Below are 56,120 nucleotides of genomic sequence, written 5' to 3' on the forward strand. Positions count from 1 at the left end.
TCACTGATTTAAAATCATTACTCGGGGCAGCCGCCCCAAAAATACTTATCTCACCATATTTTAGGAAAGAGAGAACTATGACAAATTGCAAAGCAACATTCGATGCCATCAACACACCAGCTGATTTCCTGGTCAAGGTCGCCTCGGTCGCCGAGATGTCAGAGCGGGAAAAATCACAGCTGTTTTCGGTGTTCAACGAGTACGGCGCCGCCATTCTGGAACATGCCCCCTCAGATACTCCCGAACGCAATCTGATCGATCTTGGTCCGTATCTTGGCAATCTGGTTGGCCATGACCGCGCTGATCCCAACGGCATCACCACCATCGCCAACCTGCCGGGGCACGACGGTTATCTTGGGGCCAGCCACGTTGATCACCCGCTTCATACCGGTGGCGTGTACTCGGACGAGCCGCCGATCATCATTCTGCTGCAATGTATCCGCCAATCCAGTGTCGGCGGCGAAACCACGCTGGTCAGCTCCAAGAAAGTCTATGATCACCTGAAAGCCGTTGACCCAGCCGGACTTGCCCGCCTATCCGCGCCTGGCAGCCTGTCCATCAAACGAGGCGACGCCGTGGCCTCGCGCCCCGTGTTTGACAAAAACTACCTTGGCAACGGCAAATACATGTTCACCTTCCGATGTGATGACGTGATCGAGTTTGGCCTAAATCCCGCCAGTCTGGTCACCACCCTCGCCGAGATCAAAAACTTCATCGACGCCCCGGAAAATCAGGTGCGGTTCCGGCTAAAGGAAAACCAGATCCTGGTTGCTGACAACGCCTCGGTCATGCATGCGCGCACCTCATTCCCCGCACACGAAAATCGCAAGCTGCTCAGGCTCACGCTTGATGGCAAGGCTGAAAACACCGGCTTCCCGCTGAACTTGGGGTTTGACTGACGTTAGGCGTCAGCCCTAGAGCGCCAGCACCCTCTCAACCGTTTCCCGAGCAGACTGGCAGGCACCGTGAACCGTACCCTGCGCCTCCGCCCCCAGCGCCTCTCCAGCAAAGAAGACACGCTGCTGTAACGGTGCCAAGATCTCTTCCATGCTGTCAAACTCGGCATCATCAAAATCATAGCTATAGGAGCCCTGAACATAGGGCGCCTTGGTCCAGTTCTGCACCACATGTTTGACGTAGTAGCGCGAGGCCTGACCATCATAGATCTGGTCCAACTCGCCCAGCACTTTGGCGCCGACCTCTTTGTCGCTCAACCACACATAGGGCGCGGCCTGGGCGTTGATGACAAACAAGCCCAGAATATGCCGATCGCTGTCTTTGCCATAGGCGGCGTCATAGACGGTTTTGTAATCGCCCCCCGCCATCAGCTTGGCGATCCGGTCAAAGATCAGAATGTCCGGATAGAACCGCTTGGAAAACTCGAAAAAGACCTTGATGCCATGGCCCATGACAATGCCGCGAATGGCTCGGCTTTGCTCTGCAGGTACCGGCGGATCAAACCGGATCTTATCCCGCTGCAACATGGTGACAGGCACCGTGACGATCACCCGATCCGCCCGGAACACTATGCCAGTTTTTGTGCGCACCCGCGCCTGTTGCCCGGTGTAGTCGATACTGGCAACCGGCGCGTTCAAATGGATCCGGTCACGGATGCTGGGCACAATGAACCGCTTCAGAAACCCATACCAGGTTGTCGATTTGAACTTATGCTCGGAATAAACCCGCCGCATCCAGTTGCGCTGTTTTAGGCGGCCCTTGACCCAGGATTGAAACGTCTGCGGCGCATACTCAATCGTCTCGACATCCATAGAAACAGATGGGTCATCCACAATCTCTTCCAGCACCTCGGGATCCTCATGGATCCATTCCGCTCCCAGATCGATAGGAAAATCCGCAAAGCCACGCAGCCGCTTGACCCGCCCGCCGATACGGTTTGAAGCCTCGACAATCTGCACATCCGCCCCAGCCCGGCGCAACAAGTAGCCCGCGGTCAATCCAGCCGCCCCCGCACCAATAACCACAACCTTGGGCCGCACAGTCGAGGCCTGTCCTTGGGGCGTGCTCAGTGCCGTCGCTAATGAGCTGCTAAGTCCTAGCGCCAAGCACTGTTTCAGAAACTGTTTTCTGGTCAGCTCATCCATCCAAGCGCCCTTTGATCTCATCCCAACTCAAAGGTTGTTACCCCAAACACTTTCTGAACCTCCAGCTCAGGCGCTTGCCCGCGATACATCCGCGCGGTTTCAAACACCGGCGCCAACCCCAGATCCTGCGCCAACGTCACCGCATCTGCGTTCACCTCAGGCACATCCAAAAACACCTCGGCATCCGGTGGAACAGCCGCCAACAACCGCGCCAACACCGCCTCGGCCACATCGCGCGCCTCGGCCACCAAGGGGCCAATCTTATAGCCCTCCTGACAGGGACGAATGGTGCCAAATCCAACGGTTTTCCCATCCCGCCGCGCCTGAACCGTCACGTGGCCAGGCGCCTGCAACCAGCCTTGCCAAAACGCATCCCGCGCAGCCGGAAATACACAGCGATCCAGAGCCAAAAGCGCCGCATCAGCATCACTGGTCCGATGCAGTTCAAGCCCCACAACCGGTCCGGCCTCGATTACCTTTGAAACCCCGCCATAGCGAATATTGCGATAGGCCAGCGCAAACCCCGAGGCGCGATAGTTGTCCTGCTGATCCACAACGCCATCCAGTCCCACAACGCGGCTGTCGGCGTGTTCCAGCGCCTGCTGCCACAACTGCAGACCATAGCCCTGCCCGCGCCACTGCGGCGCAACGATGTAAAAGCCTAAAAAGGAAAAAGATGACCCGTAGTTGACCACTGAAATAGATGCGATCATCTCGTCGCCAATCCAGCCGCCCCAAAACCCCTGGGGGTCAACTCTCGCAAAACACCCGGCATCCTGCGCACCCGGATTCCAGCCCTCTGCCGCAGCCCAGTCTACGGCCCGCTGGCAGTCATCCGGTGTCATCACCTGTATTCGGTACTCTTGTTCCATTGCACCCTCACAGCAATCCGCTCAAGACTGCAGGCTGGCACAGTCAGCGGGCAAACACAAAACAACGATTGCGTTTCACCGTCAGCCACATCACCCGCCCGGCCTCGGGTATGAACACATTCGGCACCGTTGCTTTCAACACCGATCCATCATGATCCATCTTGAATTCGATCAGGCTTTCATGGCCCAGGAACCGCGCCCTCAGCACCGTCGCCCGCGCAGCGACGCCGTCGCTGGGTGTGGGCAGCGGGCCAGATCCCGCGCGATCAAAGTCAATTTTCAGATGCTGCGGGCGAAACACGATGTCCACATCGGTGCCATCCGGCAGCCCAGGCGCCAGGAACTCTCCAAATGCTGTCTCCGCCAGCGCTCCTTGAACACGCGCCTGCAACACATTGGTATCGCTGAAAAACGCCACTGCCGCGTGATCCACTGGCCGGTTATAAACGTTATAGGGAGCGCCTTGTTGCACGATCTTACCCCCGCGCATCAGTGCGATCTCATCCGCCATCCGCATCGCCTCTTCCGGCTCATGGGTGACCAGCAAAACAGCGGTATCTTCTTCTTTCAGTAGGCTCAGGGTCTCGTCGCGAATGCCATCGCGCAAGCGGTTGTCCAGCCCCGAAAATGGCTCATCCATCAACATGATCCGAGGGCGCGGGGCCAGCGCGCGTGCCAAGGCCACCCGCTGCTGCTCGCCCCCTGACAGCTGGTGCGGAAAGCCGTCGATAAACCGCAGCAAATCCACCCGCGCCAGCAGCTCCTCGACCCGCTGTCGCTTCTCGTCCTTGCTGCCCTTCAGGCCAAAGCCGACATTGTCGGCCACGCTCAGATGCGGAAACAGGGCAAAGTCCTGAAACATCAGGCCAATCTCACGCCGCTCGGGCGGCACCCGGAAAATGGTGTCGCAGATCAACTTGCCATCAACATAGATCTCGCCGCTATCCTGCATCTCAACCCCGGCGATCATCCGCAGGGTGGTTGACTTGCCACAGCCAGATGGCCCCAGTAGGCAGGTCACCTGCCCGGCCTGAATGCTCAGCGAGACATCATCCACCACAGCCCGCCCATCAAAATGGCGCACCATGTTACGGATCTCTAGGCGGGGTGATGGCATCAACAGGGCATCAGGAACAGTATTCATGGTCTGGGTGCAGCCTCATTGACAATTACCGAGGAAAACCATCGGTTTTCCCCGCGCAGATATCAACCCCGCTTGTCAGGTGCAAGATGCCGCCCTCTATGCCAGCAGCTCAAATACGGTCTCGTCCCGCACCTGTCCGTTGACCATCAACTCGATGCGATGTTCACCCGGCACCAGCGTAAAGGTGCTGGCATTGCCCTTCAACGGATGCCGCTTTTTCAGGGTCAGGCCTCCATTGGCTAGTTTCGCCTGTTTCAACTTGAATACCTTGGCTGACACCTTGCCATTAGGACGTTGAAAATGCAGCCGATAGTCCACCAGCACCGGTAAGTCGTTGGCCGCGCTCAGAGAACAAGAAAATTCCAGCGCCTCACCAATGCGCACACTCTGCGCCTTTAGCTCCACCTTGGCCCCCAGTTCCGCCTGAGGATCATAGCCCAGCATCTTCATCGCACGTGGGTGCCCCGCCTTGACCAGTCCGCGCAAGGAATGGCTTGTCATCCAATCCAGCTCCTTGCGTACCTGATGTCCCTGCTCTTGCCACATCTCCAGCCGATCCATCACCAGATCGGGATCCTTTTTGGTGATGTCATTCAGATGATTTGCCACCGACCGGGTCACATAGCGGGTCTTGTCGCGGTGCAGCACATCCAACAAAGTCAGCGGATCGTGCAACTCCAGACCAACCGCCTCGCCCCAGGGCAGCCGCGGCCGCGTGCCTTCTGTCACCAGTCGCCGCACATGATAATTTTCATGCACCGCCCAGCCCTGCATCCGCTCCAGCGTCTCAGCTTGCCAACGGTTCAGAAACGGGCGGATCGCCCATTCCATCGAAAACCGCTTGGTAATCTCCTCAATCAAATCCAGCGCCAGCTCTCGGTGATCTTCCAATCCTTTGGTGATCACAAACTCACCCAGCGGCGCAAAGATGAAATCGCCAAAGTCATCATCCGTCTTGCTGGGATCCAGCGGCTCGGGCAGCGCCGCGCGCAGAGTATCCGCCACCTGTGGCAACTCCCTTGGCAGCATCATGCCCAGAACCTCAGCAATCCAGGAAATCCGCTGCTTCAACTCCAACTCCAGCAACCGCTCCATCACCCCCGCTTCAAACGCTTGGGCATCAAACCCCGCATCCGCACCGGCAAACAGACCCGCCAAATAACGGGTCTTGTCTTGGTTAAACAGCTGATCCTTCAGCGAAAAGCCACTGGCCATCTTACATCACCGTGTTTGTGGCGCCGCCATCCAGCAGGATGTTCTGGCCTACGATAAACCCGGCATGTTGCGAGCACAGGAACGCACAGGTCGCACCAAACTCTCCACGGGTGCCATACCGCCCGGCCGGAATGGTGGCACTGCGCTGTGCTTTGGCGTCCTCCATTGAAATCCCCTGCTGCGATGAAACCCCAGTATCCAGAGCCACCGCGCGATCTGTGGCATGAATACCCGGCTGCAGGTTGTTGATGGTCACCCCCTGCCCGGCCACCTGCCGTGCAGTCCCGGCCACATAACCGGTCAAACCAGCCCGCGCTGAATTTGACAGGCCCAGCACCGCAATCGGCGCCTTCACGGATACACTAGTGATATTGACCACCCGGCCCCAGCCTTTATCCATCATCCCCGGAAGCAGCGCCTTCATCAGCGCAATCGGGGCCAGCATATTGGCATCCAGTGCCGCGATGAAATCGTCGCGATCCCAGTCACTCCACATGCCCGGAGGCGGCCCACCCGCATTGTTGACAAGAATATCAACACCTTCTGCAGCAGCCAATACCTTGGCCTGCCCCTCTTCTGTTGCAATATCAGCTGCAACCGTGACCACATCCACGCCATACTGCTCGCGAATACCCTGCGCCGAGGCCTCTAGCGCCTCAGATCCACGGGCGTTCATCACCAGATTCACACCTGCCTCAGCCAGCGCCTCGGCACAGCCCAGGCCCAACCCCTTGCTGCTGGCACAAACCAGCGCGCGCTTGCCGCTAATTCCCAGATCCATGATCTCTCTCCCCCTTAACGGTTTTCAATTTTGGCAATCCTTGCACCGGGCCCGGACGATTCACCAGTCCACCCGCCCGCAAATCTGCGTTATCTGGTCCAGCCGCTGCCACATTTCCGGCTTACACCCATAGACGAAGGGCACAATTGCCCCCATATTTCTTTAGTTCAACCAACCCAAGGTCTCCCAGTGCTTATGGAACACGGTCATATCCAATCGGTCCTCGCCTACCCCGCCTCGCAATTCTGTGTCGAGGTTGGGGCCAATATGGGCGACAGCCTTGGGGTTCATGACGAGTTGATGCTGGATGACACCTATCAGCTGTCTCCCTCTACCGCGCCTCAGCGTCTGTCGCTGTCGGCCCAACATGACAACACCCTGCTGGTGTCCGAAAATACCGAACTGGGCACGCCAGGCGCAGTCCTGCATCTGGATTGCTCGCTCAGCCTGATGTCGCCAGACGGGCAAATCAGCGAGGCACTGGTGCTGGTCGAGGTAGATGAAGAGGGCATGATCGCCGCCATCTTCCTGCTGCCTCTGGCTCCAATCCTGCCGCAGACCGACTATGTTCTGGTGCGCACAGAAATCGACGGTGCCCGCAAGAAACTGGCCCAGGTGGCCAGTGTTTCTTTTAGCCGCGGCACCCATATCACCATGGCCTCGGGCGCACAGGTGCCAATTGAACAGTTGCAGCCCGGCGACCGAGTGCTGACCCGCGACGATGGCCCGCAGATGGTGCGCTGGATCGGCCAGACCACCCACCGGGCCACCGGCGGCATGGCGCCCGTGCTGATCCAGGCCGAGGCTCTGAACAACGAGCATGACCTGCTGGTCAGCCCCGACCACCGCTTGTTTGTATATCAGCGCAGCGACGAGATTGGCGCCGGCACATCCGAGCTGCTGGTCAAGGCCCGCCACTTGGTCAACGGCGACACCGTGGTGGTGCGCGAAGGTGGCTTTGTCGACTATTTCCAGATCCTGTTTGATCGTCATCACATCATCTATGCCGAGGGCATCGCTGCCGAATCCCTGTTGATTGATCCGGTCACCAAACCGGCGCTGCCCGAAACATTGCTGGCCGAGCTTTCATCCAAGATGCCGCGCCACGGGCGACGCGACGACCATGGGCTGGACGTTCAGAAAACCCTGTTGGACCGCCCTGACGCCATCGACGCGCTAAAACGCGCCTCGCTGCGCTAAACGTCACCCCGCCTTGGCCAGTTCCAGCCCATAGGGACGGCGATAATCCTCTATCATCATCTCCGGATGTTTCAGCACCCCCTGGGTGATCAGCAGCCGCATATGCCGCCCATCGTAATATCGCTCTTCGGCAATCTTGCCGTCGCGCCACTGCTGCCAGACCAGCCCATCAATCTGATGTGGGATGCCTTCGGATGTGCAGAAACTGGTCTTGTTGCGAAACACACAGATCTGCTGGTCCGCCACGATCTTCACATCCGTGATAATGCCGTCAACGGTCGCTGCCGAGGAAATAAACGGCACCTGCTTGCGCCGTCCCTCATCCGCGCATTTGGCAAACAGCGCATCATTGGCAAACATCACGCCGTCAGCGGCAAAGAACTGATCAAAAGCCTCTAGTAGCTTACCAGCCCGCAACAAGCCCACCTGCGCGGTGACACAATCGGCAAAAACACTCTCATCCATATCCACACCTATTCCCTCGATTCTCTCCCTTGGCCCACGCCGAAGAAAGGAGAACATAACTAGAACAACCATCATCCTTAGGTCAACAGACTACACCAGCCCTCCTGACAGTTTCTGACATTAGGAAAATGTCGCAGATTTCTCTAGCGCCCCTCCTCCAGCTCCCGCACCTTGGCATGGGCGTTCAGGAACAGGCGTGGCGTGACATCGTCGCCGACATAGGCCTCGATATGGCCTCCTAACAGCGCCATCCAGTAGATGCGCAGCACCGCGTTGATCCGGCGACCATAGCCAGGCCCAAGTTTGCGAAACCAGCGCACCATGTCGGCATCCAGCCGAATGGTCACACGGGTCTTTTCCCGGTCTAGCCGCTCCCAATTGTCCATGCAGCTCCAGTTCTCGGGCAGGCTTTTATCCAGCCACTCGCGGCGCATGGCATCCTGGTGGTGTTCCAGCTCCAACTGCATTTCAGTGCTGGCGGTTTTCTGAGTAAGGCGCATGGTATCACAGCTTTCTGCCTGTTGCGGGGGTCAGCAGTTTGCGCCCAAATGGTTAACCCAGCGCAAGCACAGCGAACGGTGCATGCCCGGTGCATATGCGGTGCACGCTTTGTGCCCTGCGTTTTCCTTGCTTCTGGGGCGTTTCTTACCTATACGCGCGCTCATGTCTGATACCGCCACAAACCGCCCCGAATTGCCGAGCGAAATCGCCCGCCGCCGCACCTTTGCGATCATCTCGCACCCGGATGCGGGTAAGACGACTCTGACCGAAAAATTTCTGCTTTATGGTGGCGCGATTCAGATGGCTGGACAGGTCCGCGCCAAGGGCGAGGCCCGGCGTACGCGATCCGACTTTATGCAAATGGAAAAAGACCGCGGCATCTCGGTTTCGGCCTCTGCAATGTCGTTTGATTACGCGGACTTCCGGTTCAACCTTGTGGACACGCCTGGTCACTCTGATTTCTCCGAAGATACCTATCGCACGCTGACGGCGGTGGATGCTGCGGTGATGGTGATTGACGGCGCCAAGGGTGTGGAAAGCCAGACTCAAAAGCTGTTCGAGGTTTGCCGCCTGCGTGACCTGCCGATCCTGACGTTCTGTAACAAGATGGACCGCGAAAGCCGGGACATCTTTGATATCATTGATGAAATTCAGGAAAACCTGGCCATCGACGTAACCCCGGCCAGCTGGCCCATCGGGGTTGGACGTGACTTTGTCGGCTGTTATGACATCCTGCGCGACCGTCTGGAACTGATGGACCGCGCCGACCGGAACAAGGTTGCGGAAAGCATTGAAATCAACGGCTTGGACGACCCCAAGCTTGCGGAACACGTGCCCGAGCATCTGCTGGAGAAGTTCCTGGAAGAGCTTGAAATGGCGCGTGAACTGATGCCAGCACTGGACCAACAGGCCCTGCTAGACGGCACCATGACCCCAATCTGGTTTGGATCCGCGATTAATTCCTTTGGTGTCAAAGAGTTGATGGACGGTATTGCCAACTACGGACCCGAACCACAGGTCCAAACGGCACAGCCCCGCAACATCGCACCGGAAGAGAAAAAAGTTGCCGGTTTTGTGTTTAAGGTTCAGGCCAACATGGACCCCAAACACCGCGACCGCGTTGCCTTTGTTCGTATGGCCAGCGGCCACTTCAAACGTGGCATGAAGCTGACCCACGTGCGCACCAAAAAGCCGATGGCGATCTCGAACCCAGTGCTGTTCCTGGCCTCAGATCGGGAACTGGCAGAAGAGGCCTGGGCCGGTGATATCATTGGCATTCCCAACCACGGTCAGCTGCGCATTGGTGACACCCTGACCGAGGGAGAAGCCCTGCGTGTCAGCGGTATTCCATCCTTCGCGCCAGAACTGTTGCAAAGCGTTCGCCCAGGGGATCCTCTGAAATCCAAACACTTGGAAAAGGCGTTGATGCAGTTCGCCGAAGAGGGCGCCGCTAAGGTGTTCAAGCCCTCTATCGGATCGGGCTTTATCGTCGGTGTTGTCGGCCAGCTTCAGTTTGAGGTTTTGGCCAGCCGGATCGAAATGGAATACGGCCTGCCTGTGCGGTTTGAGCAAAGCCAATTCACCTCGGCCCGCTGGGTTGCTGGAGAAAAGCAGGCGCTGGATAAATTCACCACTGCCAACAGCCAGCATATCGCCCATGACCACGATGGCGACATCGTTTATCTCACGCGTCTTCAATGGGATATCGACAGGGTGGAACGGGATTATCCGGACTTGAAACTGACCGCGACAAAAGAAATGATGGTTTAAAGCAAGTTCACACCGACAAGGATGGAATATGGCGGTAACCGCATCAAGCTGGGGCGTTGTGGCAACGATCAAGGCCCCAGCGATCTCTATCCTGAATTTTGCGGCTTATCATCTGGATCTTGGCGCGCAACGTTTGCACATCTATCTGGATGAACCCAACCCTGAGGTGTTCCCCCATCTCAAGGCCCACCCCAAGATCCGCGTTCACACCTGTGACGAGAGCTATTGGAAGCGCCGCAAATGCGATCGCCCTGACGGCCATCAATACCGCCAGACCTTGAACGCAACCCATGCCTATAACCGGATCCAGACTGACTGGATCACGCATATCGACGTTGATGAGTTTTTGTGGACTGACAACGACTTATCTCAAATTCTGTCACAACTGCCCGCTGACGTGAACTGTGGTCGTGTCTATCCAATCGAATATCTGCCTGGACGCGAGCACCTCTATAAAACAGCAGTTCCTGGCAGTAGAAACCGCGAAGCGCAGGTCCGTGAAATCTACCCTACCTACGCCGCCTTTCTAAAAGGCGGATTTATGAGCCACGTTGCCGGTAAGCTGTTTGTACGCACTGGCCTGGAAAATGTGCGTTTCCGGATCCACAATGTCCTGCAAGGCGGCGAAAAAAATCCTGGTATGGTCGACCTGACACAGGCTCGGCTTTGCCACCACCACTACGAGGATTGGGAGGATTGGCAAACTTCGTACCGTTACCGATTGGAACGCGGTTCGTACCGGCCAAGTCTAGGTGCAGATTCTCACCACCTGTTGGGGGGCCTTAGCAAGCACGAGCTTTTGAGTATGATCGAGGAAGAACAAGGGGTAGACGGCCTAAAGCGATTCTTTGATGAAGTCAGCGCACAAGACCCTGAGGTGTTCCAGCGGCTCAGTGATCGGGGCATGATCCTGAAGAAGGACCTTGTGCTAGAGCGGAAACGTCAGAAACAATTCCCTGATTTTACCTGAATTGTCTCTTAAAAGCCCCAAGAAGCGGACTATTTCCCATATAGAGCGACTTTGTTTGACCGACGCTGTGGTTTTTGTTATTCCCCGCCGCGAGCCGACAGTGCAGTCGCACCAGACCAACCGGGTCCGGCCATTTTAACGTACGTGCGGGCCAAGCCATTGTCCGCGAAACGCGGAAACACATGACGAAATTTTCTGACCTGAATCTAAATCCCAAAGTTCTCAAAGCTATCGACGAAGCGGGATACGAATCCCCAACGCCGATCCAGGCCGATGCGATACCGCCTGCCCTTGAAGGGCGCGACGTTTTGGGGATCGCTCAGACAGGTACAGGCAAAACCGCCTCTTTTACCTTGCCAATGATCACGTTGCTGGCCCGTGGCCGCGCTCGCGCCCGGATGCCACGCAGCTTGGTTCTATGCCCAACACGCGAACTCGCAGCCCAGGTTGCTGAAAACTTTGACACCTACTCAAAGCATCTAAAGCTGACCAAGGCGCTGCTGATTGGTGGCGTGTCGTTCAAAGAACAAGACGCAGCCATTGACCGTGGTGTCGACGTTCTGATTGCCACACCTGGCCGTCTGCTGGACCATTTCGAGCGCGGCAAACTGATTCTTTCTGACGTCAAAGTCATGGTGGTTGATGAAGCCGACCGGATGCTTGACATGGGGTTCATCCCCGACATCGAACGCATCTTTGGCCTGACCAACCCACTGACCCGTCAAACCCTGTTCTTCTCGGCCACCATGGCGCCCGAGATCGAGCGGATCACCAATACTTTCCTGTCCGCCCCTGCCCGCATTGAAGTGGCGCGTCAGGCGACAGCGTCCGAGAACATTGAACAGGGCGTTGTCATGTTCAAAGCCTCGCGCCGGGATCGCGAAGGCAGTGAAAAGCGCAAGCTGCTGCGGACACTAATCGACGTCGAAGGTGAGAAGTGCACCAACGCGATCATCTTCTGCAACCGCAAGGTCGACGTGGATATCGTAGCCAAATCTCTTAAGAAGTACGGCCATGACGCCGCTGCTATTCATGGAGATCTGGACCAAAGCCAGCGTACCAAAACACTGGACGCGTTCCGCGAAGGTGGATTGCGCATTCTGGTGGCGTCAGACGTTGCCGCCCGTGGGTTGGATGTGCCCAGCGTGAGCCACGTGTTCAACTACGATGTTCCAGGCCATGCCGAGGACTATGTTCATCGCATTGGCCGGACCGGTCGCGCTGGACGTGATGGTAAGGCGATGATGATCTGCGTCCCCAAGGACGAAAAGAACTTCGCCGATATCGAACGTTTGGTGCAAAAGGAAATTCCACGTCTGGAAAATCCGCTGAAGGCAGCCAAGGCTGAAAAAGCCAAGGACAGTTCTGAAAGCAAGGACGCCGCTAAGGACGCAACTGAGGGTAAGAAATACACCTCTCGCAGTCGGCGGTCTTCGTCCAAGTCTGACGACAACAAGTCAAAAGACAATGAAAACCAAGCGGCAACCACGCAGCAGGGTTCAGAAGAGCGTCAGACCAAGTCTGAAAACCGCCGGAGCAGATCTGGTGACAGCCAATCCAAGGGTAAGGACAACAAGTCTTCGTCTCGTTCGTCAAACAACCGCTCACGCGGTGGTCGTGACAATGGCAAAGTTGTTGTTGGTTTGGGCGATCATCTGCCCAGCTTTATCGCGCTTAGCTTTGAAGAGCGGCGCGCGGGCTAAACCCACAGTCAAACGAATTTCAAAGGCCGCCCCACTGTTGAGGCGGTCTTTTTTTCTGCGTGGCTAAGTCGCCGATATCGCAGCGCGAATGTTTGCCACATCAGGACCATGCGCAGCCAGGGCGCGGCTGGAGCTGACAATGATCCGACTGCGGTCTTCTGTTATCGCGGCAACCTCGTCCAGGGTTGCGCCCTGTTGGCCAATTCCTGGGGCTAGAAAATAGGCATCGGGCAAACGTTCAAGTGCGTATTGCAGATCAGCGGGTTGCGTTGCCCCGACAACCGCCCCAACAGTCCTGTTCCCCCGTGTCGCCTCCCAGTCAGCGATGTCCTCAAGCAGGCGATGCCAAAGCTTGGGCGATCCATGCTCCTGCAATGTTCTCCCTTCGGGGTTCGAGGACCGGGCCACAACAAAAACATAAGCCCCTGCATCATGTGCGCGGTCTAACAATGGGCTTAAGGCCGCGAACCCCAGATACGGGATAACCGTGATTGCATCGACCGGCATCGGAGCCCCCTGCCCCAGCCACGCACTGCCATAGGCATCGATTGTGGGACCGATGTCACCCCGCTTGGCATCGGCAAGCACCAACAGGCCAAGATTTCTGACTTCATGGATGACTTCGGTTAGAACCGAATAGCCCTCAGCTCCAAAGCGTTCAAAATAGGCGACCTGAGGTTTTACCAGGGGAGCAGTTCCCGCTGCAGCCTTTAACATGGCGAGTGAAAACGCGCGCGCGCCAGCTGCGGTATCGTCCAGCCCCCAAGCCCTGAGGGTATCAGGTGTGGGATCAATGCCTACGCATCTTGTAAGGTCGGATCTGGATCTAGTGGACAGTTCACTGACAAGCGACATCGCTTAATTTTCCTTTGCAAAATACAGATCGAACATAGCAACGGCTATGCTCGGCTTCCATTAGATTACAAAGGCGGCTTTCACGCCCTTTGAAGCGGCCTTTGTCATTGGGGCCGACGTGCTGACTTAACTCGCTGCGCTGGTATTCACCTCAGACATGCTCCATTCCTCACAACGTGAAAAACGATAGGGCACGGCGTTCTTTGCAGGTTTCTTTGCCCCGAACAGGTTCTGGCACAGCGCGCTGATAACGCCATAGTGGCTGACAAAAAGCACACGTTGGCCCCGATATTCGTTCTGCCAGTTGTTCACACTCGCGGAAACGCGATTGCAAACATTGGCCCAAGCCTCGCTATCCGCCGAGATATTTTCCATCGTCACAAATTCTAGTACTGAGGCATCGGCGGGAACGATCTCACTAAGCAGCTGCCCTTCGAACACACCGAAGTTGCGCTCTATCAGGTCATCGTCAATCAAGACCGGCACGCCGAGACGATTGCCAATGATCGTTGCGGTTTGATGTGCTCTCAGAAGTGGGCTGCTGACAATGACGTCAATTGATTGATCTACAAGAAAGTTGGCTGAGGTTTCAGCCTGGGCTATGCCAGTCTGGTTGAGCGGCTGGTCGGACCTCCCTTGCAGGCGACCTTGTAAGTTCCAGTCCGTTTGCCCATGGCGGACAAACATAAATTCTTGCGTGGTTTTTGTGCAGTGTTCCATTTGGGTTGTATTGCACCGCACATTGCTCAGTGCAAACGCTCTTCCCTCATAGGGCGGCTATAGGCCAAGGACAGGCAGACCCATGTGACCACACCTTAGGACTCTGTTAACGAACGTTTGCACTTGCTGCATGGCGGCATTGCCAAGTTGGCCGATGTCATCGTGCCTGAACTCGCTTATCTGGTGTCTCAAGCAATGACACTCGATTTCAAATCCGCGAGAAAACACATGTCCCAGTTTGACACACCGAACCTGACCCACGCTGACATCCGCGCCATCGAAGCGCGTGCGCACCAGCTGCGTAGCGAAGCCCTGCACGACCTGATGCGCGCCTTGGGTCAGAAGATTGCGGCGATCCCGCACAAGTTTGTGAGCCTGTTTCACCGCTCGCACCCAGCCTAATTTAGGCGTTGTCGATTAAACTTGGATCACTCAACGCTGCCTGAAATCAAAGATTTCAACGCGTTAAGTAATTCCCGTTGTTTCAGATTAAAATCGAAACGCTATAGACGACCGAAGACCACTCACGAAAAACGCCCCGGTTTTGATTAACCGGGGCGTTTTAGTATTCAGGGCTTGGTGTGTTGTCAGCGCATACGGCTGACAACAACTGTGACTTCGGGCTTTTTTCCGATTTCATTCTGCGAGGTCTGGCGGGTCACGCGGCGCAGGCTTTCTTCAAGCTTGTCATCATCCCGCAGCGTCTTGCTGTTGGCGCGCTTCAGGAACTGATCCAGGTCTGCTTCCAGAACCTCGACCAAGCCAGCTTTGGAGCGGCCCATCTCAGGCAGACCTTTGATGTCACACCATGGTTCACCCAGGGGTTCGTCGTCCTCGTCCATGATCACAGTCACTACAACATGGCCATTCAGGGCCATGCGAATACGATCGCGGACGATACCATCCATGGCGCCGATCTTGACCGAACCATCCAGATATGTACGGCCAGTGTCGACATATTCAGCCACCACAGGGGTATCACCAGTCAGGTCCATCATCATACCGTTGACGACAACTGAGCTGGACATGCCTTTGCTGATGCCCAGCCGCGAGTGTTCGCGCAGGTGGCGGTGCTCACCATGCATTGGGATCAACATTTTCGGCTTCACCAGATCATGCAGCGTTTCGAGATCTGGACGGTTGGCGTGACCCGACACATGATACAGACCCGAGCTGTCGTCTACGATATCCACACCCTTTTCCGAGAGCTGGTTCATGATGCTGATCACGCCCTTCTCGTTGCCGGGAATGGTTTTCGACGAGAACAGGAACAGATCGCCCTCTTTTAGCTGCAGGCCACGGTACTTGCCCCGCGCCAGCTGTGCTGAGGCAGCGCGGCGTTCGCCCTGGCTGCCGGTCACCAGCAACATCACGTTCTCACGCGGCATTTGAGTGGCATCTTCGGGGCTGACCACTTTTGGGAAATCGGTAAGAACACCGGTTTCAACCGCAGCCTCGACCATGCGCTGCATGGCACGGCCCAGCAGGACAACAGACCGCCCTGCGCGCTCACCGGCCTCGGCCAGTGTTTTCACCCGCGCCACATTGGAGGCAAAGGTGGTGGCGACAACCATACCCTTGGCGTCCTGTACCAGCTTGGTGATTTCGGGGCCTAGCTCCAGCTCGGATCGGCCAGGGTTGGGAGAGAACACGTTGGTACTGTCGCACATCAGCGCCTGTACCCCACCCTTGCTGAGGTCACGCCACAGATCGGGATCAAAGGGCTCACCCACAATCGGAGTTGGATCGGTTTTGAAATCGCCCGAATGCAACACGCGACCCGCAGGCGTATCAATTACCATACCGCCGCTTTCGGGCACCGAGTGCGAGATCGGCACGACACCAATGGTGAAGGGACCCAGCTTGGTCACTTCCGGCCAAGCCGAAACTGTGCGAACAGCGTCCTCAGGGTGGCCGTGCTCTTTCATCTTGCGACGGGCAATATTGGCGGTGAAGGCACGCGCAAAGATCGGCGCCTTCAGCTTGCTGTACATATGCGCCACGCCACCGATGTGGTCTTCGTGGGCGTGGGTGATAAAGATGCCTTCGAGCTGGTCAGCCCGTTCCTGTAGCCAGGTCATGTCAGGCATGATCAGGTCAACACCGGGAGTGCTGTCCATATCCGGGAAAGCCACACCCAGATCCACCAGGATCAGGCGCTCTTTGCCGGGTTTGCCATAGCCATAGACATAGGCGTTCATACCAATTTCGCCTGCCCCACCCAGGGGCAGATAGATCAATCGTTCAGTGCTCATTTTAGAGACCGTTTTCCTTGTTGTATTTGTGAATGATCTGCAGACCATGCATGGTCAGATCATCCTCAAAAGCGTCGAAAAGTTGTGCTGATTGCTGGAACAAAGGCGCCAGCCCGCCTGTCGAGATAATTTTCATCGGAACGCCGTGTTCCGCTTTGATCCGGGCGCAGATCTCGCGCACCAGTCCCACGTAGCCCCAGAACACGCCGGATTGCATGCAGGCTACGGTGTTGGTGCCGATAACGGCTTGCGGCTTTGAGATGTCCACATGGGGCAGCGCCGCTGCCGCTTGGTGTAGAGCTTCGAGGCTCAGGTTGACACCTGGTGCGATAACACCGCCGATATAGGCTCCGTCGTCCGCAACCACATCAAATGTCGTGGCGGTGCCGAAATCCACCATGATCAGGTTGCCGCCATAGTGGTCAAACCCGGCGACGGTGTTGACCAGCCGATCTGGCCCTACCGCTGTGCCCTCGTCCACGCGGACATCAACGGGGAGCAAGCAATCGGTCTTGCCCACGACAAGAGGACGTGTGTTGAAATAGCGATCAGACAGAACCCGCAGATTGAACACGACACGTGGCACCGTCGAAGAGATGATCACATCGGTGATATCCGCCTCTATGCCCTGCAGGCGCATCAACGTATTTAGCCAGACAAAATACTGGTCGGCTGTTCGTTGCCAATCGGTGGCAGTGCGCCATGTGCCGATAAAGCGTTCGCCATCCCAGATGGAAAACACGGTGTTGGTATTGCCGCAGTCGACTGCCAAAAGCATCGTGCTTTGCCCTTCCTAGAAGTAGATGTCCGCTGCGGGGATACTAACGCGGCCCTTGGCGGTGTTTAGAACAAGGTTGCCCTCGCCGTCCACCGTTTCAAACGTTCCAGTGGTTTCGGCTGTTCCAGTGCGGGCGGTGATCACTTCGCCCAATTTGGCGGCTTTGTCCAGCCAAGCGGTTCTGATCACGTCAAACCCATAGGTCACAAACTGTTGTTCGTACTGGGCATAAGCGGCCGCCAGCTCTCCCAGAAACTCTTCGGGGGTAACCGCAGCCCCAGTTTCAGACAACAAAGAAACAGGCGGAACGGCCCCCTCTTCCAATTGTTCCACCGGCGGCACTTCGCTCAGGTTCACGCCGATCCCAATGAACAGATGGGTGACACCTCCACCGGTGCCAGCACTTTCGAGCAGAATACCGGCCAATTTGCCACCATTGAGCAAAACATCGTTGGGCCACTTGAGAGAAAAGCCAGCAGCACGCCCGGTTACGGCAACACAGGCATCAAACAGGGCCAGAGATGTCACAAAACTACGCAACGCCGCTTGTGCTGGAGATCCTTCAGGACGCAGCACCAAGGTGCAGGCCAAGTTCCCCTTGGGATTGACCCAAGCGCGTCCTCTGCGGCCGCGTGCAGCTGTCTGGTGGTGGGCAAGGATCCATTCGGGGCCAGCGAGTGAGGGTGCAATCCGCGCGGCCTCGTTCAAGGTGCTGTCCACCTCGGTCAGGATCCGCCGCCCATATCCATCTGGCCACTGACGCATGTTACCCTCGTTCTCGTTTTACATACCTTCTCCGAAGGCACTTACAAAATAAGAGACGCGCCCCAAACGGGGCGCGTCGCAATTACAGAACCGTCGCTATGATGCTCAGTTGACCAGTGTGGCCGCCGCAGCAGCAGCTGCGCCTTCGACACCAAACATGTTGATGATCCCCAGAAGCATCACTGCAGCCGATGCCATCAGGAAGCCCCAGAGCACTGGCGAGGAGTTGCGATCCAGCTCTTCGCCTTCTTCGCCGAAATACATGAAGTAGACGATGCGCAGGTAGTAGAAGGCACCGATGACCGATGCAATCACACCGGCAATCGCCAACCAGGCCAGACCTGCATCATAGGCAGCGCGCAGTACGTAGAACTTGCCAAAGAAACCCAGCATTGGCGGCACGCCCGACAGCGAGAACAGCAGCACCAGCATTGCCATTGCTTTGCCGGGCTCGCTACGCGCAAACAGGTTCAGAGACTTGATGTCGGTCACAGGTTTGCCGTCTTTTTCCATCATCAGGATAAAGGCAAAGGTGCCGACGTTCATGGTGACGTAGATCGCCATGTAGATCAGCATTGCCTGTACGCCGAATACAGTGCCTGCAGCCAAGCCCATCAGCGCAAAACCCATGTGGGCAATGGATGAGTAAGCCATCAGGCGTTTGATGTTGGTTTGGCCAATCGCAGCAACTGCGCCCAGGAACATCGACGCAACTGACAACAGGGCAACCACCTGGCTCCAGTCGCTGACAGCATTGCCAAAGGCATCATGCATGACGCGGGCAAACAGACCCATCGCAGCCATTTTTGGTGCAGTGGCAAAGAACGCAGTAACCGGAGTAGGCGCGCCTTCGTAAACGTCAGGTGTCCACATGTGGAATGGAACCGCCGAAACCTTGAACGCCATGCCCGAGATCAGGAACATGATACCAAACAGCAGACCAACAGAAACTTCACCATGTTGAGCAACCTGAACGATGCCTTCGAACTTGGTGGTGCCGGCAAAACCATAGACCAGTGATGCACCATAGAGCAGCAGGCCGGACGACAACGCGCCAAGTACGAAGTATTTCAGGCCAGCTTCGGTCGACTTCACACTGTCGCGGCGCATCGAGGCAACCACGTAAAGCGCCAGCGACTGCAATTCCAGCCCCATGTACAGCGACATCAGATCACCGGCCGAAACCATCATCATCATGCCAACAACACTCAGCGCTACCAGCAATGGGTACTCGAACCGCAGCATACCGCGGCTCGACATGTAGTCCTGCCCCATCACCAATACGGCGGCGGCAGACAGCAAGATGGTAACCTTGGCAAAGCGGGAAAACCCATCGTCGATGAACATGCCGCCAAAGGCCACACTTGTTCCGCCGCCCTTGGTGGCAATCCACAGCGCCAACACAGCAAACAGCCCACTGGTCACCCAGACCAACAACGGGCCCATTTTGTCTTTGGTGGAGTAGACCGCAAGAAGCAGTGCAATCATGGCGTAAACGGCCAGGATCATTTCTGGCAGGATTACATTGAGATCAGCTTGGATCATCTACCTGGCCCCCTTAGTGCGAAGCAGCTTGGGTTGCCGGGGAAAGATCCGCAGCAGCCACAGCGCTATTGTAATTGGCGACCAGCGCCGTGGTTGACGGGTGAATGATGTCAGTCACTACTTTCGGGTAAACACCCAGCAACAGGGTCATCACCACCAGCGGCGCAAAGATAACACGCTCACGAATGGACATATCCGAGATAGTCTTCAGACCAGCTTTGATCAGGTCGCCGAACACAACGCGGCGATACAGCCACAGTGCATAACAGGCCGAGAAGATCACGCCTGAGGTCGCAACAGCCGCAACCCAGGTGTTCTTCTGGAAAGTCCCCATCAGGGTCAGGAATTCGCCAACAAAGCCCGAGGTTCCAGGTAGGCCAACGTTACCCATGGTGAAGAACATAAAGACCAGAGCGTAGGCTGGCATCCGAACAACCAGACCACCATAGGCGCTGATGTCACGCGTGTGCATGCGATCGTAGATCACGCCGACGATCAGGAACAAGGCGGCCGAGATGAAGCCGTGGCTCAGCATCTGGAAGATTGCACCATCGATACCCTGCTGGTTAGCAGCAAAGATACCCATGGTGACAAAGCCCATGTGCGCGACAGATGAATAGGCGATCAGCTTCTTCATGTCGTCCTGCACCAGCGCCACCAGCGAGGTATAGACGATGGCAATGGCTGACATCCAAAGGACCAGATCAGTCATTACAGCTGATCCAACCGGGAACATTGGCAGGCTGAACCGCAGGAAGCCGTAGCCACCCATTTTCAGCAGGATTGCCGCCAGAACAACCGAACCAGCGGTTGGCGCCTGAACGTGCGCGTCGGGCAACCAAGTGTGAACTGGCCACATCGGCATCTTCACCGCAAACGAGGCAAAGAACGCCAAGAACATCAGGGTCTGCATACCGCCGACAACGTGAATGCCCAGAACCTCAAAACTGTTAGACGCAAAAGTGTGGGTCATCAGGGTTTCGATGTCGGTGGTGCCCGCGTCTGCGAACATCGCAACCATTGCCACCAGCATCAGCACCGAGCCGAGGAAGGTGTAGAGGAAGAACTTGAAGGATGCGTAGATCCGTTCTTTGCCGCCCCAAATACCAATGATCAGGAACATCGGGATCAGGCCAGCTTCGAAGAAGACGTAGAACAGCACCAGGTCCAGCGCCATAAAGACGCCCAGCATCAGGGTTTCCAGCAGCAGGAATGCAATCATGTATTCCTTGACCCGCTTGTTGACACCCCAGCTGGCCAGAATGGTCAGCGGCATCACAAAGGTGGTCAGCATCACAAACAAAACCGAAATCCCGTCAACGCCCATTTTGTACTTCAGGCCGATCAGCCACTCGGCCTCTTCGACAAACTGAAAGCCAGTGTTTTCCGGATCAAACTCAAAATAGATCCCCAGGCTCACCAGGAAGGTGATCGTGGTTGCAAACAGCGCCACATATTTGGCGTTGCGCTGCGCTGCCTCATCCTCGCCCCGCAGGAACAGGGCCAGAATGGCCGCTGCCAATGCAGGGATAAAGGTGACAATAGACAGTATGTTGTCCATCAGTGGGCTCCTCCGCCGATCGACATCCAGGTGACAAGGGCTGCGATGCCCAGCACCATCCAGAAGGCATAAGTAAAGATGAAACCCGTTTGTGCGCGTCCGGCCAGACGGGTGAAGAAGGGAACCACGCCCATGGCAACACCGTTCAGGAAGCCGTCGATGGTACCACCATCTCCGCGTTTCCACAGGAAGCGGCCAATCGCCAAAGCGGGTTTAACGAAGATCACATCGTACAACTCGTCAAAGTACCACTTGTTCTTGAAAAACAAGTACAGCGGCTTTTGCGCAGTGGCCAAACGACCGGGCAGCGACGGATTGATGATGTAGAACCAGATTGCCATCAGAAGGCCGCCCAGCATAGCAATGAACGGGGATACTTTCACCCATTTCGGAGCAGCATGTGCGTCGTCCAGCACAGTGTTGTCCTTGCCAAAGTAGATGCCACCTTCACCGGGCTTGCCAGCAAACACATAGTGATGCTCACCTTCGGCAGCAGCCACGGTTTCACCATGGCTATTGCTCTCATGCCCAGTGCTTTCCTCAGCAGCAGGTTCACCGTGGCCAGTGTTTTCGCCATGTTCCGATGTTTCGCCATGCGCCGAGGCCTCGGCGACGGGGATGCCATAGAACTTGCCAACTTGGTCCGCATGACCAAAGAACGAACCAAACCAGAGCATACCAGACAGAACTGCACCAACGGACAGAACGCCCAGTGGGATCAGCATAGTCATCGGGCTTTCGTGCGCGTGATCATGGGTGTGCTTGTCGCCACGTGGCTTGCCAAAGAAGGTCAGGAACATCAGGCGCCACGAGTAGAACGAGGTCATCGCAGCAGCCACAACCAGCAGCCAGAAGCCATAACCGGAACCACCTGCATAGGCGCTTTCGATGATGGCATCCTTGGACAGGAAACCAGCAAAGCCGATATGGGTCAGCGGGATACCAACGCCGGTGATGGCCAGGGTACCAATCATCATCGACCAATAGGTGAATGGGATCTTTTTACGCAGACCACCGTATTCGGTCATCTCTTGCTCGTGGTGCATGGCGTTGATGACAGAGCCAGCCCCAAGGAACAACAGCGCCTTAAAGAACGCGTGTGTCAGCAGGTGGAACATCGCGGCGGAGTACATGCCAACACCAGCGGCAACGAACATGTAGCCCAGCTGCGAACAGGTTGAATAGGCGATGACGCGTTTGATATCGGTCTGTACCAGACCTACGGTCGCCGCGAAGAACGCTGTCGAAGCACCAACTACAGTAACGAAAGCCATTGCTTCTGGAGCGAACTCCATCAGCGGCGACATGCGGCAGACCAGGAAAACACCGGCGGTTACCATGGTCGCTGCGTGGATCAGCGCCGACACAGGTGTCGGACCTTCCATCGCGTCGGGCAGCCATGTGTGCAGGAACAACTGGGCAGATTTGCCCATCGCACCAACGAACAGCAGGAAGGCAATCAGGTTTGCAGCGTTCCATTCAGTCCACAGGAAGGTCAGCTGAGTTTCAGCCAGTTTAGGAGCCGCAGCAAACACATCATTGAAGTTGATGCTATCGGTCAGGAAAAACAGGCCAAAGATACCCAGCGCAAAGCCAAAGTCACCAACGCGGTTGACCACAAAGGCCTTGATCGCGGCGGCATTGGCGGTTGGCTTGCGGTAGTAGAAACCGATCAGCAGGTATGAGGCAACGCCCACGCCTTCCCAGCCAAAGAACATCTGGACCAGGTTGTCCGATGTCACCAGCATCAGCATGGCGAAGGTAAAGAACGACAGGTAGGCAAAGAAGCGTGGCTTGTAGCTTTCGCCCTCTTTCCACTGTGGGTCTTTGTCCATGTAGCCGAACGAGTACAGGTGAACCAGCGAGGACACCGTGGTGATCACGATCAACATGATAGTGGTCAGACGGTCCAGGCGGATGCCCCAGGATGTCGACAGCGAACCGCTTTCGATCCAGCGCAGCACTTCGATGTGCTGGGTGACACCGTCAAATGTCAGGAATGAAATCCACGATAGGAAGGCCGACAGGAACAGCAAGCCTGTAGCTGTCCACATCGCGGCTTTCTCGCCGATGTATTTATAGCCAAACCCGCAGAGGATAGACCCAACGAGCGGGGCAAAAAGGAGGATGGTTTCCATGATGCTTTAGCCCTTCATCACGTTGATGTCTTCGACGTCGATCGTTCCGCGGTTGCGGAAGAAGCTGACGAGGATGGCGAGGCCGATTGCAGCCTCGGCAGCCGCAACAGTCAGCACAAACAGGGTAAACACCTGCCCGACCAGATCGCCCAGGAAGCTAGAGAACGCCACAAGGTTGATGTTCACAGCTAAAAGCATCAGTTCGATGCTCATCAGCAAGATGATCACGTTCTTACGGTTCAAGAACAGCCCGAAGATGCCGATGACGAACAGGGTCGCCGCGACGGTGAGATAATGTTCGATACCAATCATTGACTTACAGCCCCTGCCCCGGTTTCACGTCTTTCAGCTCCATTGCCTCGGCCGGATCGCGGAACATCTGAGCCAGGATATCCTGACGTTTGACGTCCTTGCGGTGGCGCAGGGTCAGCACAATTGCGCCGATCATGGCAACCAGCAGGATCAGACCTGCCAGCTGGAACAGAAGGAAATATTCATCATAAAGGATAAGGCCCAGGGCCTCTGTGTTGTGGTGTTCCGCAGTAACCGGATTAGCCAGCAGCTCGGAAGCACCATGTGCACTTTCCCAAGCGCCGTAGGCCATGACCATCTGCATCAGAATGACCAGACCAATCAATAGCGCCAGCGGCATGAACCTGGCCATTTCGGCCTTCAGCTCGGCAAAGTCGACATCCAGCATCATCACTACAAACAGGAACAGCACCATGACCGCGCCCACGTAAACGATAATCAGCAACATGGCGACAAATTCCGCCCCCAGCAAAACAAACAACCCTGCCGATGACAGGAAGGCCAGGATCAGCCACAGCACCGAATGCACCGGCTGGCGGCTGATCACAGTGAACAGCCCTCCGGTGATGGTGCTTATGGCGAAGAGGTAAAAGGCAAAAACGCTCATGACTCATCGTCCCCTTGTGCGTCCAGGACCTCTTGCACCGTTTCCAGCGCCTTGGTCGTGGCCGGGATGCCGGCAAATACCGACATCTGTCCGATCGTTTCCACGATCTCTTGTTTCTTGGCACCCGCCTCGAGGGCGTGGCGCACTGTTTGGCGCAAAGCAGTGTCTGCCTGCGCCCCTTGGCATGTCAGACCGGCCAGCGTCAGCAGCAGCCGTGTCTTGGCGTCCAGCCCATCCGGATTAGCGGATCGGCCAAACATCATTTCCATCGCCTTTTTGGGCATGGTGGGCCAGAGCGCCTCGAACCCTTTGTCCGAGACATCGCCAAGCGCCGGGTTCAGCGCCTTGGCCATCTCCTGGGCCTGGGCCAGCATGGCCTCAAATGGGTTTTTTGGATCGCTCATCGGTACGGCGCATCCAATTCCAGATTTCGGGCAATCTCAGCTTCCCAACGTTCCCCATTCGCCAACAACTTGTCCTTGTCGTAAAACAGCTCTTCGCGGGTTTCGGTTGCGAATTCAAAGTTCGGGCCTTCGACAACCGCATCCACTGGGCAGGCCTCTTGGCAGAAACCGCAGTAAATGCACTTGGTCATGTCGATGTCGTAACGCGTGGTGCGACGGCTGCCATCTTCGCGGGGTTCTGCGTCAATGGTGATCGCCTGCGCCGGGCAAACAGCTTCGCACAATTTACAGGCAATGCAGCGTTCTTCGCCATTGGGATAGCGACGCAGCGCATGCTCGCCGCGGAAACGGGGCGACAATGGCCCCTTTTCATGCGGGTAGTTCAGGGTCGCCTTGGGGGCAAAGAAGTATTTGAACCCCAGTTTGAAGCCAACCCAGAAATCCTGCAGCAGGAAGTATTTTGCGGCGCGGGTATAATCGATCTGAGTCATATCAGCCTCCTACCGTGTAGCGGACAAACAGCCCACCAAACCATGCGAATTTTGTAGCAAAGGCCACGAAGACTACCCAAGCCAGCGAGAACGGCAAGAAGACTTTCCAACCCAGACGCATCAGCTGGTCATAGCGGTAGCGCGGGGTGATAGCCTTGACCATGGCGATCAGGAAGAAGAAGAACGCCATCTTTCCGACCATCCACAGCACGCCGTCTGGCAGACCAGGGATTGGCGACAGCCAGCCACCAAAGAACAGCAGCGACATCAATGCGCACATCAGGAAGATTGCGATGTATTCACCAGCCATGAACAGCAGGAACATGGTGGACGAATATTCAACCTGATAACCGGCAACCAGTTCGGACTCCGCTTCGGGAAGGTCAAACGGTGGACGGTTGGTTTCAGCTAGCGCCGAGATGAAGAACAGGAACACCATCGGGAAGTGTGGCAACCAGTACCAGTTGAACAGACCCAGATCGCCATCCTGAGCGAGAACAATGTCACCAAAGTTCAGCGAGCCGGTTGAGATGATCACGCCGATGATGATCAGACCGATGGAAACTTCGTAAGAGATCATCTGCGCGGCAGACCGCAGGGAGCCCAGGAACGGGTACTTGGAGTTGGATGCCCAACCGCCCATGATCACGCCATAAACCTCGAGCGAAGAGACAGCGAAGACATAGAGAACAGCGACGTTCAGATCGCTAAGAACCCATCCTTCGTTGAACGGGATCACGGCCCAGGCGATCAGTGACAGCACAAAGCTGGTCAGTGGAGCCAAGATGAACACGGCGCGGTCTGCACCGGCCGGGATCACGATTTCCTTGACGATGTATTTCAGCGCATCCGCAACCGATTGCAGCAAGCCAAAGACCCCTACAACGTTGGGACCGCGCCGCATCTGGACAGCGGCCCAGATTTTCCGGTCGCCGTACACAAGGAACAACAATGAGATCATTACAAATGCGACAATTGCCAGCACTTGCGCCAAGATCAGAACAAAAGTTCCAATTGGGGTGTTTAAGAATTCAGCCATTGGTCCTCACACCGTGGGTATTCCGTTTGCCTCACAATTCGCGACCACGACTTCAGCGTCGATGGTGCGCAAACCGCGCGGTAGGGAGGGCGAGATGGTGTAGACAGCATCTGCTGCCCAAACGCCACCCTCTTGTTTCAAATTTGTGCGCAAATGTCGTGCAAACCCGTATCCTCGGATCAACGCGTATTGCGCGGCTGCGCATTCAGCATAGTTATCAACGTCCTCGCCCTTGCGGGCGCCGGACATAGAGACATGGAACTGCACCAAATCGCCTTCGAGCAGGCTGGTTTTCACGCCCTGATAGTCAGGCTTGAAATCCGCAGACTGATCGGCTGACGTGGGCGTACAGCCTGCCAGCAGAAAAGGAGATATGAGTGCAGCGCGGATCACTCGGCGGCGATCTTTTCAGCGCCGCGGGCCTTGGCGTTGGCGGAGAGTTCAGCCATCACTTCGGATGCACGGGCAATTGGGTTGGTCAGGTAGAATTCGCTGACCACAGTCAGGAAGTCAGCCTTGCCCAGTTTACCCAGCTCCAGCGTTTCACCTTCGTTCACAGGCACTTCGTCGATCTTGGCAAGATGTGGAACCTCACCCACCAGCGCCTGACGCAGCTGCGCCAGCGAGTCATAGCCCAGAGCTGCATCCAGCTCGGCGCTTAGCGCACGCAAGATCGCCCAGTTTTCCTTGGCCTCTCCTGGTGCAAAGCCAGCGCGCATGGCCAGCTGTGGGCGACCTTCGGTGTTTACAAACAGGCCGTTTTCTTCGGTGTAAGCAGCACCCGGCAGCACGATGTCGGCACGGTGCGCACCTCGGTCGCCGTGCGAGCCCTGATAGATAACAAAGGCACCCGCGTCGATTTCGACCTCGTCCGCACCAAGGTTATAGATCACTTCGGCACCATCGAGAGCAGCTTCCATTCCACCCAGCGTCGTTGCGCCGATGTCCATCGCACCAACACGAGAGGCAGCGGTGTGCAGAACCAGCAGTTTAGATTTGGTTTCTTCCGCCAGTTTCTGGGCGTGCGCCAAAACAGCAAGACCATCAGCCTCACGAAGAGCGCCCTGCCCTACAATGATGATCGACTGCTGGTTCAGAACGCCCGCATACTCTTTGCCTAGCTGACCTTCCAGCGCCGCACGATCGGTGCCGATGTGGACATAGTCATAGGTCAGGTCAACAGCCTCACCAATAAGACCAACAGTGGCCCCTTTGGACCAAGCGCCGCGAATACGCGCGTTGAGAACCGGCGATTCATCGCGAGGGTTTGAGCCAAGCATCATGATGAACTTCGCATCATCAATGTCTTCGATGGCTGCGGTGCCAACATATGCCGCGCGGTTGTCCAGTGGCAGGCGCACGTTATCAGTACGGCATTCTACCTTGCCACCCAGACCAGTCACCAGTTGCTTCAGCGCAAAGGCAGCTTCAACAGGCACCAGATCACCGATCAGACCGGCAACCTTCTTGCCCTTCATCGCTTCAGCAGCTTTGGTCAGCGCCTCACCCCAGTTAGAGGGGCGCAGTTTGCCGTTTTCACGCACATAGGGGCGGTCAAGACGCTGACGACGTAGGCCATCCCAGACAAAACGGGTTTTGTCAGAAATCCATTCTTCGTTCACGCCATCGTTGTTGCGCGGCATGATGCGTTTGACTTCACGGCCTTTGGTATCAACCCGGATGTTGCTGCCCAAGGCGTCCATCACGTCGATGGTTTCGGTCTTGGTCAGCTCCCATGGACGTGCGGTAAAGGCGTAAGGCTTGGAGGTAAGAGCACCAACCGGACACAGGTCAATGATGTTGCCCTGCATGTTGCTGTCCAAAGTCTGGTTCAGATAGCTAGTGATTTCAGCATCTTCACCGCGACCGGTTTGGCCCATCTGAGTGATGCCAGCCACTTCGGAAGTGAAGCGCACACAGCGGGTACAGCTGATGCAACGTGTCATGGTGGTAGACACCAGTGGGCCCAAATCCAGATCATCCACCGCGCGCTTGGGCTCGGTGAACCGGGTTTCGGAAATGCCATAGGCCATGGCCTGATCCTGCAGATCACACTCGCCGCCCTGATCGCAGATTGGGCAATCCAGTGGGTGGTTGATCAGCATGAACTCCATCACACCTTCGCGGGCCTTTTTTACCATGGGCGAGTTGGTTTTTACAACCGGTGCCTGACCTTCGGGGCCGGGGCGCAGATCTCGGACCTGCATGGCGCAAGAGGCGGCTGGCTTTGGCGGGCCACCCACAACTTCGACCAGACACATGCGGCAGTTGCCCGCAATGGTCAGACGTTCGTGGTAACAGAACCGAGGAATCTCGACCCCGGCCTCTTCACAGGCCTGGATCAGGGTCATTGCCCCATCCACTTCGATCTCTGTACCGTCAATGTTGATCTTGCGCAGGTCAGACATGGTCTATTTCGCCCTCAGTAGCGCGCCAATCGCGCTGGATTTCTCAATTTCCGCATGCCCAAACACGCAGAAGGTTTCAGGGGAGCCATACTCAACGCCGTTGGCCTTGAGAAACTGCTCACCCTTGTTGCGCATACGCGCTTTTTCAACGTCCGATTCCACATAAGCGCGGATCTCGGAATCTGAATATCCCAGTTTGTTGGCATAGGACCGCAAGTCCCAGGCCATCCCCAGCGCCTTCATACGGCGTGGTTTGATGCTGCCGCACTTCTCGCTGACCTCATGGGCAACGGCTGCAGCAAAAATGATGTTTTCGACCTGCGGTACATCCCGCAGGCTTGGCTTGGCAGATGCCATTCCAGGAAGCGTTGCGGCACAAACGGCAATAGCGGCAATCACGGTACGAGTCATGGTATTCTCCTGATATTTGGAGAACCAATCGCGCACACTGACACGGCCGCTATTCAATAGCAGTGTGCCAGTCAGGCCATGATATGCCGCAAATCCGCTCACGGATCGCATTTCCCTTGGAAGATTGCAGTCCCTTCAACAAGCCGCAGCTTGGACTCAGGATCACTTGGATCAATATCCCAGATGATGTTCGACGTACCGTAACCCGCTTCGGACAGACAGTAAGTAACGCCAGCGTGATAGGCGGCCTGACGGACGCCATCAAGCGACAAGGCAGCGTCTTTGATCTCAACCGTGAAATCCGTACGTGAGACTTTTTTGTCCACTGGCTTGGTACTGATGCTGAACGGCACGCCGTCATAAAGTGGACGTTTGCTTTTGGCCTTTTCACAAGCCGCAAGAGTGACGGTGCAAAGCACCATCACCGCAGGCAGAACCAGTTTGCCGGAAAACTTATGGCTCATAAATCTGTTCACTCCGCCGCCATTGCGCCCATACGGCCAGTTTTATTGGCCTTGATACGGTCTTCGATCTCTTCGCGGAAGTTACGGATCAGGCCCTGGATCGGCCAAGCCGCGGCATCGCCAAGCGCACAAATCGTGTGGCCTTCGACCTGCTTGGTCACATCCCACAGCATGTCGATCTCCTCGATCTCGGCGTCGCCTTTGACCAGACGGTCCATCACACGCATCATCCAGCCGGTGCCTTCGCGACATGGGGTACACTGGCCACAGCTTTCGTGCTTATAGAACTTGGCCAGACGCCAGATCGCTTTGATGATGTCTGTCTGCTTGTCCATAACGATCACCGCCGCAGTCCCCAGGCCCGAGCCCAGATCGTTGCGCAGATAGTCAAAGTCCATGATCGCATCGCGCATGTTTTCACCGCGCACACAAGGAACAGACGATCCACCGGGGATCACGGCCAGCAGGTTATCCCAACCGCCTTTGATACCGCCACAATGCTTGTCGATCAGTTCTTCGAACGAGATCGACATCGCCTCTTCAACCACACAGGGGTTGTTGACGTGGCCGGAAATGCCAAACAGCTTGGTGCCAACGTTATTTGGGCGACCGAAAGAGCTGAACCATTCGGGTCCACGACGCAGGATCGTGGGCACAACAGCAATGGATTCAACGTTGTTCACAGTCGATGGGCAGCCATACAGACCAGCGCCAGCCGGGAACGGCGGCTTCATACGGGGCATGCCCTTTTTGCCTTCGAGGCTTTCGATCAGAGCGGTTTCTTCACCGCAGATGTAGGCCCCTGCCCCGTGGTGCAGGAACAGATCAAAGTCCCAGCCTGAGTTGGCAGCGTTCTTGCCCAGCAGACCCGCGTCGTAAGCCTCGTCAATCGCCGCCTGCAGCGCTTCCTTCTCGCGGATGTATTCGCCGCGAATGTAGATGTAGCAGGTGTGGGCATTCATCGCGAAAGACGCGATCAGCGCACCTTCGATCAGCGTGTGCGGATCGTGGCGCATAATCTCGCGGTCTTTACAGGTACCGGGCTCGGATTCATCAGCGTTGATAACCAGATAGGCCGGGCGACCGTCGCTTTCTTTTGGCATGAATGACCACTTCAGGCCGGTTGGGAAACCCGCACCACCACGGCCACGCAGGCCAGAGTCTTTCATCGACTGCACGATCCAATCGCGACCCTTTGCAAGGATTGCAGCGGTGCCATCCCAATGGCCGCGTGCCTGCGCACCCTTCAACGTACGGTCATGCATACCATAGAGGTTGGTAAAGATCCGGTCCTGGTCCTTCAGCATGTCTGCCTACCTTTGGTTTTCCTGACGCATGCGCCAGAGTTGAATTATGTTGACCACTGCATAAATCAGACCTGCCAGTGCGGCGAGATCGAACAGCAAAGCAAAGCGCCCCGGTAGCCCCAATGCGGGGCCAACAAAGAGCGACAGGACAACCCAGGCCACCATGGTTCCGGCAATCACCAGAGAGATGTGGCGCCCTTTGCGGGCAATGGCTTGGTCCTGTTCAGTGCTCATGTGGTCCTATGTGTCTAGTCCCTGCCCGGCTGGGCAGAGATCGGTTATTTCTTAGCGGCCAGTTCTTTGGCCTGTTCAATCCAGCCATCGCGTTCGATCCGGCCTTTGAACTTGAGACGTGAATCTACCCAGGCCACTTCGGCCTCGCCCCAGGCCGCAACCTGATCAAAGTGGAAGAAGCCCAGCTCGTTCAGGGTCTGCTCCAATTTGGGGCCAACACCTTTGAGAAGCTTCAGATCATCCGCTTTACCGTCGCGCGCAGCCTTCAGAACTTCGGGCTCAGCCTCGGCAGCTTCAGCTTTTGGAGCTTCAACTTTTTTGGCTGGGGCGGCTTTCTTGGCAGGCTTAGCTGCCTTCTTGGCCTCCTCGGCCTGCTTGGCGGCTGGCTTTGGCGCAGCAGGTGCCGCCGGAACCGGGGCCTCAGCCGCGCGACCAGCAACAACGCCGTCTTTGCCAACCCATGGGGTCAACAGTGGAACTTCGTCACCCTGAATGCGCTTGACGGTATCGCCAATGTCCGACGCCAGCTGAACACTTGCGTTGTACTTTGTCTTGCCGCTTTCGTAGTCTTTCAGCGAGGTCAGACCGGACAGAGGTTCGGAACTGTAACGTCCGTTTTGCGGACCTGGCGTAGGCACCTTGCCAGCATTCAACTCGTCCAGCAGCTTGGTAAAGCTCGCGGCGGTCAGGTCTTCGTAGTAGTCTTTGCCGATCTGCGCCATTGGAGCGTTGGTGCAAGATCCAAGGCACTCGACCTCTTCCCAGGAAAACTTGCCATCAGCCGACACTTCGTGTGGCTTGTTGGCGATTTTCTCTTTGCAAACGGCTACCAGATCTTCAGCGCCACAGATCATGCAGGACGTGGTGCCGCAAATCTGGATGTGGGCGACTGAGCCAACCGGCTGCAGCTGGAACATGAAGTAGAACGAAGCCACTTCAAGCACGCGGATATAGGCCATATCCAGCATGTCAGCGATCAGCTCGATGGCAGGTTTCGACAACCAGCCCTCTTGTTCCTGCGCACGCCACAAGAGCGGAATAACCGCCGAGGCCTGACGGCCATCGGGGTACTTGGTGATCTGCCCTTCGGCCCAAGCCAGGTTGGCCGGAGTGAAAGCAAAGCTATCGGGTTGTTCTGAGTGAAGACGGCGCAGCATTAATTCGTCTTTCTGTGTGTGTTGCCCGCAGGGATGCCTCCGGCGGGGATATTTTTAGCCAGATGAAGCATGCGGGGCATGAATGAAATCAACGGTCAATCTCCCCGAACACAACGTCCATGGTGCCGATGATCGCAGCAACGTCAGCCAACTGGTGGCCACCCGCGATATAGTCCATCGCCTGCAAGTGCAGGAACCCTGGCGCACGGATCTTGCTGCGGTAGGGTTTGTTGGATCCATCGGCAACAAGATAGACACCAAATTCACCCTTGGGGGCTTCTACAGCGGCGTAAACTTCTCCGGCAGGAACGTGGAAGCCTTCGGTGTAGAGCTTGAAGTGGTGGATCAGGCTTTCCATCGAGGTTTTCATGTCACCACGTTTTGGTGGGCTAAGCTTGCCACGGGCCATCACATCACCGGGACAGTCGCGCAGCTTGGCCACACACTGGCGGATGATCGAGATCGACTGGCGCATCTCTTCCATGCGGCACAGGTAACGGTCATAGCAGTCGCCGTTTTTGCCCACAGGGATCTCAAAGTCGAACTCGTTGTAGCATTCATAGGGCTGCGAGCGACGCAGATCCCAGGCCAGGCCAGAACCGCGAACCATCACGCCCGAGAAACCGTAGTCCAGAATATCCTGCTCGCTAACGACACCAATGTCACAGTTCCGCTGCTTGAAAATCCGGTTTTCGGTCAGCAGGTCATCAATGTCTTGCAGACGAGCCGGGAACTCGTGACTCCAGGCTTCGATATCGTCGATCAGCGCATCCGGCAGATCCTGATGCACACCACCGGGGCGGAAGTAGGCTGCGTGCAGACGAGCACCACAGGCGCGCTCATAGAACACCATCAGCTTTTCGCGCTCTTCAAAGCCCCAGAGCGGCGGAGTCAGCGCACCAACGTCCATCGCTTGTGTGGTCACGTTCAGCAGGTGGTTCAGGATCCGGCCAATTTCTGAGTACAGAACACGGATCAGCGAGCCACGGCGCGGAACTTCGACGCCAGTCAGCTTTTCAATCGCCAGACACCAAGCGTGCTCCTGGTTCATCGGCGCCACATAGTCGAGGCGGTCGAAATACGGCAGGTTCTGTAGGTAGGTGCGGCTTTCCATCAGCTTTTCGGTGCCACGGTGCAGCAGGCCGATGTGTGGGTCGCAGCGCTCAACAATCTCACCGTCCAGTTCCAGCACCAGACGCAGCACGCCGTGTGCCGCTGGGTGCTGGGGACCGAAGTTGATGTTGAAGTTACGGATTTTCTGTTCGCCGGTTTGGGCGTCGTCGAAACCTTTGGAGCCGTCCATCATTTCGCCTCCTCTTTCTTCTCGTCGCCCGGCAGGATGTATTCTGCACCCTCCCATGGGCTCATGAAATCAAATTGGCGGTATTCCTGCACCAGTTTCACCGGCTCATAGACAACGCGCTTTTGCGCCTCGTCATAGCGAACCTCGGTATAACCAGTGGTTGGGAAATCCTTGCGCAGCGGGTGGCCGCGGAAACCATAGTCGGTCAGGATGCGGCGCAGGTCTGGGTGGCCGGTAAAGAGAATACCGAACATGTCATAGACTTCCCGCTCGAACCAGTTGGCCGAGGGGTGAATGTCAACAATCGACGGCACCATTTCATCTTCGCGCACCGACACGCGCAGGCGAATGCGGTGGTTCTGGTACATCGATAGGAAGTGATACACCACGTCAAACCGCTTGGCCCGTTCAGGGTAGTCAACGCCGGTGATATCCACCAGCGACGAGAACTTGCAAGTACGGTCAGTTGTCAGGAATTCGACAAAGCCTGTGATGTTGGCCGGGGCCACATCCACGTTCAGCTCGTCATGTGCAATGTCCCAGCCAAGGATACAATCCGGGCGTTTCTGCTCCAGATATGAGCCCAGCTCTTTCAGCGCTTCAGTCATCAAATACTCTCCAACTCAGCGCAATCAGCGCACCAGGGTGCCAGTGCGGCGGATTTTACGTTGCAGCTGCATCAGACCATAAAGCAGTGCTTCGGCAGTTGGCGGGCAGCCAGGAACATAGATGTCGACAGGCACAACACGGTCACAGCCACGCACAACCGAATAGCTGTAGTGATAGTAGCCACCGCCATTGGCGCAGGAGCCCATCGAGATCACATAACGTGGCTCGGGCATCTGGTCATAAACCTTGCGCAGCGCCGGGGCCATTTTGTTGGTCAGAGTACCCGCAACGATCATCACGTCCGACTGACGTGGGGAGGCACGCGGGGCAATACCAAAACGCTCGGCGTCGTAACGCGGCATCGAGGTATGCATCATCTCAACCGCGCAGCAGGCCAGACCAAAGGTCATCCAGTGCAGCGACCCGGTGCGGGCCCAGTTGATGATGTCTTCGGCTGAGGTCAGCAGAAAGCCCTTGTCCTGCAGTTCAGCATTCAGGGCCTGGGTGACCATTTCCTTGTCGACACCAGCAGTGTTGGCTCCGGTCATCATTCCCATTCCAGGGCCCCTTTTTTCCATTCATAGGCAAAGCCGATGGTCAGAACGCCCAGAAACACCATCATCGACCAGAAGCCTGTCATACTGATGTCCTTGAACCCAACGGCCCAGGGAAACAGGAAGGCAATTTCCAGATCAAAAATGATGAACAGAATCGACACCAGATAAAACCGGACATCAAATTTCATACGCGCATCGTCGAAGGCGTTGAAACCGCATTCATACGCACTTACCTTTTCAGGGTCAGGATTGCGCACGGCCAATACAACGGCAGCTAATATAAGGACGATTCCAAGACCGACGGCTACGGCCAGAAACACCAGAATCGGGAGGTATTCCCGCAACATCTCTTCCACGAGTGGCTCCTTTCCAGCGCGCTATTCGCCGCGCGCGGTCAATTGGCGTGTTGACTTGGGCCGTGTCTACTCTCGTGATTTGCCAGCGTCAACCAAGGCATTGTTAATGATGAAGGCTCTTTAAACAGTCGCGACATCCTCATCTCGCAACAGCTAATCCTTATTATTTTTATAAGAAAAGTCTCTCCTTCTTAGGAAGGCCAACTATTGTTGGCCCAATCGCAATATCAGGCATTTCAAACTCAAGTCTTCAAGCCTGCCAACGTGGCTTGCGGCGGTCAAAAAATGCACCAATACCCTCGTCAGCTTCCTCGGTTTCCCAACGGGCCACTAAAGCAGAGATTGTGCTATCTATGACCGAATTGTCAATTCTAGGGCCCAAATCACGTGCAAGCTGCTTGGCAGCCGCCACTGCGCCGGGTGCGCAGTTCAGATACGGGGTCACCTCAGATTCGACCGCTTCCATCAACTGATCCGCCGGAACCACCCTCGCCAGCAGCCCCAGCTCTTTGGCCTCATCAGCCCCAAACAGCCGAGCCGACATAAACACCCGCCGCGCCATGGCCTCTCCCATACGCGCAAGCACATAAGGACCGATGGTAGCCGGAATGATTCCCAGTTTGGTTTCGGTCAGCCCCATCTTCAGGTGATCGACGCCGATGGCCACGTCACAGACCGAGGCCATGCCAACCCCACCGCCAAAGGCATTGCCCTGTAGCGCGCCAATCAGAGGTTTGGACAGCGTGTTGAGCGCCTGCAACATCTCGGCCAGCTTGCGCGCCTCAACAAAGCGCGTCGCCGAATCCGCCGCCATTTGCTGTTTCATCCAGCCCAGATCCCCGCCAGCGCAAAAACTCTTGCCGTTGCCGGTCAGGACAACGACCCGGATCGTGTCATCCTGTGCAATCCGCCCAGCCGAAGCTGTTAGCTCTTCAATCATTTCACCTGACATGGCGTTGTGCTTTTTTGCCCGGTTCAGGGTCAGAGTCGCCACCCCACGCGCATCGGTTACCAGAGTGATGGTATTGTACATTCGATTACCCATTTATAGAAAAGCCACCACAGCGTGGCCGTCAAGATTCTCGCATCGCCTTGGCCATATCTGCCGCCTTGGCCAGAACATCTCCGTCCAGTCCTGTTTCATAGCCTAGCCGGGTGAGATGTTCATGCACCAACTCAGTCGCAACGTTCCCGGCGGACCCAGGCGCAAAGGGACATCCACCCAGCCCGCCAACAGCGGCATCGAACACCCGAACCCCCATTGCCAAGGCGGCATCGATGTTTTCGATGGCCCGTCCAGCGGTATCATGGAAGTGCCCGGCCAATCGGGTTGCGGGCACGGCCTCGCGCACCGCCAACAGCATACGTGCAACCGAATCCGGGGTTGCTTGACCAAGGGTATCGCCCAGCGAAATCTCGTAACAGCCCATGGCAAACAGTTGATCCGCCAATTCAGCCACCTTTTCAGGAGCTGTTGCGCCATCGTGCGGACAGTCCGTGACACAGGAAATATAGCCACGCACTGGCACGTCGATATGGCGGGCGGCCTCTAGAATTGGTTCAAACCGAGCAATCGATTCCTCGATGCTGGCATTGATATTAGCCTTAGAAAACCCTTCCGAGGCCGAAGCAAACACAGCGATCTCGTCCGCCTTGGCGCTGACCGCATCGTCATAGCCACGCATATTGGGCGTCAGCGCAGCATAACGCACACCCTCGGCCCGTTTGATCCCCGACAAAATCTCGCCACTGCCCGCCATCTGCGGCACCCACTTGGGAGAGACAAAACTGGCAACCTCAATTCTATTAAAGCCAGCCTGGCTCAGGCAATCGACCAGAGCCACCTTCTCGGCAACAGGGATCTCGCGTTTTTCATTCTGCAGCCCGTCGCGCGGACCCACTTCAAAAATCTCGACCCTATCGCCCATACCCAAGCTCCCAGTTTCTTTTTGCTAAAAATACTCAACTCTTAGCTGGCAGCCTGCGGGCCACCAGCTGTTTTGGCAAGGTTATTCGGCGTCCTCGCGCAATCGGATCAGCGCAGCCCCTGCCTCAACCTGATCCCCGGTCGCCGTCAGAACCTCGGCAACCACACCATCTCGCGCCGCCAATAATGCGTGTTCCATCTTCATGGCTTCCAACACGGCAAGCCGATCTCCCTCGCTCACCACCTGCCCAGCTTTGGCAAACACCGCCTTGATCAACCCGGGCATCGGTGCCTCGATCACATTCGTATCGCCACCGGCAGTCGCATGTCGGTCAAGCGGGTCGATCACTTCAAACGGCAGACCATAACCATCAAAGACCGTAATTGTCCCACCGGATCGCACCACATCCGACATCACCCAGCTGCCAATGATCCACCCCGCGCCCCGGCGGTTTGCAACAATCTCTTGATCACCCAAATGCCAGATCTGGCGATCCTTCCCGTCAACCTCGACCTCCAGGTCAAACACCTCGCCCTGCCAGCTCAGCGAAACAGCGCGACGTAGCGGCGCCCACAAATTGAACCCAGCGTCATTGGGCAGATCAGCCAGCCCCAGTGCTACCATCCCGGCAGCAACTCGATGGTGCAATTCGGCCACCGGAGCAGCGGTCAAGCTGTCAATATCCCTGGCAATCAACCCGGTGTCCACATCTCCCCGGCCAAATCCCTGATGCGCGGCCAAGCCACCAAGAAAAGCAAGGTTGGTCACAGTTCCGCCAACCTGAGTGCCCTCTAGCGCCCGGCTCAACTGTGCCAGCGCCACTTCACGCGTGGGGCCATGTACGATCACCTTGGAGATCATCGGATCGTACCATGGGCTGATGGTATCCCCTGCCCGCACACCGCTATCGGCCCGGCAGTCCTCGGGGAATTGCAGATGGGTCAATGTGCCCGTAGCGGGCAAGAACCCCTTGGGAACATCCTCAGCATAAAGCCGCGCCTCAAAAGCATGGCCATTGATCGCCAGGTCTTCTTGCCGCCTTGGCAGACGCTCCCCCGAGGCAACCCGCAACTGCCATTCCACCAGATCAACACCCGTGATGGCCTCGGTGACTGGGTGCTCTACCTGCAGCCGGGTGTTCATTTCCATGAACCAGAACCCATCGGCGCGCAGGCCATCCGACCCATCCACGATAAATTCGACCGTGCCTGCGCCCTTGTAGCCAATCGCCTCGGCTGCACGCACACCGGCCTGCCCCATCGCCGCCCGCACCTCGGCGGTCATCCCAGGGGCCGGAGCTTCCTCGATCACCTTCTGATGGCGCCGCTGCAGCGAGCAGTCTCGCTCAAACAGATGCACCGCGTGGGTGCCATCGCCAAACACCTGGATTTCAATATGGCGCGGCTGCTGAATGTATTTCTCAACCAGCACATCCGGGTTGCCAAAAGCGGTAATGGCTTCACCACGCGCACTTTCCAGTGCGGCCATAAAATCCTCGGGGCGTTCGACCAGCCGCATCCCCTTGCCGCCGCCACCAGCCACGGCCTTGATCAGCACCGGATAGCCAATGCCGTCAGCCGCACCAGACAGGTGCTCGCTGTCCTGATTGCTGCCGTGATACCCCGGTACCACCGGCACCCCAGCTTGCTCCATCAGCACCTTGGCCGCGTCTTTCAGACCCATCTTGCGGATTGCATCCGCCGAGGGACCAATAAAGGACAGGTCCGCGGCCTCAACCGCGTCTACAAAATCCGGGTTTTCCGACAGAAATCCGTATCCGGGATGAATGCCCTGCGCGCCACTTTGCTTGGCCACGGCAATAATTTCATCCCCCAACAAATAACTGTCTGCAGGGGCCGGACCGTGCCCAATGTGATAAGCCTCATCCGCCAGTGCCACATGCTTAGCCTCGCGGTCCGCATCGGAGTAAACCGCAACAGTTTTCACCCCCATGGCGCGGGCAGTTTCCATCACACGGCAAGCAATTTCGCCACGGTTGGCAATCAGGATTTTGTCAAACATTGTCTCTTACTCCGATAACCCGTTCCCGCCCCGGGTCTGCCGGAGTGGTTTTCCTTTATAGTGACGGCAGCCTTCCCCCCAACCAAGAGAGCAAGCCTCAATGCCATTTTCTTTTGCTAGAACAAGCGTGTCGGTGCAGCCCATATGAAATTCGAGAACTGTCTCTCCGTTCACATCCAAGCTATAGCGTGACCACGCTGCGCCGCCGCAATACCCGCCGCTGGGCTTAGGTGAATGTAGATATGTCCGGCGGAGGCTCACTGTTCGGTCGGTTCCTATTAAGCAGGATACAACCTCATCACCACCGAGCGGATCATTCCAACCTTGTGCCATCGGTACATAGAGCCCCTCTCGAGTTTCTGGCAGCGCGGTATTGGTATCAAAGCGAACAGGGAAGACAGTCAACTGTTTCATCCCAGTGTCACAAACCCAGCCCAGAGCAGCCCAATGCTGGTCCGCAATAGCCGAGCCGGGCGCCAAAACATACGAACTAAGTGCCAAGGCAACCTGAGGGATTTTTCCTTTTAGGAAAGTCCACATCACGTTTTACATCCGGAACACGCCAAAGCGTGTCTCCTCAATAGGAGCGTTCAGCGCGGCACTCAGCGACAGGGCCAGCACATCCCGGCTTTTACGCGGGTCAATCACGCCGTCGTCCCACAGCCGGGCCGAGGCATAGAGCGGATGGCTTTGTTCTTCGAACATATCGATGGTCGGCTGCTTGAACTTCGCCTCTTCCTCGGCTGACCAGCTGCCGCCGCGCCGCTCGATACCGTCTCGTTTCACTGTCGCCAGAACCCCAGCGGCCTGCTCGCCGCCCATGACCGAAATCCGAGAATTGGGCCAGGTCCAAAGGAACCGCGGCTGATACGCGCGACCAGCCATGCCATAGTTTCCAGCGCCAAAAGAGCCACCGACCAACATGGTGATTTTCGGCACATTGGTTGACGCCACGGCCGTCACCATCTTGGCCCCGTGGCGGGCAATGCCTTCGTTTTCATACTTCCGCCCCACCATGAACCCAGTGATATTCTGCAGGAACACCAGCGGAATCTTGCGTTGACTGCACAATTCGACAAAATGCGCGCCCTTCTGCGCCGCTTCGGAAAACAGCACACCGTTGTTGGCGATGATCCCCACCGGGCAACCTTTGACATGGGCAAAACCGGTGACCAGCGTTTCCCCGAAACGTGGTTTGAACTCGTCAAAGCGCGAGCCATCCACCAGCCGCGCAATCACCTCGCGAATGTCATAGGGCGTGCGCAGATCGCCTGGCACCACACCTAGGATCTCCTCGGGGTCATAGGCAGGCTCTTCAGGGCTGGCCCAGTTTACCGTCAGCGGTTTGGTCAGGTTCAGAGACAGAACCGCGCGACGCGCCAGCGCCAACGCATGGGTATCATCCTCGGCCAGATAGTCGGCCACACCTGACAAGCGGGTGTGGACATCGCCACCACCCAGGTCTTCGGAGCTTACCACCTCACCAGTGGCAGCTTTGACCAGCGGAGGACCAGCCAAGAAAATGGTCCCCTGCTCCTTAACGATGATGGTCACGTCCGACATCGCGGGCACATAAGCGCCGCCAGCGGTACAAGACCCCATCACCACCGCGATCTGCGGGATCCCCTTAGCCGACATCCGCGCCTGATTGTAAAAAATCCGACCAAAGTGATCGCGATCCGGGAACACCTCATCCTGATTGGGCAAGTTGGCGCCGCCGCTGTCGACCAGATAGATACAGGGCAGATGGTTTTCCTCGGCAATCTCCTGCGCTCGCAGATGCTTTTTCACCGTCATAGGGAAATAGGTGCCGCCCTTCACCGTGGCATCATTGCAGACCACCATGACGTCTTGCCCATGCACTCGACCAATGCCAGCAATCACACCAGAACCCGGCGCCGCACCGTCGTACATGGCATGAGCTGCTGTCGCACCGATTTCCAAAAACGGTGAGCCCGGATCCAGCAGGTTCGCCACCCGTCGACGCGGTAGCATCTTGCCTCGGCTTTCATGACGCGCACGAGATCTTTCACCGCCGCCCATCCGCGCAGCCTCCGCCGCCGCTGAGATCTGAGCCAAAGCCTCCTTATGGGCGGCTTGGTTTGCCTTGAAACCTTCGGATGAAGGCATCGCCTTAGATGTGAGTTTCATTTAAGTTCCCCTGTGCGGACAAACGCGCTGTGAATCTTTCATTTGACATCTCTTCGAAAGCGCCTCGAGCATTTTTCATTTTCGATCCAGCAAAAACTGAGCGTAAGCAAGCAGGCCCGCTTGCTGGTTCAAGACCAAATGTTGGCATGCAGAATGAGAAAAACGCTCAAGGAGAGCATTGTCGGTTTCCGAAACCATCTTTTGGCATAAAGAGGTGACATTTTCAGTTTTCAAAACAAAAGAAAGCCCCACCTCACCTCGATCATCGAACTGGCGCGCTATGTTATCTCGTTTTTCTGTGTGATCTCTGATCTGGACGCTTGCAATTTCTTCCACACATTTGACATGCGTTTCTGAAAGAGCTGAGGAGCCCGCCAATTGTTTAATTCCGCAGTCTAACTGCGGTCCAAAAAGCTGCCCACACTCCATCGCTGCCGAGTAACCAGATGCAAGCCAGTTGCCGACAGTCAGGCTCGCTGGTGGCTTATTCCCGGCTCGCACTCCGGCTTGCGTACGTGGATCGGATTGAACCTTTATCAAACATTGGTGCAAATCGTCGGAGGCCTGCACACTGCTCCAGCCTAAAACAGTGCTCCCCAAGCCCGCGGCTAAGACAAATCTGATCACTTTAATTTTCATCTTACCAACTCCTCCGCTGCACGGCGTTTCAGCTCCTTACGGATCACCTTCCCGGTCACCGTCATCGGCAGCGCCTCCAAAAACTCCACCTCGCGCGGATAGGAATAATGTGCCAACCGCTCTTTGACATAGTCTTGCAATTCTTGTGCCGAGGCTTCGGCCCTGGTCTTCAACACCACATACGCCTTCACAATTTCGGTCCGCATCTCATCCGGCTTTCCCACCACACCCACAGTGGCCACCGCCGGATGGGTCAGCAGGCAATCTTCAATCTCGGCAGGGCCAATGCGGTATCCAGCCGAAGTGATCACATCATCCTCGCGCCCAACAAAGCGCAGATAGTCGCCTTCCCAGACCCCTCGATCCCCGGTGATCAACCAATCCCCGCGAAACTTGGCTGCAGTCTCTTCGGGCCGGCTCCAGTATTCCAACAACATTGAGGCTGAACCGCGGCGCACGGCAACATCGCCTTCGGCAGCTGTCGGCTGACCATCTTCATCCACAACCGCTAGTTCATGCCCCGGCACCGCCTTGCCAATACACCCCGGTCGCGGATCATAATCCGTACCACAAGACGAGGCCACCATATTGCATTCCGTCTGACCGTAGAACTCGTTGATCGTCACCCCCAGCCGACGCTGGCCCCAGGCGAGCATCTCTGCGCCCAGGGGCTCTCCTCCAGAGGCAACAGAGCGCAGGCCGTCGAGCCCCTGCCCGGCCGCCTTAAGCATGCGCAAGGCGGTTGGCGGGAAGAACACATTGCGCACCTCACCCCGTGCAATCACATCCGCGCAGGCCTCGGGGGTGAACTTATCCAGACGCGCGGCGACCACTGGCACGCCTAACGCCAACCCCGGCATCGCCACATCAAACAGACCTCCAATCCAGGCCCAATCGGCTGGGGTCCATAGGCAGTCGCCGCTCTGGCCGAGATGATCATGGCTGATCGAAACTCCGGGCAAATGTCCTGTCAGCACCCGGTGCCCGTGCAACGCACCCTTGGGACTGCCGGTGGTGCCGGAAGTATAGATCAACACGGCGGGGGTTTCGGGTGTGGTATCGGCAAAGGCTACGGGGTCGCCCGCCAGTCCTGCGCCGTCCACCATCACGGCCTCAGCCAGATCGCCCAGCAGGTCTGTCCCTTCGGCATCGGTGAACACAAACTGCACCCCGGCATCTCCGGCCCGGCTGGCCAGTGCATCGCGTTTGAACAGCTTGAACAGCGGCACTGAAATCGCGCCCACCTTCCAGATCGCAAGATGCGCCGCTGCACACCAAGGCGACTGTCCCAGCAGCACTCCAACCCGATCACCGGGCTGAACGCGGGCCAGCAAATAGCGGGCCAGACCGTCCACCATCTCGCCCAGATCGCCATAGCTGACACCCCCCCGCTCCGGGCCAGTCAGATCAATGATCGCCAGTTTTTCGGCCGGATGAGACAAAGCCTGCGCGGCCATATTCAGCCGTTCAGGCAGTTTCCAGCTGCCATCCGGGTTCAGGCCGGGAAATATGCGTTTTTCAGTCATCTTTCACCATACTTCCGACGCATAGTCGGTATGCGTTTTTGGCCTGCTTTTTCAAAGACTAACACCGGTCTCTCTTGATCTAGATCAGGGGAATCTCCGTCCCTTTGGCGCATGTCTTTTTCAAACGAAAACAAAGAGGAAAAACTCCGATGAAACGCTCCATTTCCGCTCTTGCGCTGATCACTGCGCTGGCCGCTTTGACCGGTCCCGCACTGGCCCAATCCCAAGGCGATTGGACCTTTGGCGTGGGTGTCGCCAACGTCAATCCCAAGTCGGACAACGGCACGCTTGCCGGTGGAGCCACCTCCATTGACGACAACACCCAGCTGTCGCTGACGGCCGAGTATTTCATTCGTGATAATATCGGAATCGAACTGCTGGCCGCGACTCCGTTTGAGCACGACATTGCAATTGGCGGTGCCTTTGCTGGTACCACCAAACAGCTGCCGCCAACCCTGTCGGTCAACTACCACTTCCCAACACAAGGCAAGATCAAACCCTTTGTTGGCCTGGGCTTGAATTACACCACCTTCTTCGAGGAATCCTCGTCTCTGGGTGTTCTGAAGCTGGAAGACAGCTGGGGGCTGGCGGTTCAGGTTGGCGCTGACTGGCAGGTGTCGGATAAGGGCGCGATGCGATTGAACGTGCGTTACATCGATATCGACAGCGACGCCACTCTGAACGGTGCGTCGATTGGCACCGCCGAGATAGATCCTGTCGTGGTTGGACTGAGCTACGTGCACCGTTTCTAACCCTTTGCTGCCAATCTGATGACGCTCCCCTTGGTGCGTCATCCCGATACTTAGCCCGCGCAGTCTCCCTTGGATGCGTGGGCCATTTGTTTTTCGGTCAGTCTCGCGACATAAGCCGCGCTATTCACCAGACCAGGTCTGCAGCAGGTAGATCGACTGAAATGCCGTTTGCCGGAGCAAACAGGATAAAACAGCAGGACCACCACCGCTACCACCGCCCCATTGGGACTGTTCGAAATCGCAGGTTGCGTCGCGATAGGCGATCCAGGACCGCTGCATGTCACGCAATGCCGGCATCATCCGGGGAGCAGATGACTGCAACTTGTCCAGCTCGGCATCCTGCGGCTTGTATGCCTCTTGCAGCAGCTTGTAGGTCTGGTTCAACTGCCCATCCCAATACAGCCGCTCGTTGTCGATACACTCCATCATGCCGATGGTTGTGAACCCTTCCTGAGAGTTCTCCATGCAGGCATCGGCTGACATCCCGATGCATTGCTTGCGATCTTCAATCGAGTCCGCCTGCATTGCGCAGGTATCCGTGGCCTCATCCGAATAGACCACTTCCTGCGCTGATAGTGAGGTGCCCCAAAGCAGGGCAATAGCTAGTAATTTCTTCAATTCATTGCTCCCATTAATTCACGACCAATAAGCATACGACGAATTTCTGAAGTCCCGGCGCCGATTTCCATCAGCTTGGCGTCGCGAAAAATACGACCCACCGGGTTGTCTGACAAATAACCAGCGCCACCTAGCGCCTGCACTGCCTGATGCGCCTGCACCATGGCCTGTTCCGAGGCATAGAGACAGCAAGCCGCCGCATCCTGACGGGTAACAGTACCCCGATCACAGGCCTTGGCAACCTCGTAGACATAGGCACGCGCTGAGTTCATGGCGGTGTACATATCGGCAATCTTGCCCTGCATCAGTTGGAAAGAGCCGATGGGTTTGCCGAACTGCTTACGCTCGGCAATATAGGGCATCATTTCATCCATGCAGGACGCCATGATGCCGGTGCCAATTCCGGCCAGAACAACGCGTTCATAGTCAAGGCCCGACATAAGAACCGCTACACCGCGCCCCTCTTCACCCAGCACATTCTCAAACGGCACTTCGACATCCTCGAAAATCAGCTCAGCCGTGTTTGACCCGCGCATCCCCAGCTTGTCGAAATGCGGCGAGGTCGAGAAGCCCTTCATCTCTTTCTCAACGATAAAGGCGGTGATCCCCTTGGACCCGGCATCCGGATCGGTTTTGGCATAGACAACCAGAGTGTCCGCATCCGGACCATTGGTGATCCAGTATTTATTGCCGTTTAGCCGATAGTGGTCATTCCGCTTTTCCGCACGCAGAGACATCGACACCACGTCCGACCCAGCGCCCGCCTCGGACATCGCCAGCGCACCGACATGTTTACCGGACACCAGTCCTGGTAGGTACTTGGCCTTTTGCTCGGGCGAGCCGTTCAACTTGATCTGATTAACGCAAAGATTCGAGTGCGCGCCATAAGACAGCGAGACTGAAGCACTGGCACGGGCGATCTCTTCAACCGCGACGGTATGCGCCAAATAGGACATCTCAGCCCCACCGAACTCCTCGGGCACTGTCACACCCAACAAGCCCAACTCACCCATTTCCTGCCACAGCTCGGGCGGAAACTCGTTTTTCTGGTCAATCTGCTGCGCCATCGGCTTGACCCGATCCTGCGCCCAGCGATGCACCATGTCACGCAGCGCATTTACATCTTCACCCAGATCAAACTGCATGCTGGCATTGAACATTGTGGTGTCCTCCCCGGTACATTCGCAAACTTATATGAACAGTTGTTCAATTTATTAGAACAGCGTTCGATTCGCGTCAACCACCGCTCAACCACTGGTGAAATTGCATTGAGAAACCATTGTGAGGCAGTGTGGCACCCGTGGCACTTTCCCACTCTGCAAATACTGGATACGCTCACGATTTGCTTACCAGAGGTCATTGAACATGAACGCACGACTTGGACGCCTGGTCATTTACACCAAGCGTGTTCCCGAAATGGTGGACTTCTACTGCAAGTATTTTGGTTATGAGGCGCACCAACAAGACGGGGATCGCTTGATCGAACTTCGAGCGCCCCACGGTGGGGTCACGTTGCTGCTACACCCTGCTGGCAAAGGGCAGAAAATGGGACAAGCTTTGGTCAAGCTGGTGTTTGACACCCCTGATGTCGCCAAATTTTGCGCCGATACCGCCGCACAAGGGTTGCAGTTTGGGCCGATCCACCAAGCGGATGGATACAATTTTGCCAACGCCAAGGATCCGTCAAACAACTCGGTATCTGTCTCAAGCCGCGCCTTCGCTTCAAGCAAAGCCGCGGAATAATCAGCTACTTTGAAAAACTGACGCAACCTCGGCCCGAATGATCCGGGCGATCTGCGCGCAATCATCAAGACTAAAGGTCAGCGGCACCCGCATATCTATTATGCCGGCCAGTACGCGGTCACTCTTTGGCAGGCTCTGGCTGGGGGCATAGTGCCAATTGTCATAGCGCGAGGTAAAGGCAGCCGGTTCGGGCGCGCCAAACCATTTCAGTTCAACGCCACGCTCAGCACAGCGGTGCAAAACCTCTTGTACCTTGTCGGCGCTCCAATCGAGCAACAGAAACTGGATAGAAGACCCCACATAGATCTCGGCCTTGGGCCGCTCGATCACTTGCAAGCCAGGGGTATTGCGCAAGCCGTCCTCAATACAGCGATAGCGTTCATTCCAACGCTCGACCTGCGCGCCCAGATCACGCAACTGCGGTCGCAGAATGGCGGCGCGCAGGTTATCCATGCGGCCCGAGATATTGGGGATGTGGTATTTGATCCGCTCAAAAACAGATGGGTCCGGCACCGCCAAATGCCGCTCGAACAGCATATAAGAACCGGACAACATAATCGCACGCGCCGCGATCTCTTCGTCGTCGGTGATAAACAGCCCACCCTCGCCCGAGTTCACATGCTTATAGGTCTGGCACGAATAACAGCCAACGGCCCCTTGCCGCCCCGAAGTGACACCGTTCCACGATGCGCCCATAGTGTGAGCACAATCTTCTATCACAACCACACCGGCCTCATCACAGATCTGCATTAGGCGATCCATGTTGCACAGATGCCCGCGCATATGGCTGAGCATAAGCACTTTGGCCTGCCCCACCTTGGCGGCCAGATCCTCCAGATCAATCACCAGATCCTCGGTGACGCCAACAAACACCGGCTCTGCCCCGACTGAGGCAATCGAGCCCGGCACCGGGGCAAGGGTGAAGGCATTGGTCAGGACCTTGTCGCCATGTTTGACCCCAACCGCCCGCAAGGCAGTCGCCAATGCGTAGCCACCCGAGGCCACGGCAAGGCAATATTTCGCGCCAGTCTGCGCCGCGAACTCCTGCTCCAGCAGCGCTGATTCGCCCAGTTCTCCGGGCTCGACATTATAGCGGTGCAAACGGCCGTGTTGCATAACCTTCAGGGCCGCTTCGATAGCGGCCTCTGACAGGGGTTCTTGCTGGGTGAAACTGCCCGTAAAAATCTCTTTCATGGGCTGTTTCTGGGGGGACGAAGATTTTTGGTCAAGGGATCTTGCGCAAGAAATAACAATTCCAAGTTGCCGCGCCGCCCAGCCAACTTAACCGATCAACCGCTCAACCATCTTGGGCAAGTCATCAAAATGATGCAGCAACCCTTCGGGTTTCAGCGCGGCCATGTCATCACCGGCGGGGCCAAAGGTCACCAGCACCGATGGAACACCCGCAGCAGCCGACGTATTACGATCTGTATCGCTATCCCCGATCAAAATCGTCTTGGCCGGGTCACCCCCAGCACGCCGCGCAGCCTCACGCAGGGGCTCGGGATCTGGTTTTCGCACAAGCAAAGTATCTGCCCCAACCAAAGACGAAAAGGCATCCCGAACGCCCAAATCTTTCAATAGAATATCAGCCAGCTGCTCGGGTTTATTAGTACAGATTCCAACACCATAGCCTGCGATCTTAAGGGCCTCGACTGCCTCCATTGCACCTGGATACAGAACTGTATGCAACGATATTTTTTCTCTGTATGCATCAACAAGCACAGAAAAGTACTCATCCACCAGACGCTGATCTAACTGCCCCACTCGCGACAATCCCAAGCTCAGCATGGCCCGTGCCCCACGTAGGGCAACTGCGGCGTCTGCCGGGTGCGTCAGTAGATCCCCATGCCCCATTTGACGAAAGCAGGTGTTGGCGGCAGCCAGCAAGTCACCAGAGGTATCGGCCAGCGTACCGTCCAGATCAAAAATCACCGTTCGCATATTCGTCCCCTTCGGCGCAATTCCGCCATCTGATGTTGCAACCCGCAACCTTGTTTGATGTGCAACCGGCTTGCACCCCGCCCTCCAGCGGATAAAACGGGTTAAACATGAAAATAAAGAGAAAAGCCATATGAGCACCGCCTTGATCATCCTCGCCGCAGGCAAAGGCACGCGGATGAAGTCTGACCTGCCAAAGGTCCTGCATCCGATTGGCCAAGCACCAATGCTGGCCCACGCCATGAAGGCTGGTCAAGCGCTGGACCCATCGAAGACAGTTATTATCGCGGGGCACGAGGCTGAAATGGTCACCGCAGCGGTTGCGGAAATCGACGATACTGCGGAAGTTGTGCTGCAGGTCGAGCAGCTGGGCACCGCCCACGCCGTTGACCAGGCCCGCGGCGCCCTCGCCGATTTCGACGGTGATGCAGTTGTTCTCTTTGGCGACACGCCATTTTTGCAGCCCGATACGCTGGAACGGATGGTCGCGGCCCGGGCCAGCGCAGATCTGGTTATCCTTGGCTTCAACGCTGCCGACCCCGCCCGCTATGGCCGCTTGGTCATGGATGGCGACAGTCTTGAACGCATTGTTGAATACAAAGATGCCAGTGAAGACGAACGCGCGATTTCCTTCTGCAACTCCGGCCTTATGGCCTGTGATGCAAAGCTATTGTTCGACCTGATCGCAAAGGTTGGCATTGAAAACGCCTCGGGCGAGTATTACCTGACCGACATCGTTGAACTGGCACGCGCCGATGGGCGCAAGGTGACAGCCGTGGCCTGTGACGAAGCCGAAACTCTGGGCGTCAATTCACGTGCAGATCTGGCACGCGCTGATGCGATTTTCCAAACCCGTGCTCGCGCCGAATTACTGGACATGGGCGTCACCCTGATGGCGCCAGAAACTGTATACCTGTCGCTGGATACCTTCATTGGTCGCGACGCAGTGATTGAACCCAATGTGGTGTTTGGCCCTGGTGTGACTGTCGAAAGCGGCGCGCTGATCCGGGCCTTTTCGCACCTCGAAGGCTGTCATGTCAGCCGTGGTGCCAAAGTTGGCCCCTATGCCCGACTGCGCCCCGGTGCGGAACTCGCCGAAGACACCCACGTCGGCAACTTTGTCGAGATTAAGAATGCCGAGATTGCCGAAGGTGCCAAGGTCAATCATCTCAGCTACATCGGCGATGCCTCGGTTGGCAAGAAAACCAACATCGGCGCGGGCACCATCACCTGCAACTACGACGGCGTGATGAAGCATCGCACCGAGATTGGCGCCAATGCTTTCATCGGCTCCAACACCATGCTGGTTGCACCGGTCAAGGTCGGCCACGAGGCGATGACGGCAACAGGTGCCGTGATCACCAAGGACATCGAAGACGAAGCCCTGGCCATCGCGCGAACTCCGCAAACCAACAAGCCCGGCCGTGCCCGCAAGCTGATGGACATGCTGCGCGCCAAAAAGAAAAAACGGGATGAGGGAGCAAACTGATGTGTGGAATTGTAGGGGTTCTGGGCGATCACGAGGTTGCCCCCATTCTGGTTGAAGCTCTGAAGCGGCTTGAATATCGCGGCTATGACAGTGCCGGCATCGCCACCGTCAACAACGGCGTACTGGACAGGCGTCGCGCGGTGGGCAAGCTGGTGAACCTGAGCGATTTACTGGTGCATGAACCCTTGGCTGGGAAATCCGGAATTGGTCACACCCGTTGGGCCACCCATGGCGCGGCCACCACCGGCAACGCCCACCCGCATATGGCGGGCACGGTCGCCGTGGTTCACAACGGGATTATCGAGAATTTCAAGGAACTGCGTGAAGAATTGGCTTCGCACGATATCGCCTTTGAAACCGATACCGACACCGAAACCGTTGCCCTGCTGTGCCAGCACTACATCGACACCGGCCTTGCCCCGGCCGAGGCCGCCCGCAAAACGGTGCGTCGTCTTGATGGGGCCTTCGCCTTGGGCTTTTTGTTCCATGGTGAAGAAGATCTGATGGTCGCCGCCCGCAAGGGCTCCCCCTTGGCCATCGGCCACGGTGAGGGTGAGATGTATGTGGGTTCAGATGCCTTCGCACTTGCCCCGCTCACCGACCAGATCACCTATCTGGAAGAAGGTGACTTTGCCGTTCTAACCCGTACCAGCCTGCAAATCTGGGATGTCGAAGGCAACCAGACCAATCGCGAAAAACGTAAGATACAGCTGGATTCCACCCGCGTGGACAAAGATGGCCATAAACACTTCATGGCCAAAGAGATCGCAGAACAGCCGGTGGCCATTGACCGCACCCTGCACGCCTATTTGTCCGAGATCGACGAGATAACCCTGCCGGACGATCTGGATTTCACAAAAATAGACCGCCTCACTATGGTGGCATGTGGAACAGGCTATTACGCCTGCATGGTCGGAAAATACTGGTTCGAGCAAATCGCCAAGATGCCGGTTGAAGTCGATGTGGCCTCGGAATTCCGCTACCGTGAGCCGCCAGTCTCCGACCGCACCCTTGGGCTGTTTGTCAGTCAGTCGGGTGAAACCGCAGATACCTTGGCCGCGCTGCGTTATATGACCGGCAAGGCCGATCAAATTGTCGGCTTGGTCAACGTCTCTGAAAGCTCAATCGCTCGCGAGAGTGATGTTATCTTGCCGCTCTACGCAGGTCCTGAAATCTCGGTGGCCTCAACCAAAGCTTTTACTTGCCAGCTGGTAATCCTGCTGATCATAGCGCTACAAGCCGCCAAACAGCGCGGCATTGCGCTCCCAAAGAACATGCCAACAGACCTGCGTTCTGTACCAGGGCTGATCAATCAGGCGCTGACGCTTGAAAGCCAAATCACAGCGACTTCGCGGGAACTTGCGGCTGCCAAGGACATCATTTTCCTGGGCCGCGGGCAGCTGTATCCGCTGGCGATGGAGGGTGCCCTGAAGTTGAAAGAGCTGAGCTATATCCACGCCGAAGGCTACGCCAGCGGCGAGCTGAAGCACGGGCCAATCGCGCTGATTGACGACACCGTGCCGGTCATTGTCATGGCTCCACGCGATGCACTTTTCGAGAAGACCATTTCCAACATGCAGGAGGTGATGGCCCGGGGGGGACGTGTCATTCTGATAACCGATGCCGAAGGGGCTAGGATTGCCGGTGATGGAACTGCCGAGATTATCACCATGCCTCAGGTACCTGACGCATTGGCACCGATCCTCTACGCCATTCCCGCTCAGCAAATTGCTTATTATACAGCAATCGCCAAAGGCACTGATGTTGACCAACCTCGTAATCTCGCAAAGTCGGTAACAGTAGAATGAGCGAATTATTTCTCCCCTATCTCGACCAACTACGTGAAATCAGCAACCCCGAGCGCGCTAAAGGCATGGCTAGCTATCACAAGACTGGTCGAGAGTACCTTGGGCTCACAAACCCTCAGGTCAACGACTTGGCCAAGGCCTGGCGGCAAGAGCTGACACTGGATCAACGTGTCGAAGTCGCAGCAGGCCTGTGGCAGTCCGACATTTTCGAAGCGCGTTTAGCAGCGACAAAGATGCTGACCCAGGCCCGAATCCGGCCTGATGATGCTGTTTGGGATTTGTTGCAAAGCTGGGTTCCTGATTTTGACAACTGGGCACTGGCGGATCATGCCTGTTCAGCCATTCAAAAGCGTTTGATTGCTGATCCAACGCGTCTGGACGTGGTGGAAACCTGGACAACTTCGGATAGCCTGTGGACCCGGCGCGCGGCCTTGGTGGCCACATTACCGTGGACCAAGCAAAACAACCCGAAACCTGCCGAGCTGGAAAACAGAGATCGCATTCTTGGCTGGGCAGCCTCTTATGTGCCTGACCAGAAATGGTTCATACAGAAATCCATTGCTTGGTGGCTGCGGGATCTATCCAAGCACGATGCCCAACGAGTGCGCGACTTCCTGTCTGAACATGGCGATCAGATGAAGAACTTTGCCCGCAAAGAAGCAGGCAAATACCTTCCCAAGGAGTGAGTTTAGGAGGCCGCAGTAACCTGCAGCTCGATCAACTCGGTCAGCGGTGCGCCCAAAGCGCGCATCGCATCAATCGACAACCGGCTGCCAGCACTGGCCTCGCCAGCGATTGGGCGAAGGGTCAGCGTAACCTCGGCGCCACCGGCAGTCCGCACCCGCCCCATCTGTTCCGAGGTGACCAAAGGCGTTTCCATCCACAATCCGGGAACCGTAGGGTCGCCCAGGCCCGCAATCGTGCTGGCAGTTCCAGCAAATGACGGTGCTGTCTCGGGCTGTGTTGGCTCATCTGCGGTTTCCAGCGGCGCGGTTTCAACCGCTGCAGGGGGCGCAATGCCAGGATCCGAATCCTTGGCCAAATCAGGGATCAAATTACAAGCTGACAACAGCGATAAGACGGCGGCAGGGATAAACAATTTACGCATGCGCAAACACTAGCCCGACAAAACGCGCTTTGCCAACCACTTCGCCCACAATATCCTTGCCGCAGGCCAAACCCCGCCTTACCTATGTGCCATGACAGCTCCACTTATCGATCCTTTCGCCCGCGCCATCACTTATCTTCGCGTCTCAGTCACAGACCGCTGCGATTTTCGCTGCGTCTATTGCATGTCCGAAGACATGACCTTTCTGCCCAAGAAAGAGCTGCTGACGCTGGAAGAGCTGGATCGCATGTGTTCGTCCTTTATTAAGATGGGCGTCCAAAAGCTCCGCATTACCGGTGGCGAGCCTCTGGTTCGGCGCGGCATCATGACGTTTTTCAACGCGATGACCCGACATCTGGAAAGTGGTGCCCTAAAAGAGCTGACCGTGACCACAAATGGTTCGCAGCTGGAGAAATACGCTCAGGATCTGTTCAACGCCGGTGTCCGCCGGATCAATATCTCTATGGACACCATCGACGAGCAGAAGTTTGCCGACATCACCCGCTGGGGCCGCCTGCCCCAGGTCATGCGCGGCATTGATGCGGCGCAAAAAGCGGGTCTGAAAATCAAGATCAACGCTGTGGCATTGAAGGGCTTCAATGAAGACGAGCTTCCGACCATCACTGAATGGTGTGCCGATCGCGAAATGGATCTGACCTGGATCGAGGTCATGCCCATGGGGGATCTCGGCAACGAAGACCGGTTTGGCCAGTACTGGTCGCTGAAAGACGTGCGCAAAGCCTATGAAGACCATTACCAGGTCACCGACCTGGCTGAATCTACTGGTGGCCCCGCTCGCTATGTCCGGCTGGAACAAACCGGCCAGAAAATCGGCTTTATCACTCCAATGAGCCATAACTTCTGCGAAAGCTGCAACCGTGTGCGCCTGACCTGTACCGGTGAGCTGTATACCTGCCTTGGCCAAGAAGGCATGCAGGATCTGAAACCTGCCATGCGAGACAACCCAGAGAACGAAGAGGCGCTGGAACAAGCCATCCGCGCTGCTATCGGGCTCAAACCCAAGGGCCATGATTTTGACTATTCACGCCAGCGCGTGGAGGGACAAATGTCCCGCCACATGAGTCACACTGGCGGCTGAGATGACACCTTCAGGCGGCGGCCCAACGCTGCTTTATCACGCCTACCGCTGCGCCACTGCGCTGATCGCGCCGCTGGCCTACCGCAAAGTCGCGGCCAAGCTTTCCGCGCAGGGTGTTTCCGAGAAACGCCAGCGCGAACGTCTGGGACACGCAAGCCAGCCCCGCCCGGAGGGCCAGATCATCTGGTTTCACGGTGCCTCTGTTGGCGAGACCCAGGCGGCTCTGACCTTGATCACCCAGCTGGGTGAGCGTTTGCCAAAGGCTGAATTTCTGATCACGTCAGGCACGGCTACCGCAGCACAGGTTGTTGAGCAACGCATGCCACCGCGATGTCGCCACCAGTTTGCACCGCTGGATGCAGGGGGCCCGGTCCGTCGATTTCTAACCCATTGGCAACCCAGCGCGGCTGTCTTTGTTGAAAGTGAACTTTGGCCCGTGACATTGGTATTGACCCAGCGCTCTGGTGCGCGCCTGGCCCTGGTCAACGCCCGCCTGTCCGAACGTTCCGTCGCGCGCTGGCGTAGCAAGGCCCCCACGGCGCAATTCATTATGGACCAGTTCTCTCTGTTCCTTTCGCAGAACGAAACCATGTCTGACCATCTGCTGGAACTGGGCGCCGCGCCTGACCGCGTCCACGCTGGCGGCAACCTAAAGGCTGGGTCTGGCGCATTGCCAATAGATGACAAGGCTTTTGCAGAGCTTCAAAGCTCTGTCGGAGAACGCCCAGTCTGGGTGGCCAGCTCTACCCACATCGGCGAGGAACAGCCCGTACTGACCGCGCACAAGACCCTGTTGGATCAACACCCTGACCTGTGCCTGGTGTTGGTCCCCCGTCACCCCGAGCGCGGAGATGATGTTGCTCAGCTGATATCTGACGCCGGTTTGACAAGTGCCCGCCGCAGCCTTGGCGAACTGCCCGATGCAAACACCCAAGTCTACCTTGCCGACACCATGGGAGAACTGGGCAGTTGGTACGCCCTGTCGCCAATAGTACTTCTTGGCGGTTCCTTTGAACCCATCGGTGGCCATAACCCGTTTGAAGTTGCACGCGCTGGCGCCGCTGTCATCACCGGCCCCGGCTACCACAACTTCTCTGAAACCTTCCCGCCAATGATCACGGCCCATGCCGCTGTCGAGGTGCATGATGCCGATCAACTGAGCAAGGCAGTATCCAACTTTCTGACACACCCGGAAGAACTGGCACAGGCCCGCGACGCGGCGACAAAGTTTGCGGATGAACAGGCCGAACAACTAAATGGCGTGCTCGATACCCTGATGAAGGAACTTAAGCTGGAACCACAAGATGCCTGAACTCTTCGTCACCAATTTCAACAAGAACTTCACTGGCGTTTCGGCAACAGCGGCAAATGTGATCCGTCAGCAGATGCAGAACCATGACATGCGGCTGGTTGGGCACCCCCTGCCCGGCTGCCCTGATCCGATCACTCTGAAAGAGGCCAGACAGCTCAGCCAACAGCGCCCCAACGACCGAGACTTTGCCATTTGGCACGTGCGCCGCAACCCGGAAATGCGCGCTGCAATCTGGTCGCGTGACATTCTCAAACTGCCAATCCGCATCGTCTTCACCTCGGCTGCGCAACGCCTGCATTCGTCCTACCCCCGATGGCTGATCAGAAAAATGGATGCCATCGTCGCCACAACGGAAATTGCCGCGCATTACGTCAACAACGTGCATGCGGTGGTGCCACATGGGGTCGACATTGATGTGTTCGCACCAACCGAAGATCGCTCTGCGGCGTGGTCCAGCCTCGGGCACGGCGGTGAACTTGGCATTGCAACCATCGGTCGCATACGCCCTGAAAAAGGCACTGACCTATTTGTCGACGCTATGCTGCAAGTTCTGCCAAAAATTCCCAACGCCAAAGCGCTGATCATTGGCCGTGCCGGTCGGGAGCACAAGAAATTCCTGGAAGACCTGCGTGCCCGCATCAAAGCGGCAAACCTGACCGACCGCATTCTCTTTGTTGGTGAAGTCGCAGCCAAGGACCTGCCCCAACTGATGCAAAGCCTGTCGCTTGTCATGCAGCTTCCACGCTACGAAGGCTACGGCATGGTCCCCCTCGAAGGCATGGCCAGCGGTGTGCCCTTTGTTGGCTCTCACACCGGGTATTACGAAGAGTTTTCAGCTCAAGGAAAAACAGGAACAGTTGTTTCCCTCAAAGACGCAGACGCCGCGGCGCAGGCCGCCCTGTCGATCCTGACCGACCCGGCCCGCCATGCCAGCATGAGCCTGGATGCCCGCGAGATCGCTTGCCATGGTTTCAGCTCAGCCGCT

Annotated in this window: 57 protein-coding genes (2 of these 57 running past the window's edge); 15 read left to right on the forward strand and 42 right to left on the reverse strand. The window is 56.7% G+C overall.

Going from position 1 to position 56,120, the window contains the following annotated elements; all coding sequences use genetic code 11:
- Both AC2T28_RS11765 and AC2T28_RS11770 read left to right on the forward strand, forming a co-directional pair.
- Positions 1-12, forward strand: partial view of a hypothetical protein gene (locus AC2T28_RS11765; RefSeq protein WP_486749183.1) — the 3' end only. 174 nt of this gene lie to the left of the window's left edge; only the last 12 of its 186 coding nucleotides appear in the window; its start codon lies off the left edge, out of view; it ends in the stop codon at positions 10-12.
- A 65-nt stretch (positions 13-77) separates the two neighbouring features.
- The gene (locus AC2T28_RS11770; RefSeq protein WP_486749184.1) at positions 78-899 is read left to right on the forward strand and encodes a TauD/TfdA family dioxygenase; all 822 of its coding nucleotides are present in this window, start codon (positions 78-80) and stop codon (positions 897-899) included.
- A gap of 15 nt (positions 900-914) precedes the next feature.
- Here the strand turns inward: AC2T28_RS11770 and AC2T28_RS11775 are convergent, their stop codons facing one another.
- The 5 genes from AC2T28_RS11775 to AC2T28_RS11795 form a co-directional block, all read right to left on the reverse strand.
- A complete protein-coding gene (locus tag AC2T28_RS11775) occupies positions 915-2,102 on the reverse strand; it encodes a flavin monoamine oxidase family protein (RefSeq protein ID WP_486749185.1) in 1,188 nt (395 codons plus the stop codon).
- 17 nt (positions 2,103-2,119) lie between these two features.
- Positions 2,120-2,974, reverse strand: a complete 855-nt coding sequence (locus tag AC2T28_RS11780; protein ID WP_486749186.1) for a GNAT family N-acetyltransferase — start codon at positions 2,972-2,974, stop codon at positions 2,120-2,122.
- Between the two features lie 43 nt (positions 2,975-3,017).
- Positions 3,018-4,118, reverse strand: a complete 1,101-nt coding sequence (locus AC2T28_RS11785; protein WP_486749187.1) for an ABC transporter ATP-binding protein — start codon at positions 4,116-4,118, stop codon at positions 3,018-3,020.
- Between the two features lie 96 nt (positions 4,119-4,214).
- On the reverse strand, positions 4,215-5,333 hold the full coding sequence (locus AC2T28_RS11790; protein ID WP_486749188.1) for a hypothetical protein: 1,119 nt from the start codon (positions 5,331-5,333) through the stop codon (positions 4,215-4,217).
- Between the two features lies 1 nt (position 5,334).
- Positions 5,335-6,114 (reverse strand): SDR family oxidoreductase, encoded by a 780-nt coding sequence (locus tag AC2T28_RS11795; protein WP_486749189.1) that lies wholly within the window; start codon positions 6,112-6,114, stop codon positions 5,335-5,337.
- Between the two features lie 195 nt (positions 6,115-6,309).
- Between AC2T28_RS11795 and AC2T28_RS11800 the strand changes: the two genes are divergently transcribed.
- Positions 6,310-7,314 carry a Hint domain-containing protein gene (locus AC2T28_RS11800; RefSeq protein ID WP_486749190.1) on the forward strand — a complete coding sequence of 335 codons (1,005 nt, stop codon included), beginning with the start codon at positions 6,310-6,312 and terminating at the stop codon, positions 7,312-7,314.
- A gap of 3 nt (positions 7,315-7,317) precedes the next feature.
- Here the strand turns inward: AC2T28_RS11800 and AC2T28_RS11805 are convergent, their stop codons facing one another.
- Both AC2T28_RS11805 and AC2T28_RS11810 read right to left on the reverse strand, forming a co-directional pair.
- A complete protein-coding gene (locus AC2T28_RS11805) occupies positions 7,318-7,779 on the reverse strand; it encodes a hypothetical protein (RefSeq protein WP_486749191.1) in 462 nt (153 codons plus the stop codon).
- 143 nt (positions 7,780-7,922) lie between these two features.
- Entirely contained in the window at positions 7,923-8,279 is a 357-nt protein-coding gene (locus tag AC2T28_RS11810) for a BrnA antitoxin family protein (protein WP_486749192.1), read from the reverse strand.
- 163 nt (positions 8,280-8,442) lie between these two features.
- Between AC2T28_RS11810 and AC2T28_RS11815 the strand changes: the two genes are divergently transcribed.
- The 3 genes from AC2T28_RS11815 to AC2T28_RS11825 all read left to right on the forward strand — a co-directional run bounded on the left by AC2T28_RS11815 (position 8,443) and on the right by AC2T28_RS11825 (position 12,723).
- A complete protein-coding gene (locus AC2T28_RS11815; protein ID WP_486749193.1) occupies positions 8,443-10,050 on the forward strand; it encodes a peptide chain release factor 3 in 1,608 nt (535 codons plus the stop codon).
- A 28-nt stretch (positions 10,051-10,078) separates the two neighbouring features.
- Positions 10,079-11,020, forward strand: coding sequence for a glycosyltransferase family 2 protein (locus AC2T28_RS11820; protein ID WP_486749194.1), 942 nt, complete (start codon positions 10,079-10,081; stop codon positions 11,018-11,020).
- A gap of 182 nt (positions 11,021-11,202) precedes the next feature.
- A complete protein-coding gene (locus AC2T28_RS11825; RefSeq protein WP_486749195.1) occupies positions 11,203-12,723 on the forward strand; it encodes a DEAD/DEAH box helicase in 1,521 nt (506 codons plus the stop codon).
- Positions 12,724-12,786: 63 nt separating this feature from the next.
- On the opposite strand, the gene pyrF is transcribed toward AC2T28_RS11825, so the two are convergent.
- A complete protein-coding gene (pyrF, locus tag AC2T28_RS11830) occupies positions 12,787-13,578 on the reverse strand; it encodes an orotidine-5'-phosphate decarboxylase (protein ID WP_486749196.1) in 792 nt (263 codons plus the stop codon).
- 126 nt (positions 13,579-13,704) lie between these two features.
- On the reverse strand, positions 13,705-14,298 hold the full coding sequence (locus AC2T28_RS11835; RefSeq protein WP_486749197.1) for a histidine phosphatase family protein: 594 nt from the start codon (positions 14,296-14,298) through the stop codon (positions 13,705-13,707).
- A gap of 228 nt (positions 14,299-14,526) precedes the next feature.
- Between AC2T28_RS11835 and AC2T28_RS11840 the strand changes: the two genes are divergently transcribed.
- Positions 14,527-14,700: an RSP_7527 family protein gene (locus AC2T28_RS11840; protein ID WP_486749198.1), complete on the forward strand. Its 174-nt coding sequence runs from the start codon at positions 14,527-14,529 to the stop codon at positions 14,698-14,700.
- 185 nt (positions 14,701-14,885) lie between these two features.
- Here AC2T28_RS11840 and AC2T28_RS11845 read toward each other — a convergent pair whose 3' ends face one another.
- The 28 genes from AC2T28_RS11845 to AC2T28_RS11980 form a co-directional block, all read right to left on the reverse strand.
- Positions 14,886-16,553 (reverse strand): ribonuclease J, encoded by a 1,668-nt coding sequence (locus AC2T28_RS11845; RefSeq protein ID WP_486749199.1) that lies wholly within the window; start codon positions 16,551-16,553, stop codon positions 14,886-14,888.
- A gap of 1 nt (position 16,554) precedes the next feature.
- Positions 16,555-17,331, reverse strand: coding sequence for a type III pantothenate kinase (locus AC2T28_RS11850; protein ID WP_486749200.1), 777 nt, complete (start codon positions 17,329-17,331; stop codon positions 16,555-16,557).
- A gap of 15 nt (positions 17,332-17,346) precedes the next feature.
- Positions 17,347-18,096: a biotin--[acetyl-CoA-carboxylase] ligase gene (locus AC2T28_RS11855; protein ID WP_486749201.1), complete on the reverse strand. Its 750-nt coding sequence runs from the start codon at positions 18,094-18,096 to the stop codon at positions 17,347-17,349.
- 105 nt (positions 18,097-18,201) lie between these two features.
- Positions 18,202-19,641, reverse strand: coding sequence for an NADH-quinone oxidoreductase subunit NuoN (nuoN, locus tag AC2T28_RS11860; protein ID WP_486749202.1), 1,440 nt, complete (start codon positions 19,639-19,641; stop codon positions 18,202-18,204).
- Between the two features lie 13 nt (positions 19,642-19,654).
- Positions 19,655-21,202 (reverse strand): NADH-quinone oxidoreductase subunit M, encoded by a 1,548-nt coding sequence (locus AC2T28_RS11865; protein ID WP_486749203.1) that lies wholly within the window; start codon positions 21,200-21,202, stop codon positions 19,655-19,657.
- Positions 21,202-23,340: an NADH-quinone oxidoreductase subunit L gene (nuoL, locus tag AC2T28_RS11870; protein ID WP_486749204.1), complete on the reverse strand. Its 2,139-nt coding sequence runs from the start codon at positions 23,338-23,340 to the stop codon at positions 21,202-21,204. Before nuoL ends, AC2T28_RS11865 begins: the two co-directional genes overlap by 1 nt.
- Before the next feature lie 6 nt (positions 23,341-23,346).
- Positions 23,347-23,652, reverse strand: a complete 306-nt coding sequence (gene nuoK / locus AC2T28_RS11875) for an NADH-quinone oxidoreductase subunit NuoK (RefSeq protein ID WP_486749205.1) — start codon at positions 23,650-23,652, stop codon at positions 23,347-23,349.
- Positions 23,653-23,656: 4 nt separating this feature from the next.
- Positions 23,657-24,259 (reverse strand): NADH-quinone oxidoreductase subunit J, encoded by a 603-nt coding sequence (locus tag AC2T28_RS11880; RefSeq protein WP_486749206.1) that lies wholly within the window; start codon positions 24,257-24,259, stop codon positions 23,657-23,659.
- Complete coding sequence (locus AC2T28_RS11885; protein ID WP_486749207.1) at positions 24,256-24,663, reverse strand: carboxymuconolactone decarboxylase family protein; 408 nt, start codon at positions 24,661-24,663, stop codon at positions 24,256-24,258. The genes AC2T28_RS11880 and AC2T28_RS11885 overlap by 4 nt, the downstream gene beginning before the upstream one ends.
- Complete coding sequence (gene nuoI, locus AC2T28_RS11890; protein WP_486749208.1) at positions 24,660-25,154, reverse strand: NADH-quinone oxidoreductase subunit NuoI; 495 nt, start codon at positions 25,152-25,154, stop codon at positions 24,660-24,662. Before nuoI ends, AC2T28_RS11885 begins: the two co-directional genes overlap by 4 nt.
- A gap of 1 nt (position 25,155) precedes the next feature.
- Entirely contained in the window at positions 25,156-26,193 is a 1,038-nt protein-coding gene (nuoH, locus tag AC2T28_RS11895; protein ID WP_486749209.1) for an NADH-quinone oxidoreductase subunit NuoH, read from the reverse strand.
- A 6-nt stretch (positions 26,194-26,199) separates the two neighbouring features.
- On the reverse strand, positions 26,200-26,586 hold the full coding sequence (locus tag AC2T28_RS11900; protein ID WP_486749210.1) for a hypothetical protein: 387 nt from the start codon (positions 26,584-26,586) through the stop codon (positions 26,200-26,202).
- Positions 26,583-28,601, reverse strand: coding sequence for an NADH-quinone oxidoreductase subunit NuoG (gene nuoG, locus AC2T28_RS11905; RefSeq protein WP_486749211.1), 2,019 nt, complete (start codon positions 28,599-28,601; stop codon positions 26,583-26,585). The genes AC2T28_RS11900 and nuoG overlap by 4 nt, the downstream gene beginning before the upstream one ends.
- Positions 28,602-28,604: 3 nt before the next feature.
- Positions 28,605-29,012, reverse strand: a complete 408-nt coding sequence (locus AC2T28_RS11910; protein ID WP_486749212.1) for a DUF5333 domain-containing protein — start codon at positions 29,010-29,012, stop codon at positions 28,605-28,607.
- A gap of 98 nt (positions 29,013-29,110) precedes the next feature.
- Positions 29,111-29,476 carry a hypothetical protein gene (locus AC2T28_RS11915; protein WP_486749213.1) on the reverse strand — a complete coding sequence of 122 codons (366 nt, stop codon included), beginning with the start codon at positions 29,474-29,476 and terminating at the stop codon, positions 29,111-29,113.
- Between the two features lie 8 nt (positions 29,477-29,484).
- Positions 29,485-30,783, reverse strand: a complete 1,299-nt coding sequence (nuoF, locus tag AC2T28_RS11920; RefSeq protein ID WP_486749214.1) for an NADH-quinone oxidoreductase subunit NuoF — start codon at positions 30,781-30,783, stop codon at positions 29,485-29,487.
- 6 nt (positions 30,784-30,789) lie between these two features.
- On the reverse strand, positions 30,790-31,017 hold the full coding sequence (locus AC2T28_RS11925; protein WP_486749215.1) for a DUF5337 domain-containing protein: 228 nt from the start codon (positions 31,015-31,017) through the stop codon (positions 30,790-30,792).
- Between the two features lie 44 nt (positions 31,018-31,061).
- Complete coding sequence (locus AC2T28_RS11930) at positions 31,062-32,174, reverse strand: NADH-quinone oxidoreductase subunit E (protein WP_486749216.1); 1,113 nt, start codon at positions 32,172-32,174, stop codon at positions 31,062-31,064.
- A gap of 88 nt (positions 32,175-32,262) precedes the next feature.
- Positions 32,263-33,477, reverse strand: a complete 1,215-nt coding sequence (locus AC2T28_RS11935) for an NADH-quinone oxidoreductase subunit D (protein WP_486749217.1) — start codon at positions 33,475-33,477, stop codon at positions 32,263-32,265.
- Positions 33,477-34,085 (reverse strand): NADH-quinone oxidoreductase subunit C, encoded by a 609-nt coding sequence (locus AC2T28_RS11940; protein ID WP_486749218.1) that lies wholly within the window; start codon positions 34,083-34,085, stop codon positions 33,477-33,479. Before AC2T28_RS11940 ends, AC2T28_RS11935 begins: the two co-directional genes overlap by 1 nt.
- Before the next feature lie 24 nt (positions 34,086-34,109).
- Positions 34,110-34,643, reverse strand: a complete 534-nt coding sequence (locus AC2T28_RS11945; protein ID WP_486749219.1) for a NuoB/complex I 20 kDa subunit family protein — start codon at positions 34,641-34,643, stop codon at positions 34,110-34,112.
- Positions 34,634-34,999: an NADH-quinone oxidoreductase subunit A gene (locus AC2T28_RS11950; RefSeq protein ID WP_138161775.1), complete on the reverse strand. Its 366-nt coding sequence runs from the start codon at positions 34,997-34,999 to the stop codon at positions 34,634-34,636. Before AC2T28_RS11950 ends, AC2T28_RS11945 begins: the two co-directional genes overlap by 10 nt.
- Positions 35,000-35,249: 250 nt before the next feature.
- On the reverse strand, positions 35,250-36,032 hold the full coding sequence (locus AC2T28_RS11955) for a crotonase/enoyl-CoA hydratase family protein (RefSeq protein ID WP_486749220.1): 783 nt from the start codon (positions 36,030-36,032) through the stop codon (positions 35,250-35,252).
- Between the two features lie 40 nt (positions 36,033-36,072).
- The gene (locus AC2T28_RS11960) at positions 36,073-36,927 is read right to left on the reverse strand and encodes a hydroxymethylglutaryl-CoA lyase (protein ID WP_486749221.1); all 855 of its coding nucleotides are present in this window, start codon (positions 36,925-36,927) and stop codon (positions 36,073-36,075) included.
- 81 nt (positions 36,928-37,008) lie between these two features.
- Positions 37,009-38,949: an acetyl/propionyl/methylcrotonyl-CoA carboxylase subunit alpha gene (locus tag AC2T28_RS11965; RefSeq protein ID WP_486749222.1), complete on the reverse strand. Its 1,941-nt coding sequence runs from the start codon at positions 38,947-38,949 to the stop codon at positions 37,009-37,011.
- A gap of 546 nt (positions 38,950-39,495) precedes the next feature.
- Entirely contained in the window at positions 39,496-41,100 is a 1,605-nt protein-coding gene (locus AC2T28_RS11970; RefSeq protein WP_486749223.1) for a carboxyl transferase domain-containing protein, read from the reverse strand.
- A gap of 75 nt (positions 41,101-41,175) precedes the next feature.
- Positions 41,176-41,739, reverse strand: coding sequence for a hypothetical protein (locus tag AC2T28_RS11975; protein ID WP_486749224.1), 564 nt, complete (start codon positions 41,737-41,739; stop codon positions 41,176-41,178).
- Positions 41,736-43,265 carry an AMP-binding protein gene (locus tag AC2T28_RS11980; protein WP_486749225.1) on the reverse strand — a complete coding sequence of 510 codons (1,530 nt, stop codon included), beginning with the start codon at positions 43,263-43,265 and terminating at the stop codon, positions 41,736-41,738. The genes AC2T28_RS11975 and AC2T28_RS11980 overlap by 4 nt, the downstream gene beginning before the upstream one ends.
- A 149-nt stretch (positions 43,266-43,414) precedes the next feature.
- On the opposite strand from AC2T28_RS11980, the gene AC2T28_RS11985 reads away from it, so the two are divergent.
- The gene (locus AC2T28_RS11985) at positions 43,415-44,017 is read left to right on the forward strand and encodes an OmpW/AlkL family protein (protein WP_486749226.1); all 603 of its coding nucleotides are present in this window, start codon (positions 43,415-43,417) and stop codon (positions 44,015-44,017) included.
- A gap of 120 nt (positions 44,018-44,137) precedes the next feature.
- Here AC2T28_RS11985 and AC2T28_RS11990 read toward each other — a convergent pair whose 3' ends face one another.
- Positions 44,138-44,635, reverse strand: coding sequence for a lysozyme inhibitor LprI family protein (locus AC2T28_RS11990; RefSeq protein WP_486749227.1), 498 nt, complete (start codon positions 44,633-44,635; stop codon positions 44,138-44,140).
- Positions 44,632-45,795, reverse strand: coding sequence for an isovaleryl-CoA dehydrogenase (locus AC2T28_RS11995; RefSeq protein WP_486749228.1), 1,164 nt, complete (start codon positions 45,793-45,795; stop codon positions 44,632-44,634). The genes AC2T28_RS11990 and AC2T28_RS11995 overlap by 4 nt, the downstream gene beginning before the upstream one ends.
- 205 nt (positions 45,796-46,000) lie before the next feature.
- On the opposite strand from AC2T28_RS11995, the gene AC2T28_RS12000 reads away from it, so the two are divergent.
- Positions 46,001-46,378, forward strand: coding sequence for a VOC family protein (locus tag AC2T28_RS12000; protein ID WP_486749229.1), 378 nt, complete (start codon positions 46,001-46,003; stop codon positions 46,376-46,378).
- Here the strand turns inward: AC2T28_RS12000 and AC2T28_RS12005 are convergent, their stop codons facing one another.
- Both AC2T28_RS12005 and AC2T28_RS12010 read right to left on the reverse strand, forming a co-directional pair.
- A complete protein-coding gene (locus AC2T28_RS12005) occupies positions 46,379-47,572 on the reverse strand; it encodes a DegT/DnrJ/EryC1/StrS family aminotransferase (RefSeq protein ID WP_486749230.1) in 1,194 nt (397 codons plus the stop codon).
- Between the two features lie 87 nt (positions 47,573-47,659).
- Positions 47,660-48,322, reverse strand: coding sequence for an HAD-IA family hydrolase (locus AC2T28_RS12010; RefSeq protein ID WP_486749231.1), 663 nt, complete (start codon positions 48,320-48,322; stop codon positions 47,660-47,662).
- Positions 48,323-48,452: 130 nt separating this feature from the next.
- Between AC2T28_RS12010 and glmU the strand changes: the two genes are divergently transcribed.
- From glmU to AC2T28_RS12025, 3 genes are read left to right on the forward strand one after another with little or no spacing between them, the layout of a single operon-like run.
- Positions 48,453-49,808, forward strand: coding sequence for a bifunctional UDP-N-acetylglucosamine diphosphorylase/glucosamine-1-phosphate N-acetyltransferase GlmU (gene glmU / locus AC2T28_RS12015; RefSeq protein WP_486749232.1), 1,356 nt, complete (start codon positions 48,453-48,455; stop codon positions 49,806-49,808).
- Positions 49,808-51,616, forward strand: coding sequence for a glutamine--fructose-6-phosphate transaminase (isomerizing) (gene glmS, locus AC2T28_RS12020; RefSeq protein WP_486749233.1), 1,809 nt, complete (start codon positions 49,808-49,810; stop codon positions 51,614-51,616). The genes glmU and glmS overlap by 1 nt, the downstream gene beginning before the upstream one ends.
- Positions 51,613-52,302, forward strand: coding sequence for a DNA alkylation repair protein (locus AC2T28_RS12025; RefSeq protein ID WP_486749234.1), 690 nt, complete (start codon positions 51,613-51,615; stop codon positions 52,300-52,302). Before glmS ends, AC2T28_RS12025 begins: the two co-directional genes overlap by 4 nt.
- 2 nt (positions 52,303-52,304) lie before the next feature.
- On the opposite strand, the gene AC2T28_RS12030 is transcribed toward AC2T28_RS12025, so the two are convergent.
- Complete coding sequence (locus AC2T28_RS12030) at positions 52,305-52,724, reverse strand: hypothetical protein (protein ID WP_486749235.1); 420 nt, start codon at positions 52,722-52,724, stop codon at positions 52,305-52,307.
- Positions 52,725-52,815: 91 nt separating this feature from the next.
- Between AC2T28_RS12030 and moaA the strand changes: the two genes are divergently transcribed.
- The 3 genes in view from moaA to AC2T28_RS12045 are tightly spaced (at most 1 nt apart) and all read left to right on the forward strand, a layout consistent with a single transcriptional unit that may run on beyond the window.
- Complete coding sequence (gene moaA / locus AC2T28_RS12035; protein ID WP_486749236.1) at positions 52,816-53,823, forward strand: GTP 3',8-cyclase MoaA; 1,008 nt, start codon at positions 52,816-52,818, stop codon at positions 53,821-53,823.
- A gap of 1 nt (position 53,824) precedes the next feature.
- Positions 53,825-55,135 (forward strand): 3-deoxy-D-manno-octulosonic acid transferase, encoded by a 1,311-nt coding sequence (locus AC2T28_RS12040; protein ID WP_486749237.1) that lies wholly within the window; start codon positions 53,825-53,827, stop codon positions 55,133-55,135.
- Positions 55,128-56,120, forward strand: partial view of a glycosyltransferase family 4 protein gene (locus AC2T28_RS12045; RefSeq protein WP_486749238.1) — the 5' portion only. The gene runs 51 nt beyond the window's last position; only the first 993 of its 1,044 coding nucleotides appear in the window; the start codon lies at positions 55,128-55,130; its stop codon lies off the right edge, out of view. The genes AC2T28_RS12040 and AC2T28_RS12045 overlap by 8 nt, the downstream gene beginning before the upstream one ends.

Source organism: Parasedimentitalea nitratireducens (assembly GCF_057444295.1).

What these genes read in the sequence shown, in the direction of transcription:
- AC2T28_RS11770 (WP_486749184.1), top strand. Translation starts at nt 78, where the DNA reads ATGACAAATTGCAAAGCAACATTCGATGCCATCAACACACCAGCTGAT.
- AC2T28_RS11775 (WP_486749185.1), bottom strand. Translation starts at nt 2,102, where the DNA reads ATGGATGAGCTGACCAGAAAACAGTTTCTGAAACAGTGCTTGGCGCTA.
- AC2T28_RS11780 (WP_486749186.1), bottom strand. Translation starts at nt 2,974, where the DNA reads ATGGAACAAGAGTACCGAATACAGGTGATGACACCGGATGACTGCCAG.
- AC2T28_RS11785 (WP_486749187.1), bottom strand. Translation starts at nt 4,118, where the DNA reads ATGAATACTGTTCCTGATGCCCTGTTGATGCCATCACCCCGCCTAGAG.
- AC2T28_RS11790 (WP_486749188.1), bottom strand. Translation starts at nt 5,333, where the DNA reads ATGGCCAGTGGCTTTTCGCTGAAGGATCAGCTGTTTAACCAAGACAAG.
- AC2T28_RS11795 (WP_486749189.1), bottom strand. Translation starts at nt 6,114, where the DNA reads ATGGATCTGGGAATTAGCGGCAAGCGCGCGCTGGTTTGTGCCAGCAGC.
- AC2T28_RS11800 (WP_486749190.1), top strand. Translation starts at nt 6,310, where the DNA reads ATGGAACACGGTCATATCCAATCGGTCCTCGCCTACCCCGCCTCGCAA.
- AC2T28_RS11805 (WP_486749191.1), bottom strand. Translation starts at nt 7,779, where the DNA reads ATGGATGAGAGTGTTTTTGCCGATTGTGTCACCGCGCAGGTGGGCTTG.
- AC2T28_RS11810 (WP_486749192.1), bottom strand. Translation starts at nt 8,279, where the DNA reads ATGCGCCTTACTCAGAAAACCGCCAGCACTGAAATGCAGTTGGAGCTG.
- AC2T28_RS11815 (WP_486749193.1), top strand. Translation starts at nt 8,443, where the DNA reads ATGTCTGATACCGCCACAAACCGCCCCGAATTGCCGAGCGAAATCGCC.
- AC2T28_RS11820 (WP_486749194.1), top strand. Translation starts at nt 10,079, where the DNA reads ATGGCGGTAACCGCATCAAGCTGGGGCGTTGTGGCAACGATCAAGGCC.
- AC2T28_RS11825 (WP_486749195.1), top strand. Translation starts at nt 11,203, where the DNA reads ATGACGAAATTTTCTGACCTGAATCTAAATCCCAAAGTTCTCAAAGCT.
- pyrF (WP_486749196.1), bottom strand. Translation starts at nt 13,578, where the DNA reads ATGTCGCTTGTCAGTGAACTGTCCACTAGATCCAGATCCGACCTTACA.
- AC2T28_RS11835 (WP_486749197.1), bottom strand. Translation starts at nt 14,298, where the DNA reads ATGGAACACTGCACAAAAACCACGCAAGAATTTATGTTTGTCCGCCAT.
- AC2T28_RS11840 (WP_486749198.1), top strand. Translation starts at nt 14,527, where the DNA reads ATGTCCCAGTTTGACACACCGAACCTGACCCACGCTGACATCCGCGCC.
- AC2T28_RS11845 (WP_486749199.1), bottom strand. Translation starts at nt 16,553, where the DNA reads ATGAGCACTGAACGATTGATCTATCTGCCCCTGGGTGGGGCAGGCGAA.
- AC2T28_RS11850 (WP_486749200.1), bottom strand. Translation starts at nt 17,331, where the DNA reads ATGCTTTTGGCAGTCGACTGCGGCAATACCAACACCGTGTTTTCCATC.
- AC2T28_RS11855 (WP_486749201.1), bottom strand. Translation starts at nt 18,096, where the DNA reads ATGCGTCAGTGGCCAGATGGATATGGGCGGCGGATCCTGACCGAGGTG.
- nuoN (WP_486749202.1), bottom strand. Translation starts at nt 19,641, where the DNA reads ATGATCCAAGCTGATCTCAATGTAATCCTGCCAGAAATGATCCTGGCC.
- AC2T28_RS11865 (WP_486749203.1), bottom strand. Translation starts at nt 21,202, where the DNA reads ATGGACAACATACTGTCTATTGTCACCTTTATCCCTGCATTGGCAGCG.
- nuoL (WP_486749204.1), bottom strand. Translation starts at nt 23,340, where the DNA reads ATGGAAACCATCCTCCTTTTTGCCCCGCTCGTTGGGTCTATCCTCTGC.
- nuoK (WP_486749205.1), bottom strand. Translation starts at nt 23,652, where the DNA reads ATGATTGGTATCGAACATTATCTCACCGTCGCGGCGACCCTGTTCGTC.
- AC2T28_RS11880 (WP_486749206.1), bottom strand. Translation starts at nt 24,259, where the DNA reads ATGAGCGTTTTTGCCTTTTACCTCTTCGCCATAAGCACCATCACCGGA.
- AC2T28_RS11885 (WP_486749207.1), bottom strand. Translation starts at nt 24,663, where the DNA reads ATGAGCGATCCAAAAAACCCATTTGAGGCCATGCTGGCCCAGGCCCAG.
- nuoI (WP_486749208.1), bottom strand. Translation starts at nt 25,154, where the DNA reads ATGACTCAGATCGATTATACCCGCGCCGCAAAATACTTCCTGCTGCAG.
- nuoH (WP_486749209.1), bottom strand. Translation starts at nt 26,193, where the DNA reads ATGGCTGAATTCTTAAACACCCCAATTGGAACTTTTGTTCTGATCTTG.
- nuoG (WP_486749211.1), bottom strand. Translation starts at nt 28,601, where the DNA reads ATGTCTGACCTGCGCAAGATCAACATTGACGGTACAGAGATCGAAGTG.
- AC2T28_RS11910 (WP_486749212.1), bottom strand. Translation starts at nt 29,012, where the DNA reads ATGACTCGTACCGTGATTGCCGCTATTGCCGTTTGTGCCGCAACGCTT.
- AC2T28_RS11915 (WP_486749213.1), bottom strand. Translation starts at nt 29,476, where the DNA reads ATGAGCCATAAGTTTTCCGGCAAACTGGTTCTGCCTGCGGTGATGGTG.
- nuoF (WP_486749214.1), bottom strand. Translation starts at nt 30,783, where the DNA reads ATGCTGAAGGACCAGGACCGGATCTTTACCAACCTCTATGGTATGCAT.
- AC2T28_RS11925 (WP_486749215.1), bottom strand. Translation starts at nt 31,017, where the DNA reads ATGAGCACTGAACAGGACCAAGCCATTGCCCGCAAAGGGCGCCACATC.
- AC2T28_RS11930 (WP_486749216.1), bottom strand. Translation starts at nt 32,174, where the DNA reads ATGCTGCGCCGTCTTCACTCAGAACAACCCGATAGCTTTGCTTTCACT.
- AC2T28_RS11935 (WP_486749217.1), bottom strand. Translation starts at nt 33,477, where the DNA reads ATGGACGGCTCCAAAGGTTTCGACGACGCCCAAACCGGCGAACAGAAA.
- AC2T28_RS11940 (WP_486749218.1), bottom strand. Translation starts at nt 34,085, where the DNA reads ATGACTGAAGCGCTGAAAGAGCTGGGCTCATATCTGGAGCAGAAACGC.
- AC2T28_RS11945 (WP_486749219.1), bottom strand. Translation starts at nt 34,643, where the DNA reads ATGGGAATGATGACCGGAGCCAACACTGCTGGTGTCGACAAGGAAATG.
- AC2T28_RS11955 (WP_486749220.1), bottom strand. Translation starts at nt 36,032, where the DNA reads ATGTACAATACCATCACTCTGGTAACCGATGCGCGTGGGGTGGCGACT.
- AC2T28_RS11960 (WP_486749221.1), bottom strand. Translation starts at nt 36,927, where the DNA reads ATGGGCGATAGGGTCGAGATTTTTGAAGTGGGTCCGCGCGACGGGCTG.
- AC2T28_RS11965 (WP_486749222.1), bottom strand. Translation starts at nt 38,949, where the DNA reads ATGTTTGACAAAATCCTGATTGCCAACCGTGGCGAAATTGCTTGCCGT.
- AC2T28_RS11970 (WP_486749223.1), bottom strand. Translation starts at nt 41,100, where the DNA reads ATGAAACTCACATCTAAGGCGATGCCTTCATCCGAAGGTTTCAAGGCA.
- AC2T28_RS11975 (WP_486749224.1), bottom strand. Translation starts at nt 41,739, where the DNA reads ATGAAAATTAAAGTGATCAGATTTGTCTTAGCCGCGGGCTTGGGGAGC.
- AC2T28_RS11980 (WP_486749225.1), bottom strand. Translation starts at nt 43,265, where the DNA reads ATGACTGAAAAACGCATATTTCCCGGCCTGAACCCGGATGGCAGCTGG.
- AC2T28_RS11985 (WP_486749226.1), top strand. Translation starts at nt 43,415, where the DNA reads ATGAAACGCTCCATTTCCGCTCTTGCGCTGATCACTGCGCTGGCCGCT.
- AC2T28_RS11995 (WP_486749228.1), bottom strand. Translation starts at nt 45,795, where the DNA reads ATGTTCAATGCCAGCATGCAGTTTGATCTGGGTGAAGATGTAAATGCG.
- AC2T28_RS12000 (WP_486749229.1), top strand. Translation starts at nt 46,001, where the DNA reads ATGAACGCACGACTTGGACGCCTGGTCATTTACACCAAGCGTGTTCCC.
- AC2T28_RS12005 (WP_486749230.1), bottom strand. Translation starts at nt 47,572, where the DNA reads ATGAAAGAGATTTTTACGGGCAGTTTCACCCAGCAAGAACCCCTGTCA.
- AC2T28_RS12010 (WP_486749231.1), bottom strand. Translation starts at nt 48,322, where the DNA reads ATGCGAACGGTGATTTTTGATCTGGACGGTACGCTGGCCGATACCTCT.
- glmU (WP_486749232.1), top strand. Translation starts at nt 48,453, where the DNA reads ATGAGCACCGCCTTGATCATCCTCGCCGCAGGCAAAGGCACGCGGATG.
- glmS (WP_486749233.1), top strand. Translation starts at nt 49,808, where the DNA reads ATGTGTGGAATTGTAGGGGTTCTGGGCGATCACGAGGTTGCCCCCATT.
- AC2T28_RS12025 (WP_486749234.1), top strand. Translation starts at nt 51,613, where the DNA reads ATGAGCGAATTATTTCTCCCCTATCTCGACCAACTACGTGAAATCAGC.
- AC2T28_RS12030 (WP_486749235.1), bottom strand. Translation starts at nt 52,724, where the DNA reads ATGCGTAAATTGTTTATCCCTGCCGCCGTCTTATCGCTGTTGTCAGCT.
- moaA (WP_486749236.1), top strand. Translation starts at nt 52,816, where the DNA reads ATGACAGCTCCACTTATCGATCCTTTCGCCCGCGCCATCACTTATCTT.
- AC2T28_RS12040 (WP_486749237.1), top strand. Translation starts at nt 53,825, where the DNA reads ATGACACCTTCAGGCGGCGGCCCAACGCTGCTTTATCACGCCTACCGC.